The 57671-nt window shown below is 36.5% G+C and carries 63 protein-coding genes (1 of these 63 running past the window's edge); 32 read left to right on the top strand and 31 right to left on the bottom strand.

Going from position 1 to position 57671, the window contains the following annotated elements; all coding sequences use genetic code 11:
• Together DBR39_RS06055 and DBR39_RS06050 are read right to left on the bottom strand one after the other, a co-directional pair.
• Positions 1–141, bottom strand: the 5' end (the start) of a protein-coding gene (locus DBR39_RS06055; protein ID WP_124531386.1) for a GlcG/HbpS family heme-binding protein. 261 nt of this gene lie to the left of the window's left edge; 141 of the gene's 402 nt are visible here — the first part of the coding sequence; the start codon lies at positions 139–141; its stop codon lies off the left edge, out of view.
• Between the two features lie 5 nt (positions 142–146).
• Positions 147–935 (bottom strand): SDR family oxidoreductase, encoded by a 789-nt coding sequence (locus DBR39_RS06050; protein WP_124531384.1) that lies wholly within the window; start codon positions 933–935, stop codon positions 147–149.
• A gap of 200 nt (positions 936–1135) precedes the next feature.
• On the opposite strand from DBR39_RS06050, the gene DBR39_RS06045 reads away from it, so the two are divergent.
• The 6 genes from DBR39_RS06045 (at position 1136) to pdeM (ending at position 9313) form a co-directional block, all read left to right on the top strand.
• Positions 1136–2584: a S41 family peptidase gene (locus DBR39_RS06045; RefSeq protein WP_124531382.1), complete on the top strand. Its 1449-nt coding sequence runs from the start codon at positions 1136–1138 to the stop codon at positions 2582–2584.
• A gap of 230 nt (positions 2585–2814) precedes the next feature.
• Positions 2815–3837 (top strand): ligase-associated DNA damage response exonuclease, encoded by a 1023-nt coding sequence (locus DBR39_RS06040; protein ID WP_124531380.1) that lies wholly within the window; start codon positions 2815–2817, stop codon positions 3835–3837.
• Positions 3834–5414 carry an ATP-dependent DNA ligase gene (locus DBR39_RS06035; protein ID WP_124531378.1) on the top strand — a complete coding sequence of 527 codons (1581 nt, stop codon included), beginning with the start codon at positions 3834–3836 and terminating at the stop codon, positions 5412–5414. The genes DBR39_RS06040 and DBR39_RS06035 overlap by 4 nt, the downstream gene beginning before the upstream one ends.
• Positions 5415–5416: 2 nt before the next feature.
• On the top strand, positions 5417–7867 hold the full coding sequence (locus tag DBR39_RS06030; protein ID WP_124531376.1) for a ligase-associated DNA damage response DEXH box helicase: 2451 nt from the start codon (positions 5417–5419) through the stop codon (positions 7865–7867).
• A 149-nt stretch (positions 7868–8016) separates the two neighbouring features.
• Positions 8017–8619 (top strand): 2,3-bisphosphoglycerate-dependent phosphoglycerate mutase, encoded by a 603-nt coding sequence (locus DBR39_RS06025; protein ID WP_202980630.1) that lies wholly within the window; start codon positions 8017–8019, stop codon positions 8617–8619.
• Positions 8620–8668: 49 nt separating this feature from the next.
• Positions 8669–9313, top strand: a complete 645-nt coding sequence (gene pdeM / locus DBR39_RS06020; RefSeq protein WP_124531372.1) for a ligase-associated DNA damage response endonuclease PdeM — start codon at positions 8669–8671, stop codon at positions 9311–9313.
• Between the two features lie 4 nt (positions 9314–9317).
• Here pdeM and DBR39_RS06015 read toward each other — a convergent pair whose 3' ends face one another.
• Together DBR39_RS06015 and DBR39_RS06010 are read right to left on the bottom strand one after the other, a co-directional pair.
• A complete protein-coding gene (locus DBR39_RS06015; protein WP_124531370.1) occupies positions 9318–10166 on the bottom strand; it encodes a GLPGLI family protein in 849 nt (282 codons plus the stop codon).
• Positions 10167–10633: 467 nt separating this feature from the next.
• The gene (locus DBR39_RS06010) at positions 10634–11851 is read right to left on the bottom strand and encodes an MFS transporter (RefSeq protein WP_124531368.1); all 1218 of its coding nucleotides are present in this window, start codon (positions 11849–11851) and stop codon (positions 10634–10636) included.
• Between the two features lie 149 nt (positions 11852–12000).
• On the opposite strand from DBR39_RS06010, the gene DBR39_RS06005 reads away from it, so the two are divergent.
• The 4 genes from DBR39_RS06005 to DBR39_RS05990 all read left to right on the top strand — a co-directional run bounded on the left by DBR39_RS06005 (position 12001) and on the right by DBR39_RS05990 (position 13778).
• Entirely contained in the window at positions 12001–12591 is a 591-nt protein-coding gene (locus tag DBR39_RS06005) for a TetR/AcrR family transcriptional regulator (protein WP_124531366.1), read from the top strand.
• Between the two features lie 70 nt (positions 12592–12661).
• Complete coding sequence (locus DBR39_RS06000; RefSeq protein ID WP_124531364.1) at positions 12662–13120, top strand: hypothetical protein; 459 nt, start codon at positions 12662–12664, stop codon at positions 13118–13120.
• A gap of 2 nt (positions 13121–13122) precedes the next feature.
• A complete protein-coding gene (locus DBR39_RS05995; protein WP_124531362.1) occupies positions 13123–13425 on the top strand; it encodes a DUF3817 domain-containing protein in 303 nt (100 codons plus the stop codon).
• Positions 13422–13778: a rhodanese-like domain-containing protein gene (locus tag DBR39_RS05990; RefSeq protein WP_124531360.1), complete on the top strand. Its 357-nt coding sequence runs from the start codon at positions 13422–13424 to the stop codon at positions 13776–13778. Before DBR39_RS05995 ends, DBR39_RS05990 begins: the two co-directional genes overlap by 4 nt.
• Before the next feature lie 42 nt (positions 13779–13820).
• On the opposite strand, the gene DBR39_RS05985 is transcribed toward DBR39_RS05990, so the two are convergent.
• Positions 13821–14774, bottom strand: a complete 954-nt coding sequence (locus tag DBR39_RS05985; protein WP_124531358.1) for a nitrilase family protein — start codon at positions 14772–14774, stop codon at positions 13821–13823.
• Between the two features lie 66 nt (positions 14775–14840).
• Entirely contained in the window at positions 14841–15638 is a 798-nt protein-coding gene (locus DBR39_RS05980) for a helix-turn-helix domain-containing protein (protein WP_124531356.1), read from the bottom strand.
• A 347-nt stretch (positions 15639–15985) separates the two neighbouring features.
• On the opposite strand from DBR39_RS05980, the gene DBR39_RS05975 reads away from it, so the two are divergent.
• A complete protein-coding gene (locus tag DBR39_RS05975; RefSeq protein ID WP_124531354.1) occupies positions 15986–16492 on the top strand; it encodes a pyridoxamine 5'-phosphate oxidase family protein in 507 nt (168 codons plus the stop codon).
• Between the two features lie 237 nt (positions 16493–16729).
• Here DBR39_RS05975 and DBR39_RS05970 read toward each other — a convergent pair whose 3' ends face one another.
• The 3 genes from DBR39_RS05970 to DBR39_RS05960 all read right to left on the bottom strand — a co-directional run bounded on the left by DBR39_RS05970 (position 16730) and on the right by DBR39_RS05960 (position 18480).
• Positions 16730–16963, bottom strand: a complete 234-nt coding sequence (locus DBR39_RS05970) for a thioredoxin family protein (protein ID WP_124531352.1) — start codon at positions 16961–16963, stop codon at positions 16730–16732.
• Between the two features lie 9 nt (positions 16964–16972).
• Positions 16973–17857, bottom strand: a complete 885-nt coding sequence (locus DBR39_RS05965) for a dihydrodipicolinate synthase family protein (protein ID WP_124531350.1) — start codon at positions 17855–17857, stop codon at positions 16973–16975.
• Positions 17858–18024: 167 nt separating this feature from the next.
• Positions 18025–18480, bottom strand: a complete 456-nt coding sequence (locus DBR39_RS05960) for a cupin domain-containing protein (RefSeq protein ID WP_124531348.1) — start codon at positions 18478–18480, stop codon at positions 18025–18027.
• 101 nt (positions 18481–18581) lie between these two features.
• Here DBR39_RS05960 and DBR39_RS05955 point away from each other — a divergent pair, with 101 nt between their 5' ends.
• Positions 18582–20012, top strand: coding sequence for a PLP-dependent aminotransferase family protein (locus tag DBR39_RS05955; RefSeq protein WP_124531345.1), 1431 nt, complete (start codon positions 18582–18584; stop codon positions 20010–20012).
• Positions 20013–20143: 131 nt separating this feature from the next.
• On the opposite strand, the gene DBR39_RS05950 is transcribed toward DBR39_RS05955, so the two are convergent.
• The gene (locus tag DBR39_RS05950) at positions 20144–21280 is read right to left on the bottom strand and encodes an Atu1372/SO_1960 family protein (RefSeq protein WP_124531343.1); all 1137 of its coding nucleotides are present in this window, start codon (positions 21278–21280) and stop codon (positions 20144–20146) included.
• 104 nt (positions 21281–21384) lie between these two features.
• Between DBR39_RS05950 and DBR39_RS05945 the strand changes: the two genes are divergently transcribed.
• On the top strand, positions 21385–22173 hold the full coding sequence (locus tag DBR39_RS05945) for an AraC family transcriptional regulator (RefSeq protein WP_228447775.1): 789 nt from the start codon (positions 21385–21387) through the stop codon (positions 22171–22173).
• Between the two features lie 38 nt (positions 22174–22211).
• Here the strand turns inward: DBR39_RS05945 and DBR39_RS05940 are convergent, their stop codons facing one another.
• From DBR39_RS05940 to DBR39_RS05910, 7 genes are all read right to left on the bottom strand, one after another.
• Entirely contained in the window at positions 22212–22712 is a 501-nt protein-coding gene (locus DBR39_RS05940; protein WP_124531339.1) for a CinA family protein, read from the bottom strand.
• A 165-nt stretch (positions 22713–22877) separates the two neighbouring features.
• A complete protein-coding gene (locus tag DBR39_RS05935) occupies positions 22878–23258 on the bottom strand; it encodes a hypothetical protein (RefSeq protein ID WP_124531338.1) in 381 nt (126 codons plus the stop codon).
• 15 nt (positions 23259–23273) lie between these two features.
• The gene (locus DBR39_RS05930) at positions 23274–23576 is read right to left on the bottom strand and encodes a hypothetical protein (protein WP_124531336.1); all 303 of its coding nucleotides are present in this window, start codon (positions 23574–23576) and stop codon (positions 23274–23276) included.
• A 63-nt stretch (positions 23577–23639) separates the two neighbouring features.
• Complete coding sequence (locus DBR39_RS05925) at positions 23640–23858, bottom strand: hypothetical protein (protein ID WP_124531334.1); 219 nt, start codon at positions 23856–23858, stop codon at positions 23640–23642.
• A gap of 189 nt (positions 23859–24047) precedes the next feature.
• The gene (locus DBR39_RS05920; protein WP_228447774.1) at positions 24048–24662 is read right to left on the bottom strand and encodes a Crp/Fnr family transcriptional regulator; all 615 of its coding nucleotides are present in this window, start codon (positions 24660–24662) and stop codon (positions 24048–24050) included.
• Positions 24663–24703: 41 nt separating this feature from the next.
• Positions 24704–25300, bottom strand: coding sequence for a Crp/Fnr family transcriptional regulator (locus tag DBR39_RS05915; protein WP_124531332.1), 597 nt, complete (start codon positions 25298–25300; stop codon positions 24704–24706).
• A gap of 420 nt (positions 25301–25720) precedes the next feature.
• Positions 25721–26605: a DMT family transporter gene (locus DBR39_RS05910; RefSeq protein WP_124531330.1), complete on the bottom strand. Its 885-nt coding sequence runs from the start codon at positions 26603–26605 to the stop codon at positions 25721–25723.
• A gap of 96 nt (positions 26606–26701) precedes the next feature.
• Here DBR39_RS05910 and DBR39_RS05905 point away from each other — a divergent pair, with 96 nt between their 5' ends.
• Positions 26702–28123: a PLP-dependent aminotransferase family protein gene (locus DBR39_RS05905; protein WP_124531328.1), complete on the top strand. Its 1422-nt coding sequence runs from the start codon at positions 26702–26704 to the stop codon at positions 28121–28123.
• Between the two features lie 136 nt (positions 28124–28259).
• Here the strand turns inward: DBR39_RS05905 and DBR39_RS05900 are convergent, their stop codons facing one another.
• The 5 genes from DBR39_RS05900 to DBR39_RS05880 form a co-directional block, all read right to left on the bottom strand.
• Positions 28260–28856 carry a Crp/Fnr family transcriptional regulator gene (locus tag DBR39_RS05900; RefSeq protein WP_089691886.1) on the bottom strand — a complete coding sequence of 199 codons (597 nt, stop codon included), beginning with the start codon at positions 28854–28856 and terminating at the stop codon, positions 28260–28262.
• Positions 28853–29233 carry a bacillithiol system redox-active protein YtxJ gene (ytxJ, locus tag DBR39_RS05895; protein WP_124531326.1) on the bottom strand — a complete coding sequence of 127 codons (381 nt, stop codon included), beginning with the start codon at positions 29231–29233 and terminating at the stop codon, positions 28853–28855. The genes DBR39_RS05900 and ytxJ overlap by 4 nt, the downstream gene beginning before the upstream one ends.
• Entirely contained in the window at positions 29230–29691 is a 462-nt protein-coding gene (locus tag DBR39_RS05890) for a DUF1569 domain-containing protein (protein WP_228447773.1), read from the bottom strand. Before DBR39_RS05890 ends, ytxJ begins: the two co-directional genes overlap by 4 nt.
• A complete protein-coding gene (locus DBR39_RS05885; RefSeq protein ID WP_124531324.1) occupies positions 29685–30221 on the bottom strand; it encodes a YfiT family bacillithiol transferase in 537 nt (178 codons plus the stop codon). The genes DBR39_RS05890 and DBR39_RS05885 overlap by 7 nt, the downstream gene beginning before the upstream one ends.
• A 209-nt stretch (positions 30222–30430) precedes the next feature.
• A complete protein-coding gene (locus tag DBR39_RS05880; RefSeq protein ID WP_124531322.1) occupies positions 30431–31573 on the bottom strand; it encodes a DEAD/DEAH box helicase in 1143 nt (380 codons plus the stop codon).
• A gap of 213 nt (positions 31574–31786) precedes the next feature.
• Here DBR39_RS05880 and pncA point away from each other — a divergent pair, with 213 nt between their 5' ends.
• On the top strand, positions 31787–32392 hold the full coding sequence (pncA, locus tag DBR39_RS05875) for a bifunctional nicotinamidase/pyrazinamidase (protein ID WP_124531320.1): 606 nt from the start codon (positions 31787–31789) through the stop codon (positions 32390–32392).
• Positions 32393–32630: 238 nt separating this feature from the next.
• Here pncA and DBR39_RS05870 read toward each other — a convergent pair whose 3' ends face one another.
• On the bottom strand, positions 32631–33812 hold the full coding sequence (locus DBR39_RS05870) for a pseudouridine synthase (RefSeq protein WP_124531318.1): 1182 nt from the start codon (positions 33810–33812) through the stop codon (positions 32631–32633).
• A gap of 101 nt (positions 33813–33913) precedes the next feature.
• Here DBR39_RS05870 and aroB point away from each other — a divergent pair, with 101 nt between their 5' ends.
• The 6 genes from aroB (at position 33914) to DBR39_RS05840 (ending at position 39756) form a co-directional block, all read left to right on the top strand.
• Complete coding sequence (gene aroB / locus DBR39_RS05865; protein WP_124531316.1) at positions 33914–34960, top strand: 3-dehydroquinate synthase; 1047 nt, start codon at positions 33914–33916, stop codon at positions 34958–34960.
• 278 nt (positions 34961–35238) lie between these two features.
• Positions 35239–35877: a porin family protein gene (locus DBR39_RS05860; RefSeq protein ID WP_124531314.1), complete on the top strand. Its 639-nt coding sequence runs from the start codon at positions 35239–35241 to the stop codon at positions 35875–35877.
• A 232-nt stretch (positions 35878–36109) separates the two neighbouring features.
• Complete coding sequence (locus DBR39_RS05855; protein ID WP_124531312.1) at positions 36110–36739, top strand: porin family protein; 630 nt, start codon at positions 36110–36112, stop codon at positions 36737–36739.
• 207 nt (positions 36740–36946) lie between these two features.
• Positions 36947–37531 carry a porin family protein gene (locus DBR39_RS05850; RefSeq protein WP_124531310.1) on the top strand — a complete coding sequence of 195 codons (585 nt, stop codon included), beginning with the start codon at positions 36947–36949 and terminating at the stop codon, positions 37529–37531.
• A 448-nt stretch (positions 37532–37979) separates the two neighbouring features.
• Positions 37980–38684 carry a porin family protein gene (locus tag DBR39_RS05845; RefSeq protein ID WP_103233781.1) on the top strand — a complete coding sequence of 235 codons (705 nt, stop codon included), beginning with the start codon at positions 37980–37982 and terminating at the stop codon, positions 38682–38684.
• Between the two features lie 364 nt (positions 38685–39048).
• Positions 39049–39756: a porin family protein gene (locus tag DBR39_RS05840; protein WP_124531308.1), complete on the top strand. Its 708-nt coding sequence runs from the start codon at positions 39049–39051 to the stop codon at positions 39754–39756.
• A gap of 105 nt (positions 39757–39861) precedes the next feature.
• On the opposite strand, the gene DBR39_RS05835 is transcribed toward DBR39_RS05840, so the two are convergent.
• The 7 genes from DBR39_RS05835 to DBR39_RS05805 form a co-directional block, all read right to left on the bottom strand.
• A complete protein-coding gene (locus DBR39_RS05835) occupies positions 39862–40809 on the bottom strand; it encodes a glycerophosphodiester phosphodiesterase family protein (protein ID WP_124531306.1) in 948 nt (315 codons plus the stop codon).
• A gap of 141 nt (positions 40810–40950) precedes the next feature.
• Positions 40951–42450, bottom strand: coding sequence for an amidophosphoribosyltransferase (gene purF, locus DBR39_RS05830; RefSeq protein WP_103233784.1), 1500 nt, complete (start codon positions 42448–42450; stop codon positions 40951–40953).
• Between the two features lie 66 nt (positions 42451–42516).
• On the bottom strand, positions 42517–42876 hold the full coding sequence (locus DBR39_RS05825) for a four helix bundle protein (RefSeq protein WP_109738946.1): 360 nt from the start codon (positions 42874–42876) through the stop codon (positions 42517–42519).
• A gap of 35 nt (positions 42877–42911) precedes the next feature.
• Positions 42912–43634, bottom strand: coding sequence for a phosphoribosylaminoimidazolesuccinocarboxamide synthase (gene purC, locus DBR39_RS05820; RefSeq protein WP_065397805.1), 723 nt, complete (start codon positions 43632–43634; stop codon positions 42912–42914).
• A 36-nt stretch (positions 43635–43670) separates the two neighbouring features.
• Positions 43671–44366, bottom strand: coding sequence for a DUF3307 domain-containing protein (locus tag DBR39_RS05815; protein ID WP_124531304.1), 696 nt, complete (start codon positions 44364–44366; stop codon positions 43671–43673).
• 2 nt (positions 44367–44368) lie between these two features.
• Positions 44369–44974: a SatD family protein gene (locus tag DBR39_RS05810; RefSeq protein WP_124531302.1), complete on the bottom strand. Its 606-nt coding sequence runs from the start codon at positions 44972–44974 to the stop codon at positions 44369–44371.
• A gap of 455 nt (positions 44975–45429) precedes the next feature.
• On the bottom strand, positions 45430–47349 hold the full coding sequence (locus DBR39_RS05805; protein ID WP_124531300.1) for an endonuclease: 1920 nt from the start codon (positions 47347–47349) through the stop codon (positions 45430–45432).
• 194 nt (positions 47350–47543) lie between these two features.
• Here DBR39_RS05805 and DBR39_RS05800 point away from each other — a divergent pair, with 194 nt between their 5' ends.
• The 11 genes from DBR39_RS05800 to DBR39_RS05755 all read left to right on the top strand — a co-directional run bounded on the left by DBR39_RS05800 (position 47544) and on the right by DBR39_RS05755 (position 57062).
• On the top strand, positions 47544–48683 hold the full coding sequence (locus tag DBR39_RS05800) for an acyl-CoA dehydrogenase family protein (protein ID WP_124532050.1): 1140 nt from the start codon (positions 47544–47546) through the stop codon (positions 48681–48683).
• 24 nt (positions 48684–48707) lie between these two features.
• Complete coding sequence (locus DBR39_RS05795; protein WP_124531298.1) at positions 48708–49205, top strand: DinB family protein; 498 nt, start codon at positions 48708–48710, stop codon at positions 49203–49205.
• A 204-nt stretch (positions 49206–49409) separates the two neighbouring features.
• Complete coding sequence (locus DBR39_RS05790) at positions 49410–52340, top strand: reprolysin-like metallopeptidase (protein ID WP_124531296.1); 2931 nt, start codon at positions 49410–49412, stop codon at positions 52338–52340.
• Between the two features lie 476 nt (positions 52341–52816).
• Entirely contained in the window at positions 52817–53530 is a 714-nt protein-coding gene (locus DBR39_RS05785; protein WP_124531294.1) for a glycohydrolase toxin TNT-related protein, read from the top strand.
• 9 nt (positions 53531–53539) lie between these two features.
• Positions 53540–53950: a hypothetical protein gene (locus DBR39_RS05780; RefSeq protein WP_124531292.1), complete on the top strand. Its 411-nt coding sequence runs from the start codon at positions 53540–53542 to the stop codon at positions 53948–53950.
• A gap of 124 nt (positions 53951–54074) precedes the next feature.
• A complete protein-coding gene (locus DBR39_RS05775; RefSeq protein ID WP_124531290.1) occupies positions 54075–54812 on the top strand; it encodes a hypothetical protein in 738 nt (245 codons plus the stop codon).
• An 84-nt stretch (positions 54813–54896) separates the two neighbouring features.
• On the top strand, positions 54897–55364 hold the full coding sequence (locus DBR39_RS05770; RefSeq protein WP_124531288.1) for a nucleoside triphosphate pyrophosphohydrolase family protein: 468 nt from the start codon (positions 54897–54899) through the stop codon (positions 55362–55364).
• 2 nt (positions 55365–55366) lie between these two features.
• Entirely contained in the window at positions 55367–55930 is a 564-nt protein-coding gene (locus DBR39_RS05765) for a TlpA family protein disulfide reductase (protein WP_124531286.1), read from the top strand.
• Positions 55931–55933: 3 nt separating this feature from the next.
• A complete protein-coding gene (locus DBR39_RS05760; protein ID WP_124531284.1) occupies positions 55934–56539 on the top strand; it encodes a DUF4230 domain-containing protein in 606 nt (201 codons plus the stop codon).
• A gap of 17 nt (positions 56540–56556) precedes the next feature.
• Complete coding sequence (locus DBR39_RS24185; protein ID WP_185147139.1) at positions 56557–56697, top strand: hypothetical protein; 141 nt, start codon at positions 56557–56559, stop codon at positions 56695–56697.
• Positions 56698–56876: 179 nt separating this feature from the next.
• Positions 56877–57062, top strand: coding sequence for a hypothetical protein (locus tag DBR39_RS05755; protein WP_103234663.1), 186 nt, complete (start codon positions 56877–56879; stop codon positions 57060–57062).
• Between the two features lie 98 nt (positions 57063–57160).
• Here the strand turns inward: DBR39_RS05755 and DBR39_RS24460 are convergent.
• Positions 57161–57671 (bottom strand): isocitrate/isopropylmalate family dehydrogenase (locus DBR39_RS24460; protein WP_262697055.1); only part of this gene is annotated, 511 nt, incomplete at its 5' end.

Below are 57671 nucleotides of genomic sequence, written 5' to 3'. Positions count from 1 at the left end.
GTAGACACTGTCCAGTCTTGCCAATGCAACCAGATGCCCTCCAGCATCTACCACGGCAATACTCACAGGAATATTCATAGACAATGCCTTTTCTTTAGCTGCATGTAAGGCTTTTTCGGCAATATTATAATTCAACTCCATGATATTTAGCTTTTTGAGGTCCATGCATCTGCCTGAAGCTGTTTTACGAAATCTTCAGTTTCTTTTGGATGTACATTTCTGAAATGACTGTCATCATCTAAAGCTACATTTACAATCACGTCTGCCATAGACTGTGGATCAAGCTGGTGTGCTAAAGATTCTGCCGCTCCGTCAAAAGCGGATTCCGGAGTGAAGTTAATTTTCGGATCATACCAATGGAAAATAGAATCTACTCCCCTGTCATTAAATCCTGTTCCAAATACACCCGGGTTGCAGGTTGCAATTTTGATATTAAACGGAGCAAGTTCTGTTCTCAATCCTTCAGCGATAGATTCCAATGCATGTTTTGAAGCGCAATAAGCAGCCACATACGGAACCGTCCATAAACCTCCCATTGAAGAAGTGAAAACAATTTTACCCTTCTTTTTTTCAACAAACTTTTTGATAAAACCCTGGGCAAGGTTCAATGCACCAAACACATTCACATCAAACATAGAACGGATAATATCGACAGGCTGCTCAGCAATCGGACCGCCCTCCATGATTCCGGCATTGCTGATTAAAATATCTATTTCATACTTTTTTAAGATATAATCAATATCTCTTTGGCTGGTTACATCCAGTTTATCCACCGTAAGGTCAATATTCTGTTCTTTAGCTTCACGGATTAAATCACTCATCTGAGGATAAACCTGTGCAGTAGCAATTACTGTATGTCCTTTTCTAGCAAGATCAAAAGCAGCAATCTTTCCGAATCCACTTGCTGCACCTGTAATTAAAATTGTTTTACTCATTGTATTCTTTTTTAATGATGGTACAAATTTCAAAGATTTTAAGAAGGTCAATATTGGCTGAACGTTCATTTTTATATTGCTGAAAAGTTCAGATAATCGATTAACAAGAGTTTTATTTTAATTAAATATCCTTTTCAATCATAAAAAAATAGAATTATCGTTAAATTTGTACCCCTTATAATAAAACTAAAAACCAACGTATGCTTAAAATTAAAGCACTTCTTTTCATTTTAATATCCTCTTCTTCTTTTAGCTTTGCTCAAAACTGTAATTGTGAAAGCAATTATCAATGGGTAAAAAAAACATTCGAGGAAAATGATGCCGGATTTCAATATGTGATCGATAAAAAAGGACTCCCAGCTTATCAGGCCCATAACAATGACTTTCTGAATAAAATAAAAAATGTAAAATCGGACACTGAATGTACTCAGACTATTTATGAATGGCTTAAGTTTTTCCGCTCCGGCCATCTCTCCATTTCAAAAATTGAAAAGAATAATCAGCAAGCTCAGCCCGCAGCTGATGAGAATCTGAAAACAGAAATGGTAAAAGTAGATCTTGAAAAGTTTAAAAAAGAAGCGGCATCCAAGAAAGACTCTGATATTGAAGGGATTTGGGAAACCGAACCTTATACAATAGGAATTAAAAAATTTGGAGATATCTATAAAGGCTTCATTATCAAATCGGGAGCTGAAAACTGGAAACCCTATGAATTAAAACTGACTCTTAATGCTGATAAAACAAAAGGAACATATTATGTAAGAAACAAATCCGGTCAGGAAATAACCAGCATCAGATTTATTGGAAAAAACCATCTTGAAATCAATGATTTTACCTTAAAAAGAATCTCTCCAACATTTGAAAGAGAAGAAGGGATTGAGACTCACTATGAAACGATCCTTGCAGAAAAACCTTTTTTGAAGGAACTCAATAAAACGACACTGCTCTTAAGAATTCCATCATTTAATGGTGCTTTGAAAAAAGATATAGACAGTGTCATTACAGCCAACAAATCTAAAATTGAAAGTACAGAAAATCTTATTATTGATATCAGATATAATGGCGGTGGCAGTGATAACAGTTTTGCTAAAATTATTCCATACCTCTATACCAATCCTATCAGAAGTGTCAGAACACAGCTCTATTCTACAAAACTGAATAACCAGAGAATGCTAGACTTCTATGACAATTACCAGAAATATGGGATACCGGTAGAAGAAAAAGAATATCTCAAGAAAGCTTATGATAAACTCAGCAAGAACTTAGGTAAGTTTATAAGCCTGCAGGATGATGGAAGTATTGTGGGAATCACCAAAATGGATAAAATTTCATCCTATCCAAAAAATGTAGGAATTATCATCAATAACGGAAATGGCAGTACTGCAGAAGAATTTTTATTAGCTGCCAAACAGAGTAAAAAAGTGAAACTTTTTGGAACAACTACAGCGGGAGTTTTAGATATCTCCAATATGTATTTTGTAAATTCCCCTTGCAACGAATTTAAACTGGGCTATGCACTCTCCAAAAGCTTCCGTATTCCGGACATGGCTATTGATGAAAAGGGCATTCAACCAGATTATTTTATCGACAAAACAATTCCTGATTATCAATGGATTGATTTTGTAAATGGTGTACTGAATGAAAAATAATATAGAGAAGCTGTTTCGAATAGAAGCAGCTTTTTTTATGCTTTAAAATCATCTTGTAATACTTCCTTTCATTATTTAAATGCTACAGAATATCAATAAAAATGGGCTTTAGCCCATTTAATCTTTAAAATATTCCATCGGCTTTAGCCAAAACCTAAGATAAAAAAATAAACAGTTTGTTGTAAATTGGTTAAGTTTTTGAAGCTTATTCTACAAAACCTGTCACACCATTGAAATTAATCACATTTACAGAAAAAGGAATTTACTGTCCGCAGGGGAAATTTTATATAGATCCCTGGAGGCCTGTAGATCTGGCGGTTATTACCCATGGCCACGCTGATCATGCCCGTTGGGGAATGAAAAAATACCTTTGCCACCATTTCACGAAACCTATTCTCCATCAAAGAATAAGCATGGATATCGAATGCCAAAGTCTGGAATATGGAGAAATTGTGACCATCAATGGAGTGAAACTTTCGCTTCATCCTGCCGGACATATTATTGGTTCCGCACAGATCAGGCTTGAATATAAAGGATATGTGACCGTCATTTCAGGGGATTATAAAGTTCAGGATGACGGCCTGAGTACTCCTTTCGAGCTGGTAAAATGTAATGAATTTGTTACGGAAAGTACTTTTGGACTGCCTATTTACAACTGGCTTGAAGTTCCGGATTTAAACAAAAAGCTTCAGAATTGGGTACTGAAGAATAAGGAAAACAATAAAACATCTGTATTCATCGGGTATTCTTTAGGAAAAGCCCAGCGTATTATGAAGGCGGTAGAAGGCTTGGGGAAAATATATGTACACTATTCCATCGGAAAGCTGAATGAAGCCTTTGAAACAGTAGGAATCAACCTTCCGGAATATACCATTGCAGATTTCAGGGAACGTCCAAAAGAGATGGAGCACGAAATTGTCATTGTTCCTCCGGCTTTACTCGACAGTAATATCATCAAAAAAATTCCTGATCCGGCTACCGCAATATGTTCCGGCTGGATGCAGGTTCGCGGTGCCAGAAGATGGCGCAGTGCAGATGCAGGCTTTGCAATGAGTGACCATGCAGATTGGAAAGGATTATTGCAGACTGTAAAAGCCACAGAAGCAGAACTCGTACATGTAACGCACGGACAGACGGAAGTCTTTTCAAAATACCTGAATGAAATAGGAATCAGGGCAGATGTTGTGGAAACCTTATTTGGTGAAGATGAAGAAGAGTCTGAAAAAGAAACCATTGAAAATCCGGAATCATGAGACATTTTGCAGACCTTATCAACGCGTTGGAAACCACCAATAAAACCAATGCTAAAATTGATGCCATCATTGATTATCTGGAACGTGCTCCGGATGAAGATAAAGTATGGTTTATTGCACTGTTTACCGGGAAAAGACCCAAAAGAAACGTCAATACCAATTATATGAAAGAATGGGCTCTGGAAATTACCGGGCTCCCCTTCTGGCTGTTTCAGGAGTCTTATTCTTCTGTAGGAGATCTTGGAGAAACACTATCATTGATTCTTCCTCCTCCACAGGAAAAAATAGAACGCACCTTATCAGAATGGATGAATGATATTGTTGGTTTGAAAGGCAAAACAGATTCTGAAAAGAAAGAATTTGTTTTAAACTCATGGAACGGTTTAGATTATACTGAACGTTTGATCTTCAATAAATTAATTGGCGGAAGTTTCCGTATCGGGGTCTCAGATAAAACATTAATCAATGCGCTGACCAAATTTTCCGGTCAGGAATCGAGTGCGCTGATGCATAGTTTAATGGGAAAGTGGCTGCCTGATGAGGTCTCATTCAAAGAACTTATAGATGCTGAAAATGTGAATCCTGACAATTCAAAACCTTATCCCTTCTGTCTTGCCTATCCTTTGGAAAAAATACCTGCAGAACTGGGAAATCCTGATGAATGGCTGGTAGAATACAAATGGGACGGAATACGGGGGCAGATCATCCGGAGAAACGACGAAGTTTTCATCTGGTCAAGAGGTGAAGAACTCGTCACAGAACAATTTCCAGAAATCACAGAAGTCGTAAAAGCGATGAAAGGCAACTTTGTCATAGATGGAGAAATACTTGCGGTAAAAGACAGTAAGGTTTTAAATTTTAATGAATTACAAAAAAGATTAAACAGGAAAACTTTAACTAAAAAAATGTTGTCGGAAATTCCGATTGAAGTCTTTGCCTATGACTTGCTGGAACTTGAAGATCATGATCTGAGAGAAAAACCCATCTCTGCAAGAAGGGCTTTGCTTGAAGAATTATTATTAAATGAAAATCCCCCAAATATAAGCCTTTCCAACAGTCTGGATTTTGAAAAATGGGAAGAACTGGATTCGCTTCGTGAAAATTCAAGAGCCGTAAACAGTGAAGGCTTGATGCTCAAACAAAAAAACTCTCCCTATCATTCCGGCCGGAAAAAAGGCGACTGGTGGAAGTGGAAAATCAATCCGTTTACCATTGATGCAGTCCTTATTTATGCCCAGAAAGGAAGCGGCAGACGAAGTGCTTATTATACCGATTATACTTTTGCCGTGAAAAACGGAGATGCTTTGGTAACCATAGCCAAAGCCTATTCCGGATTGACGGATAAAGAAATCATGGAAGTAAGCAGGTTTGTTACCAAAAATGCCATTGAGAAATTTGGACCTGTGAGAACGGTAAAAGCAGAACTCGTCTTTGAAATTGCTTTTGAAGGGATTGGCTTCAGCAACCGTCATAAAAGTGGTGTTGCGCTTCGTTTTCCAAGAATTGTAAGATGGCGGAAAGATAAAACGGTAGATGAAATTGACAACCTTGAAGAAATCAAAAAATTAATACAATAAAATTGGCAGCTTTTGAACATACCGACGGATTGAAGATCATTCAGCAATGGATGACCGATAAAGGTATTGCCCCTTTTAAATTTCAGCTGGAAACGTGGAAGAAATTTGGAAATGGTTACAGCGGAATGGTAGTGGCTCCTACCGGTTTCGGAAAAACATTCTCTGTATTTTTAGCATTGGTTTCAGACTTCCTGAATCACCCTGAACAATACAAAAAAGGGTTGAAAATGATCTGGATTACCCCATTGCGGTCTTTATCCAAAGATATTGCGAAAGCCATGCAGGAAGCGATTGATGAAATTGGACTTGATTGGGCTGTAGGCGTAAGAAACGGAGATACCGATCCAAAAGTACGACAGCAGCAGGTAAAAAAAATGCCTGAAATTCTTGTTGTCACTCCCGAAAGTCTTCATCTGCTTCTGGCTCAGAAAAATAATGAAACCTTTTTCAGGAATATGAAATGTGTTGCTGTGGACGAATGGCATGAATTATTAGGTTCAAAGCGAGGTGTTATGGTAGAACTGGGGATTTCCCAGCTTAAAAAATATGTTCCCAAGATAAAAATATGGGGCATTACCGCAACCATTGGAAATCTTGATGAAGCCATGGATGTTCTTATTCCTTATGATATAAAAAAGACAAAAATTACAGCCAAAGAACACAAAAAGATAGATATTATTCCTGTTTTTCCGAACGAGATTGAAATATTACCTTGGGCAGGACATCTTGGAAACAAGCTTGCTGATAAAGTAGTCCCAATTATTCTGGAGTCAAAATCTACGATTGTTTTTACCAATACCAGGAGCCAGAGTGAAATGTGGTATCAGCTTCTGTTGGATGCTTATCCTGATTTTGCAGGTCAGATCGCTATCCATCACAGTTCCATTGATGCCCATTTGAGAATCTGGATTGAAGAAAATTTAAGTTCCGGCAAATTAAAAGCTGTGGTTTCTACCTCATCTCTTGATCTAGGAATTGATTTTAAACCTGTTGATACCGTTATTCAGATAGGGTCTGCAAAAGGAGTCGCACGATTTCTGCAAAGAGCCGGACGTAGCGGGCACTCCCCTTTTGAAACTTCCAGAATTTATTGTGTTCCAACCCATTCTCTGGAGCTGATTGAAGTTTCAGCTTTAAAAGAAGCCGTAAAACAGAAAGTTGTTGAGCCCAGAGAACCACAGGTATTATGTTTCGATGTGCTGGTTCAGTTTCTGATGACATTGGCTGTGGGTGACGGTTTTTATCCTGATGAACTGTACGAAAGAATCAAAAAAGTATATGCCTTTCAGGAAATTCTGGATGAAGAATGGAAAGGTATCCTGGAATTTCTTACCATTGGCGGAAGTGTTCTTAAAAGCTATGAAGAATTCCATAAGATCGTCATTATGGAAGACGGACTTTATAAAGTGACTTCAAGAAAAATTGCCATGCTTCACCGGATGAATATGGGTGTGATTGTAAGTGATGCCATGCTGAAAGTGAAATTTATTTCCGGAGGATATATCGGAATGATTGAAGAATATTTTATTTCAAAACTGAAAAAAGAGGAAAAATTCATTCTGGCGGGCCGTACCCTGGAAGTCGCCATGATCAAAGATATGACGGTTTATGTAAGAGCAGCAAAAGGAAAAGCCTTGGTACCGAGTTATCTTGGTGGAAGACTGCCTTTAAGTTCCAATCTGGGACATTTTTTAAGAGAAAAACTTGCACATGCTTTAAATCCTAAAGCTTCGGAAAAAGAACTTAAATTTCTGCATCCTCTGCTCGCCAATCAGGAAGAAAATTCTCATATCCCAAAAGAAAATGAATTTCTGGTGGAAATGATCAAAAATCGTGAAGGATATCATGTCTTTATGTATCCTTTTGAAGGCCGTCTGGTACATGAAGTGATGGCAGCTCTGATTGCCTATCGTATTTCCAAACTGGCGCCTATTTCCTTTTCAATGGCGATGAATGATTATGGATTTGAGCTGTTCAGTGATAAGGAAATTCCTTTGAATGAAGATAATCTGCAGCAGATTTTAAGCCGAGAGAATCTTATGAATGATGTGATTGCCAGTATCAATTCTGCTGAAATGGCGAGAAGAAAATTCAGGGATATTGCCGTTATTTCAGGAATGGTTATTCAAAACTATGCAGGACAGCAGCGCTCCAACAAATCTTTACAAAGTTCTGCGGGACTTATTTTTAAAGTTCTGGAAGACCACGACTCCAATCATTTTTTAGTAAAACAAGCCTATACGGAAGTCTTTAATATGCAGCTTCAGGAACAGCGGCTTGTAGAAGCTTTTAAAAGGATTGAAAAGTCTGAAATTATTTTAAAACATTCCCGTTCTTTTACTCCACTCAGCTTCCCGATCAAAGTAGACAGTCTGAGGCAGACCCTATCGAGTGAAGGGCTGGATGCAAGAATTAAAAGAATGCTGAAATTATCCAATATAAGCGATATCTGATGAACTCATCAACGCTTTTTTCAATGAATTTACCTGTCATTTTAATCTTATTCTTAGCCTAATATTCTAAGTTAATTTTCTTGATAAATTTAAATAATCATCGTACCTTAGAGTATACCTTCTTAGAAGTATAAAATAAAATTTAAATAATGGAAAAGTTGTTCTTAGTCCGTCACGGACAGTCACTCTGGAATCTGGAAAACAGATTTACAGGCTGGAAGGATATCGATATAACAGAAGCTGGTATTGAAGAAGCAAAAAAAGCAGGCCTTTCTTTACAAGGAGAAAAAATAGATATAGCTTTCACTTCTGCACTCATCAGAGCACAGCATACCCTCTCTATCATTCTGAATGAAATAGGAAATCCCAATATTCCGGTCGTTATGGATAAGGCATTAAACGAACGTTCATACGGAAATCTTGAAGGATTAAACAAAGCAGAAACCGCATTGAAATACGGTGACGAGCAGGTTCATACCTGGCGCAGATCCTATGATGTGGTTCCTCCCGGAGGAGAAAGCCTTAAAGATACCTATAACCGGGTAATTCCTTATTTTGAAAGCCAGATAAGACCGCTATTAAAGCAAGGAGAAAATGTATTGATCGTTGCTCATGGAAACAGCCTGCGTGCTTTGATTATGTATCTGGAACATCTGTCTCCTGAGGAAATTTTAGAAAGAGAAATTGCGACCGGCATTCCTCTGACTTATGTTTTTGATGAAAAGTTTCATGTAAGCCGGAAGGTTAGCTGATGCAATTAATATAGTTCAATAAGTCTATTCAAATTTTCAATTATAAAGCGTGTTTATAGCAACCAAAAGCATTTCCATCCAAAACGAAACTTTCATTCTGACCAATCAGCGTGCGGCATTCTGGGAAAGAGAAAAAGCATTGATTCTTTCTGATCTTCACATCGGGAAAACGGCTCATTTCCGTAAAAATGGTATCGCATTAGCGAATCATATTATGAAAAGCGACCTGGAAAGATTATCAGCACTGATTGAATATTTTCAGCCTGAAAAATTCATTGTGGTTGGAGATCTGCTGCATGCGGGAGACAATTCTGATGTGGACGAATTCTGTACATGGAAAAGCCAATATCCCCATATACAGTTTTATCTTATTGAAGGAAATCATGACCGGATTTCAAAAGCTCTGGAGAAAAAACTATGTTTTAATCACAAAACTGAGTGTCTTGAAATAGAAGGCATTACCTTTATTCACGATTTTGATTCCGAAAGATCCGGATTCCAGATTACCGGGCATATTCATCCGGGAATTGTCCTGAACTCTGCTGTTAAAAACATAAGACTTCCCTGTTTTGCTCTCAGCGATAATCAGTTATTGCTCCCAGCCTTCAGTGAATTCACAGGATTGGATACTAAAAACCTGCCTAAGAAAAGTACGTTTTTTGTCTTTACCGATGCGGATATTTATGAAATCTAATAGCCTAAGGTATTAATTCGAGTGGATTTTGATATTTGCTGTTTTCCTCCCTTGCTTTTTCTCTCTTTTTTAGCATTTCCTGTCCTTTTACGATAGTGGTTCCATAGCTTGCAAGTACGGCAGCTGTATTAGCTTCATTATTTCTTTGTGCTTGTTTCAATTTAGACTGTGTTGTTTCCACAGCCCCAGTATATCTGCTTTTCTTAATATTGATTAATCTTCCTTTTAATTGAGAATCAGATACAGATTTTACCAGCTCAAAATCATAATCTCCTTTGTCATCCGTTATTTTTACGATCAAACCGGGTAATCCACTGAATTTCATTGGACCATACGGAAACGGAATTTCAGGAGCATACCATGCTATCCAGTTTCTTCCTTTAAAGGTAACTTCTGCTTTTTTGCAATTAATAGTACTGATTACTTTAGTTTCATTGACAAGCTTCCAGTTCTTTATGACCGGCTCTTTATAGGTGAGTAATGCCATGAAAACTGAATCAAAATATTGTATATTTTCATTGGATTGTACAATGGTAAAGTTAAAATCTGTTTTTGGAATTACTACTCCTTCCTTGTAGCTAAGAGTTATGCTTCCGTTTGGATTATTTGTCGTTATTCTTGAATTCTCCATTACCGAATCTCCTTTCAGGGATATGCTACTTGTAAAAAATGCACGATTATCCCCTATTTGTAATGAAAATAGCTCTTCATGTCTATTATCAATTCGTGTGTCGAATTTAGCTTTTAGCTGATACGTAAACTCACCACGCAAAGTATCTTGTTTGGATTGAGCATAAGATAAAACACTATATAATAAAATGAATAATTGAAGTAGTTTTCGGGAGTAATGCATAAAGGATATTTTTATTATAAAATTGTTTCTACTTATCTGTTTCAGTTCTGGATCAATATTTAAATTTTCTATCATTGTATAATTTTGATCACCAGGAGATAAATATATACAATTAACTCAGACGTAAAGAGCATTTTTTATTATGTTAAACACTTTTAAATCAAACAAAATAAGCTATACCTGTTTAAATAATGAAAAGAATTCTTAAAGAATAACCATATGATTTTTATATATGCAGATCACCTGTCATAAGCAGAAAAACTTTAATTGCGAACTTTTCACAAAAAAATAAAGGCAGATCAAAACCTGCCTTTATAAAACCATATACTTCATCATCACCGTATTGGTTCCTCTTCATTTATATACCTCTAACATTCTGGTTTTTTCTTTAACTATGAAACACATCCATGTCAAGGTTTTAAACCTTGACATGGATTGATAAGTCAGGTAAAACTATTAATGAAATCTTATTTTTTGTTTCCTAAACGGATACTATACATGGTAATCAATACTGTAACCACCAGGAATAAAGCTCCAATCCATGGTGTACTCACCAGTCCCAAAGAGGAAGTTACAATCATTCCTCCGGCATAAGATCCTATCGCAATACCAATATTGAATGCTGCAATATTGATCCCTGAAGCAACATCCTCAGTACCGGGAAGTTCTTTTTCTGCAATCTGTACCACCAATAGCTGAAGTCCCGGAACCGAAGCAAATGATAAGGCTCCTAAAAAGAAAAGGGTAACGATACTTAAAACCGGACTGCTTACCGTAAAATAAAATGCTAATAAAACCAATCCCTGTGCTGCAAACATCCATAGAAGAGCTTTCAAAGGATTTTTATTGGCCACCTTTCCACCAATCAGGTTTCCCAGTGCAATGGCAATTCCATAGATCAACAGGATAAACGTAACAGTAGATTCCTGAAATCCCGTGATTTTCTGTAAGATAGGTGACAGATAAGTAAAAACTACAAATGTTCCTCCGTATCCCGTTGCAGTCATCAAAAAGGCAAAAATAAGACGTTTATTTCCCAGAACTTTAAACTGGCTTTTTAAAGAAGCGGACTTCCCGTTTTTCAGGTTATTGGAAACCAGTAATAAGCTGGCTGCCAATCCGATGATCCCAAGAATTGAAACGCCTATGAAGGTTGCTCTCCATCCGAAATGCTGCCCGATAAAAGTCCCCAGCGGAACTCCTGTTACAATGGCCAGCGTAAGTCCTGCAAACATAATAGAAATAGCGGTTGCCCTTTTTTCTTCAGGAACCAGTGATGCTGCAATGGTAGAACCAATGGAAAAATAGACCCCATGAGCAAAGCCTGTTAATATTCTTGCTAAAACAAGTGTTATAAAGCCCGGAGCAATAGATGCCAATCCATTCCCGATAACAAACAGCAGCATAATGGAAACCAAAAGCATTTTACGCGGAATCTTCCCTGTTAAAGCCGTTAAAATCGGAGCTCCGATAGCCACTCCTATGGCATAAAGACTCACCAGCAATCCTGCTGAAGGAATCGTGATTCCAAGATCAGAAGCTACCGTTGGAAGTAGCCCTACAATCACAAATTCTGTAGTTCCTATCGCGAAGGCACTTATTGTGAGTGCCCATAAAGCTGCAGGAAGACTCTTTTTTACAGTCTGTGATGCAGTATTGGTCTGTATTTCTTTTTGAAAATTCATTGTCTTGTATTTTGTTGATATTGACAAGGCAAATTTCCGACGAATTATTGTATTATAAAAATTATTTAAATTGTACTAATGTATCAGAATAATGATAGTTTTATTTTTTATTTAAATTTTGTTCCTTTGTATTATAAACAGCAGTTTTTATGAAGAAATCCGAAGCAACCCGTCTTACTATTCTCCAGAAAGCCTTTGAATTAATCTATGAGAAAGGCTTTCAGACAACGAGTATTGACGAGATTATTGCAAAAACTCAGGTAACAAAGGGTGCTTTTTATTATCATTTCAAAACTAAGGATGAAATGGGTCTTGCCATTATCACAGAACTTTTGAAATCTACCTTCAGAAAAACTTTTATTGATACTTTGCAAAACGGTCCAAATCCTCTGGAAAATATCTATCAGGTCTTCTATAATCTTCTCATGGAAAATGATTTTCTAAAGGTTGAATATGGCTGCCCTACTTCTAATTTTGTACAACAGATGGCTCCATGGCATACTGCTTTTACAGAAGCTCTGCACAAACTTTCAAAAGAATGGGAAAATGCTTTCACAGAGTGTATTGAAAAAGGGAAAGAAGCCGGATTGATCAAAAAAGAAGTAAGCGCAAGAGAAGTGAGCGTTTTTGTAATTTCAGGATATTGGGGCGTAAGAAATATGGGTAAGCTTGAAAATTCAAAAGAAGTTTATCTTGTTTATTTAAAAGGACTTAAGTCTTATTTCAATACTCTTCAATAATTTTTTTGATTAAAAACATACTAATTAGTATGTTTTTGTTATACCTTTGCTTCATTCGAAAAAACAACCGATGTATCAGACTCTTACTTTTTTGCACTCCCTGACCCGCTGGCTGGTTTTATTAAGCTTACTCTATGCAATTTTCCGTTCTTTTAAAGGATATTTTTCAGGCAGAAAATTTACCAAAACGGATGATTCAGTACGGCATTGGACCGCTACTATAGCGCATATTCAATTGATCATAGGAATGATATTTTATTTTAAAAGTCCGGTTATCCAATACTTCTGGAAGAATCTGAACGAAGCCAAAGAATCTTTTGAACATCTGTTTTTCGGATTAATCCATATTTCACTGATGATAACGGCTATCATCATCATCACGATCGGCTCTGCTTTAGCCAAACGAAAAGATTCAGATAAAGAAAAATTTAAAACGATGGGAATCTGGTTCTCCATTGCACTGATCATTATTTTCATTGCGATTCCGTGGCCTTTTTCTCCTTTTGCAAACAGACCTTATTTCAGATAATTATGATGGATTTATTCAAAACAAAGATCGGCCGGCTGAGGATTCTGGCTATTTTAGAAGGCATTTCACTGTTAAGCCTAATATGCATTGCTGTTCCTATGAAGTATGGGATGGGAAACCCTCTATTTGTAAGAGTATTGGGTCCCGTTCATGGAACATTATTTCTTCTTTTCCTGTTCAATACGCTGAGTGTGGGTGTAGAGCAAAACTGGAAGTTCAAAGAAGTGACATGGAAAGTGATCTTAGCCTGTTTTATTCCGTTCGGAACATTTTATATTGATAAAAAAATACTAAGCAAACTATGAAGAGTTTTCTCATATTCTGCGGTATAGCGCTTATCTTGTATGTGACCTATAAAGTTTACCGTTTCCAAACCCTAGATAACGGATTACCAGAACTGATGAAAAAAGGAGCCGTTATTCTTGATGTAAGAACCGAAAAAGAATATGAAACGGGGCATATAGAAGGTTCCGTCAATATTTCATTGGGAACCATCAGAGAGCGATACAGCGAACTTGATCCTGGAAAAACATACATCACCGTATGTTCTCACGGGTTAAGAAGTGTAAAAGCTGAAAATATTTTAAAAGAAAGGGGCTTCAAGCACATCTACAATGGCGGTGCCTGGAGCGATCTGCAGAAAACCATTAATCAGTAAATGAATCTCTCCTATAGATTATACTACAGGAGAGATTGTATTTTAAACTGTTTTATCGTCAAGCCAGACCACTTTCTGCTCAGACGAATGTTCCTGCCCTATTATATCTCCATACAATTCCGGCCTGCGGGCTTTAATATACCTATACCCTCCTGCCTGGGTAAGCTTTTCAGGAGTAATCACGGCAGATTCGAAACTGTCGTCGAAGGAACGGCATTCTGCAATGACATCACCGAAAGGATCAATAATCATGGAACATCCGTTTTTCAATTGGTCATCATCCATACCAATCGGGTTTGAGAAAACAATATAAGCTCCGTTATCATAAGCTCTTGATGGCAGCCACTTCATCAGCCAGTCTCTTCCCTTCATCCCGTTAAATTCCAACCGTAAAGAGGTAGGATCTGCTTCTCTGTTTTCCCAAAGCTGAGGATCTACAAAACCGGCACCCGGCCTTGTGGAAGGCGTACACATGGTAACATGAGGCATGAAAATAATTTCAGCTCCAAGAAGCCTGGTAGCCCTCACATTTTCAATAATGTTGTTATCATAGCAGATGAGAATACCACATTTCCAGCCCAAAATATCAAACACGCAATACTCATTACCGGGGGTAAGATGGGGATTGATAAAAGGATGCAGTTTTCTATATTTTGCCTTCAACCCTGTTTTATCAACGCATACGTAGGCTTTGAAGAGGTTATTATGTTCATCTTTTTCAAACAGCCCGGCCAATATGACGATATCATAGCGAGCAGCAATCTCCTGTAGCTTTTGAATGCTTTCTCCTTCCGGAATACGCTCTGCAACATCAAGCAGCTGTTCTTTAGAAAGTTTTCGGGCAAAAGTATAGCCTGTAACAGAACATTCGTGGAAAACAATTACATCAGACCCTTCAGAAGCAGCTTTACCTGCCAGTTTTTCTATAACAGAGAGGTTATAAGCTTTGTCTCCACTTTTATTTTCAAATTGTGCGGTTGAAATTTTAATATTCATTGATTTTTTTTGACAAAACTAGATCAGATCGTCATCAAAAAATTGTATAAAACCGACATGAATAGTTTATAGCTCGATGAAATTAACAGCCATTTTATTTTCTGTCTTCAGGTATTGTTTGGGGGTAAGTCCGATATTATTTTTAAATTCCCTGATAAGGTGCGACTGGTCAGAATAGCCCGCTTCATAAGAAAACATCGCCATATTTTTATGATCAAAACCTTTATTAATAAGACTTAAAAAGTAATGAAGGCGTATAATATTTCCATATTTTTTAGGGGTTACTCCCATATGATATTCAAACTTTCTTTCCAGGTGGCGTTCTGAGTATCCTGTAAATTTTTCCAAGTCCTTGGATGATACGACACCTTTATGCTGAAGAATATATTTTTGAGTAGCCATAATAACCTGATGATCAATACTTATTCTTTCTGATAAAAATTCGGTAAAAAAAATATTCAGATGATTAATAATACCTGAAGGATCAGCTTTATTAAAAAGGTTTTCCTGAAAGACTTCCAATCTGTTTTTTAATACATCTTCCACAGAAACAATCTGATTTTGGATCTCTTTTGCAGATATTTTTAAAAGGATATTCAGAAAATAGGGTTGAAATACAACAGCAATCAAGGAAAATCTGCCTTTTGAAGAAAAATCTTTATATCCGTTTAATGCTCCGTAAAAAAAAGAAAGCGGCATACGTTCTTCCGAAATCCCGGAATACAGATTCATATTTCCGGATAGAATAAGTCCGGAACTTCCATCAGTAAAGAGTCTTAAACTCCTCATATTCTCTCCGGAATTTTCCAAAAAGATATAATGCCTTATAAAAGGAGCCAGATGTTTAGGAGGTGAAATCTGCATTCATCAAATTTACGTAAAACTTATTTCTAGAAAAGAACAATATCTAAATTTAAGACATGCAAAAACATATATTTAAATTCTCTCGCAGATTTTGCAAATTAAACAGATCTATACACAATTATCTGCGCAATCTGTGTGATCTGCAAGAGATAAAATTCTTGCATTTTATATAACATAGAAAACATCCTACATCTTTGCGATTTCCAAAAAACTAAAAAAAATCCATTTCAGGTACCACACTTTATTCCCTTTTGGTCGGGTATTTGAATGTTTTAATGAATAATATTCATCAAATTCTGTTGAATAAATTCATTTAAGCATCAACCAATCACTTAAAATAGTATATTATGTCAACACAAAATCTTACCCATCTCGAAGCGATCAAAAAGATCAAGGAATTGTCAGAAAAAGCCCGAATATGTATGTTCTGTACAGAATTGGAAACTGTTCCTGTGAATTCAAGGCCCATGACACTGCAGGAAACGGATGACAGCGGAAATCTTTGGTTTATCAGCAGTGGAAACAGCAACAAGAATTTTGAAATAAAAGAAGACCGACAAGTACAGTTGTTTTTCATGAATAACAGCGATTCCCAGTATCTTTCAGTGTACGGAAAAGCTTCTGTTTATAAAGACAAAGCTACCATAGAAGAAAAATGGTCTCCTCTTGCCAAGGCCTGGTTTGACGGAAAAGATGATCCTAATGTTACCATTATTCGTGTAGAGCCCAAGGAAACTTATTATTGGGACACTAAAGCAGGAAAACTGGTGAGCCTGTTTAGTTTTGTTGCATCAGCAATAACCGGACATAAAACCAATAACTCTGACGGCATAGAAGGAAATGCTATAATTTAGAAGGCTCAAAATAAACAATAAATTCTCTCGCAGATTTTGCAAATTAAGCAGATCTATACACAATTATCAGCGTTATCTGTATAATCTGCGAGAGATAAAAATAGTCAGCATTTAATTTTATCAAAGATAAAATCCTTGCGCCTTACAACACAAAGTAGATATTATATTTGCGTCTTAGCGCTTTCCAACAATAAAAAACGGCTCAAGAAATTGAGCCGTTTTTACAAGATTAAAATACTATTTTTTCACATCTTCCATAGATGCTCCAAAATTAATATGAAGAACATTTCCGGTAGGAGTTACTAAAGCTGGCACAGATTGTACACCCGCTTTCTCAGCGTCTTCAATTTTATTCCTATCGTTTCCCAAATGGATGATTTCAACATTTTCAGGACCTACAAGATTGATAATATCGTGTTCTGCACTGATGCACACAGGACATCCGGCATGATAAAAAATGGATTTTTTCATAAGACTGTATTAATTAACAAGGGTTTTAATAATATTTTTTAACTCTTCAGTTTCTTTTTCATGAAGAGGTTTTAAGGGACTTCTCAGATTTCCGCCATCTTCACCCAGAATAGTAAGACCTGCCTTTACAGCTCTCGGCAATCCTTTATTGACAATGAATTTTAAGAGGTCAAACTGCTGGTAGAAAATAGCTTTTGCTTTTTCAAGGTTTCCTTCCTCCACTGCATTATAGAGGTTGATATTGAGTTCAGGAATAAGATTCGGGGCTGCTGTACACCACCCTCTCGCTCCGGCAGAAAACGCCGCCAACGCCAGAGGATTTGAACCGTTATAAAATGCTACTTCTTCTCCCAATTCTCTTCTCAGAGAATGCATTCTCTGTATATCTCCGGTACTTTCCTTGATCATGGTTACATTAGGAATCTCAAGAAGCCTTTTCAACAGAGCGGGCGACATATCTACTCCACTTGTGGCAGGATTGTTATATGCCATAATCGGAATGGAAATTTTACGGGCTACCGCATCATAATGCGTTACAATCTCATCATCAGTAAGCTTCCAGTAGCTCATCGGAATAATCATAACCGCATCTGCGCCTGCTTTCTCTGCAAACTGAGCATGATGGATTGTTTTCTCCGTTGTAAGATTGGAAACCCCTACAAGAGTCGGAATCCTTCCTTTTACCTGCTGTAAAGTAGCTTCTGTCACTTCTTCTTTTTCTTCATCAGATAAGTAAGGCATTACTCCTGTACTTCCCAATGGAGCAATCCCATGACTTCCGGAAGTGATCAGCCTTTCTACAAGATGTTTGAAAAGGGTAATATTTACTTTTTCATTTTCATCAAAAGGTGTTATGGGATAGGCAATAATCCCTTTGAATGGCACATTTTTCATGTTTTGTGAGTTTAAAAATTTTAAATAATTTTCAGCAAAAGATTTAAACCATTAAGAGAGATTAAATTGTTAAGACTGTTAAGTAATGGTTTCACATTGAAAAAAAATCATATCCATTATCAATAAAAATCAGTAAAACGATCCCTTAATGGTTTACATCTCAAATATTAAAGGTCTCTGCCTTCCTCTTCTCTCAAAGCAACCCCTAAATTCTGCAGTTGAGGAGCATTTTCGCAGGCAATATATTTGGCAGATTCCGTATCACTTAGGTTCTGGTGCTTATGCCATGCCCATGAAGGAATATATACGGCATCTCCGGCTTCCCAATGTACCTTTTCACCTTCTACTTCTGTCCATCCTTTTCCTTCAATGACAAACAATACGGTTTCATAAGTATGACGGTGCTTATTGGTCTGCTGCCCAGGAAGTAGTCCACCGATTGTCATGCTGACATTTTTACTCGGAAGATCTACAAAGAAAACCGGGTGCTTCCTTTCCGTTGAAAACTGATTGTGCTCTCCTGTATTCTCTACATTTTTATGAATTAAATGGCTTGGCTTTACATACTTTGGTCTTGCAAAAGTTTCGTGGAAATCTTTAGAACTGAATTCTTTCTTGTCCATGATTTTAAAATTATTATGGTTTTGTGCTTTATTGCATGACAAAATTATCCTATATTTGGACTATTGAAATGATTCAGTTTTTATATAAATAGATAGTCCAGATGTTACGACCTTGGAAATTAGAATTAGAAATTGATAAAAAGCTTGATAAAGCAGTTTATCTACAGATTGCAGATACTATTATCAGCGACATCCGTTCAGGCAGGTTAAAAGCCGGGGATGCCCTTCCCGGAAGCAGGAATCTTGCGCAGACGTTAAAAATCAACAGGAATACGGTTGTGGAAGCCTATCAGGTGCTTATCAATGAAGAATGGGTAATTTCTAAAGAAAGAAAAGGTATTTTCGTGTCAGAAAAGCTGCCTGTTTTACATGAGAGAAATGCTGATCATATCAATAATGCCGGACAGCAGCAGGTCTTATCTACTGGGTTTTTAATCAATTTTGACGATGGTCATCCAGACAGTAAAATTGCACCCGTAACGGAGCTGGCAAGAGCTTACAGACAGATTTTCAGCATCAAAGCAAAGTGGCAGATGATGGGCTATGGAGATGAACATGGTGATATTGAATTTCGAAAAATGATCTCTCAGATGCTCAACCACCAGCGTGGAATGCACATTCATGAAAATGAAATTTCAATTACGCGCGGCAGCCAGATGGGAATGTTTCTGACCGCTCAAAGTCTTTTAAGTTCAGGAGACCAAATTATTGTGGAAGATCCCGGATATCAGCCTGCATGGCGTGCCTTTGAATATGCTGGTGCAACTCTCTTACCCGTTCCTGTAGATCAGGAAGGAATCAGTATTGAAGCCATTGAAAAACTGGTGAAACAGCATCAGAATATAAAAGCGATCTACATTACTCCTCACAGGCAATACCCTACTACGGTTACCCTGAGCCTCTCAAGAAGATTAAGACTGATCGAATTATCAAATCAATACAATATCACGATCATTGAAGATGATTATGATAACGAGTTTCATTTTGGATATCGTCCTATCCTGCCGATTTCAAGCTTTCCTGAACTTCACAATTATGTGTATATCGGGACACTGAGTAAGGTGGTAGCTCCTGCTTTGAGGATCGGCTATCTGGCGACTAAAAATCAGGAATTACTGAGAAAAATAGGGGATCTGAGAAAAATTATTGATGTACACGGAGACGTTATTATGGAACAGGCTGTACTTCAGTTAATCAGAGAAGGTGCTGTGAAAAAGCATATCAAAAAAGCAACGGTACATTATAAAAGCAAGCGAGACTTTGTTTTTGAATTGTTGAAAAAACAGATGAGAGACATTGCAGATTTTACACTGCCTGAAGGAGGTCTCGCCTTTTGGATTGTTCCCAGAGCACAATTGGATTGGGATATTGTAACAGATTTACTGCTGGAAAAAAATATTAAGATCATTCATCCGAAACAATACAGTCAAAATCAGGTCAATGGTTTCAGACTGAGCTATGGAGCACTTTCTGAGGAGCAGCTGGAGCAAAGCATTCCTATTATTTCAGAGGTTTTTTCTAAATTTTCTTAATTATTTTTGAACCACAGATGTACACAGATTTTTATGCTTTCATCAGCATTTCATTGTATCCTTTATACACTTATAATCTCTATACATCTGTGGTTAATATTTGAAATTCTACTGCAGATTTTAATTGAAGTCTACTCTACTTCAAAAATCGCCTGAATCTCCACTGAAGAGCCTACAGGAATGGAGGAAGCTCCCAAAGTGGCTCTGGCATGCTTTCCTTTCTCTCCGAAGACTTCAACGGCCAGATCAGAAGCAACGTTCATCAGGTCTGCATGTTTGGTATAATCATCTTTGGTATTGAAAATCCCGGTAAGCTGAACACATTGTTTTACTCTGCTTAAATCTCCGCCTACAGCTTCATTCAATACAGAAATAACATTCAGCATAGTCACTTTTGTAGCATCTTTTACTTGTTGTTCATTAACTTCCACTCCTAATTTACCTGGATTGAAAATCTTTCCGTCTTTCAAAGCAACCTGATTAATAAATACCAGATTTCCGGAACGGACAAACGGCTGATAATTTCCTGCCGGTTTAGGAACCTGTGGAAGGATAATATTTTTCTGTTTCAATATTTCACTGAAATTCTGATGCTTTTCCACCATAGCTGTCGTTTTTTTAGGTCGTGTGTCTTTTAATGCCAACGTTACTTTTGCAAAGTTTTTTCCTTGCAGCTCTGCTATATTTCGTTCCCCTTTGGTAGGTCGGTCAACATCTTTTAAAGAAGCCATACTCGTCACTCCTAAAACAGTATTTCCCTGCGGAATTGCTTTATTCAGCTCTTCAGTTCCTCGAATTCCGTTAGAAACCAATACCATTCCGTGCACCGCAAGACTGTTCCAGAATGCCTGAAGTGCCAGCTCTTTTCCTGCTCCGCTTCCTGCCGACATGAATACTGTTGCCGGAACGCCTTCTAATCCATGATTGGTCCAAATTTGAACCGTTTTGGATAAAAATTCACTCATTCCTGTGCTGATGTTTCCGAAATAAACAGGTGAGCCAAAAGCAATTCCATCATAATTTGTCAATTCATCTACCGTGGCCACAGGCAGATTTTTCAGATTGGGATTTTGTGATGCTTTGACCAGTTTGATATAGGGAACTGCATTGTTTTCGCTTTCAATTCCCTTGGCAATTTCCTTGGCCAGTTCGTAAGTTCCGCCATTATCTGAATGGATAAGAACCAATATTTTAGCTTTATTTTGTGCCATGATGTTGGTGATATTAGATAATAAAATTAAAATAAAAAAAAGACATAGTTTTTTCATTCTGAATAAGATATAGGTTTTATTTGTATTGATATAATTGATAGTACAAAAATACTACTGGCGTTTTTATTAAATTTGCCAAAATATACATACAAAACGACAACATGAAATGTGGACTGATTGAAAAAACGGAAAGCCAATTTGTAGATTCCATCGAAAAAGAAGCTTACGTGTGGTGTGAAAAAGATTGGAAACATGATGATTATGAGCATAAACACAACCGTGCCCAGCTAACTTTTGTGGAAGAAGGATACCAGTATTTTCATATCGACAGGAAAATCTATCTTGTCCCACAGCATCATGTCATCTGGATTCCTTCAGAAAAAGCCCACAAAATCACTTCTGAAGCCCAGACGGTGAATTTGATGGTATTCCTTTTCAAATCTGTCTTTGAAGATGAATTTTATAAGAATGTTCAGGTATTTGCCGTTCCGCCGGTTTTAAAGGAAATGCTGTTGTATGCTTCAAAATGGAACCAATCATTGGATGAAAATGAAGAACAGGATATCTTTTTTAAAGCTATTTTAAAAAGTCTTCCCAATTTCTGCAGAGAAAGCAGCGGACTGGAAATTCCTGTTCCTACGGATGTAAGACTGATTCCTGTGTGTAATGATATCAATTCCAATTTCAGATACAATCTGGATATTGATTCCTTAGCTGAAAAAGCACAAATGTCTGTAAGAAGTCTCCAAAGAATTTTTAAAAATGAAACGGGAATTACTTTACAAAAATACCTGCAGCTGACAAGAATTTTAAAAAGCATTGAACTGATTGACACGAAGCAATATACTTTGAGTGAAGTTGCTTATAAAGTAGGATATCAAAGTCTCTCTGCATTTACGTCATCTTACTTCGCGATCATGCAGACCAAGCCAAAACTCAACAAAAATTAAATCTTAAATACAGTCAGCATACAACTGAAAGTGTGTATTTATTTTAAAATTAAAAGCCCGTTAAGCTCACTCTTAAAGCATCCCAGAATAAATTCCGTGTAATACAGCTGAGCGTTTAAGGCCTGGGTTTTGGGGTGCAGTTCCAGTTTTTTATTCAGAATAATCTCCCCTTTATAAGAGAAGGAGAAATAAGCAAAAATTTTATGTCCTGAATCCCGGATCGGTGTACAATATCCGGTTGTCGCAATAGACCAGTCAGATTCAAAAAGCTTTGCAACGTTTAATGCCATTGTTTGGGCAATATTTTCTGATACACAATCACATTCTTCGGCTTCCGGTCTGCTGACCTTTAATAATTTTACTTTTTCCTCTAAAGAATAGGTTGTTATTCCTCCTTTGTAAAATAAAGAGGCATTAGGCATCTGTGAAAAAGCCAACTGCAAGCACCCTGAAGTAACACTTTCAGCGATAGAAATAGTTTCATCAGTAGTTAACAGAGACTGGCTTATATAATCAAGAAGGTTTTTTTGAAATTCCATAATAAAATATTTTGAATGATGGGATAAAACATTAAATAAGAGGATCAAAAAGCCACTGAATGGTTAAAAACAGCAGCTTTTATGATTAAAATATTTAAATGATGTGAAGGTGTTCGTATTGTTATTAAATCTTTGTCAAAGGCAATTAAATAAAAAGTCCGAGGACTAGTTGGTTTTATTATTCTCCAGAATGTCAAGAAATCTGCTGATATATTCTTCTTCTTTTAAAACCTTATAGTAAGCTGTTTTGGCGTACAAAGTAAAAGATGGAGATTCAAATCTTATTTCAGCATCCAAATCATGGGTTTCTATTGTATTCTTGGTGTGAAATTCACGGATATGAAGGATATATTCTTCCATATAAGTGTCTATTACTCCTTTCAGAATCTCACATTTTGCATTATTTTTAATCTTTTCCAAAGACTTGATCAGAAAAGCAGTCACTCCGTAAGAATTGATGATAGGCGGAAATAAAGATTCATTCTCTATCTCATTATTTTTATCATTCAGCCCGGAATGTTGTAAAGTGTCGTTCTCAAATATCATATTCAAAAAATGGTATTAGTTATTAGAAGCTTCTAAATACTGCTCAAAATAATGGAGATCACTTTTATCTTTAATAGACAGATGAAACATGATCTGTTCCGGTTCTTTTAATCCAATACTGTTGAAGCAGTCAAAATGAGCAATCAATGCCTGTATATTTTCAATATCAATATCTTTCAGGATAATGAATAGAAGAAAAATATTTTCGCTGATCTCTTTAGCATAGACTGCTGCTCCATCTTCAAAGCAATTTCCTTTATGAACTACTTTTATGAATTCTTTGTGCCTTAAGGTATTTATTATTTTATGAGAGTCCATATATTTTGATTTCAGGGGTTAAAGCAAGACCTATAAAATAATTATAAAGCTTACTGTATTCATTTAATCTTCCTTATCCTCATCAAAATTGATGGATGCTTCAGTCGTCTCCCCAGGTTGCCAATTCGGACTCTCAGCCTTATGAATATCTTTAAGAGCACTTATAAAAAATGGGTAAAGCAAAGCGTTTTTCATCTCATCCTCCTTTACAGCAGCATGATCTCGTTCCGTTTTTACAGCTGTGGAGGCAGTGGTATTGGATTCTGTGGTTTTATCAGCCATAATATGAATTTATATTATTGATTATTACAGCCCATACATGGCATTTGACAGCAATTTTAAAAATGGACAAAGGGTGAACAACTTTATATTTCTCTTATTTAAGATCTTAAAAATTGTGTTGAAAATTATTATTTCAAATGTAGGTTATAATAATTCACTTTTTTATGATTTGAGTCATGAAAACCGATATTAATATAAAATCTTTCGGTCTTTTAAAGTGATATTACCCTCTTTTTCCATCTTCTTTAAAGTTCTGATGACCGTTTCTACCCGGAGACCTACAAGATTTGCAATCTGCTGTCTGGTAAATGCAATATGAAAACACTGATGGCAGTCTTCATCATGATAGCTCTTAAGATAATCTAATAAGGCTCTCAATCTTTGCACTGGATTTTGAGATGCCATACTCTGCATCATTTTTAGTTTATAAAAAACTTCCTGAGAAAGACAGGCATTCATTTCCAGAGAAAGATCGTGATTCTGGCTGAGCATTTCAAAGAAATTATTTTTGGGGAGTCTTATAATTCTGGCTCCCTCAAGACATACCGCATTGATCGGATAGTCCTGATTGAGGAAAAGCATCGCTTCTCCAAAACTCTGTTTTTTACCTAGAATATTATGAATAAACTCTTTCCCATCCTCATTATAATTATTAAGCTTTACTTTCCCCTCACCGATCTGAAAATAATAAAGTGCGTGATCTCCTTCTTTAAAAACCATATCCCGTTTTTTCAAATCCCTATCTTCTGCACCAAAGGAATACAGCAGATTTTCATCAATGTTCATGCAGCTTATTGTTTTCATAGTTTTATAAAGATTTAAATAAAATAATATCTTAAATAGGGTTAATATAAAATTTTGCGGTTTTCAATTCTCAAGATTTTATCTCTTTCCATATGTTTGATCGTTCTTATGGCAGTTTCTACGCAAAGCCCTGTAAGACTTGCCATCTGCTGTCGTGTCAGGGGAACCAAAAAAGAGTAAGGAGATACATCCTTTTGAAAACTTTTAAGATAGTCCATCAATCCTTTCAGTCTTATAGATGGATTTTGTGAGGAAAGGTTCTGCATCATGATAAACTTATAATACAGACGTTCTGAAAGGTAACTGCTCACTTCCATGCATAATTCCGGAGATTCACTCAGTAAATTAAAAAAAACAGACTTATGGAGCCTTAAAACCCTGCATTCCGTAATGGCTTCAGCATTCATAGGATAAGGCTTTTTTATAAAAAGAATAGATTCTCCACAGCTTTCCCCATCGGATAAAATGTTTTGAATAAATTCTCTTCCTTCCTCATTGTAATTGTTCAGTTTCACTTCTCCTTTACTAATCTGGTAATAATAATTGGGAATATCTCCTTCACAGAAAATCATTTCTGAAGGGGTATAATGTCTCGTTTCTGCTCCCGCTGAAATCAAAATATTTTCGTCGATAACCATAATAATTGTTTTTTGGCGTTGTTTTCTTCTTATCCTCTTCTTAGTCTTAGTAAAAATATCATTGGGAACTGATTCTGGTATACATGCAAAAACCACACCTTAATCATTATCTATAAAGTTAAAAAAAGTTAAAATCATTGATATATTTGATTAATTTTTGACTTATTGACTATTTATTTACATTAAAACTTAAATTAATTTACATTTCTGATACCACATTTTCAGAGGTAACAGTTTTAATTATTTGTAATAAAATAAGACAATAAACCCCGTTTTCACTCAGTGAAACGGGGTTTTAAAAGGAATAACAGAAAAAATTGTTATTTTTTTTGTATTTTATGTAGAGGTCCGGATGACATCAATACTTTTTTGAAAGTCCCAAATCCTTATGCCTAGGGATAAATTGGGTATTGCATCTAATTATTTCGCAAATTTTTTGGTTCCGGCAACACACAAGATCACTCCTACTGTAACTCCCAGCATTCCCATACTTACAGGCTCATGTAAAAAATAAGCTGCTAAAGCAAGACCAAAGAATGGCTGAAGCAGCTGCAGCTGTCCCACTGAAGTAATCCCTCCCTGCGCCAGGCCTTTATACCAGAATATAAAACCAATAAACATGCTGAATAATGAGATATATCCCAATCCGAACCAGCCTTTAAAGCTTACTGCTTCCAGGTTTGTAGGAAAATAAATAAAAAATAACGGCAGCATGATAGGTAAAGATAAAACCAGAGCCCATGAAATGACCTGCCATCCGCCTAAAGTCTTTGACAGCTTCGCTCCTTCAGCGTAGCCAAGACCACATAAAATAACAGCCAGCAGCATCAGAATATCGCCGATCGGAGAAGCCGAAATTCCCTGAGAAAAAGCATAACCAATCACCAAAACGCTACCAATTATGGAAAAGAGCCAAAATATAGGATGCGGTCTTTCTCCTCCACGGAACACGCCAAAAATAGCGGTCGCTAAAGGCAGCATTCCCAAAAATACAATAGAATGAGCAGAAGTCAGATATTGTAATGCCAAAGAAGAAAGTAACGGAAACCCTATCACACAGCCAATCGCTACAAGGACTAAGGAAAAGATCTGATTCTTTGCAGGACGCTTCTCTTTATAAATCAGTAAAACAGAAAGAGCCAGTATTCCTGCAATCACTGCCCGTGCAATGGTCACAAATATAGGATCCATCTCCATGACAGCTAATTTTGTAGCAGGCATGGAACCGCTAAAAAGCAATACCCCTATGAAACCATTTATCCAGCCGCTTACTGCCTGGTCTTTTGAAATTGTATTTGTCATCATTTTAAGAAAGGTTTTAATTGATGGTTCAAAATTAGAAAGGATAATTTGATAAACACAGTCTCAGTTTTGTATATTTGCATGAACACAGTTGAACGTATGAGTAAAGAATTTTTATATACAGAAATTGCAGACGGAATTGCAGGACAGATCAGAAATGGCATTTTAAAAGCAGGAGATAAGCTTCCTTCGGTAAGAATGCTATGCCAGGAACATCAGGTAAGTATGAATACAGCCAAGCGTGTTTTTCTGGAGCTGGAATCTCAGTCTTTGGTAGAATCAAAACCACAGTCTGGTTATTTTGTAAGCCAGTTGCTCTCTGCAAAACTTCCTTTACCGGAAGTGAGCCGTCCGTCATTGATAGCCAATAATGATGAACCGGATGAGCTGATCAGTAAAGTATATGAAAATATGGGTAAAAAAGACCTTACTTTTTTCTCAATTGGTATTCCGTCGGGAGATCTGCTGCCTCAGGCAAAGCTGAAAAAAGAAATTGTAAATGCCATCCGGGAATTAAAAGAAGGAGGCACCGAATACGAAGAACTTCAGGGAAATCTAAAGCTCAGGAGAATGATCGCCATACGTTCTTTACAATGGGGCGGAAATTTGAGTGAAAATGATCTGATCACAACCAATGGCGGGATGAATGCTTTATCTTTCTGCTTAATGGCGCTGGGAAAGCCTGGTGATACGATTGCAATTGAAAGTCCTTGTTATCCCGGAATTCTACAGCTGGCCAACGGATTGGGCTTAAAAGTCCTGGAACTTCCTACTCATCCCACTACCGGAATAGAAATTGAGGCTTTGAAGAAGGTAATTCCCAAAATAAATATGTGTCTGCTTATTCCCAATTTCAACTCTCCTTTGGGAAGCTGTATGCCGGATGAAAACAAAAAGGAAATTGTAAGAATACTTTCTGAAAACAACATTCCATTGATTGAAGATGATGTCTATGGAGATCTTTATTTCGGATCTACACGTCCAAAATGCTGTAAATCTTTCGATAAAGACGGAAGTGTACTGTATTGCAGTTCTATTTCAAAAACACTGGCACCGGGATATCGTGTGGGATGGATTGCTCCGGGAAGATATAAAGATAAAATCATGAAACTTAAACTCCTGCACTCCACTTCATCTATTTCAATTGTGAATGAAGCAGTGGCCAACTTTCTGAAATCCGGAAAATATGAAAAACACCTCCAGCAGCTTCGCAGAACATTACAGTTCAATTACCAGAACTATGTTCAGACCATTGCAGAATCGTTCCCGGAAGGTACCAAAACCAGCCGTCCGCAGGGAGGATTATCATTATGGGTAGAGTTTGACAAGAAGATACGCACAACGGAGTTATACGATCTGGCCATCAAACAAAATATAAGTATAGCTCCCGGAAGAATGTTTACCTTTCAGGAGCAGTTTGAAAACTGTATGAGGCTTTGTATAGGGCTTCCCTGGACGGAAAATACACAGACAAAACTCAGACAGGTCGGAAATCTTGCAAAAAAAATTTATTTGAAATAAGGAAGATAGAGGCTGGAAGACGGAAGTTATTGTGTCTTAAATTATATCAATTCTTATTGATAATGTCTTAATAGCTCCCTAAGTTCTTTTGTGTTCACTAGAACTTCAAGCACCCTCTTCCCTCTTCCGGCCTTTTCTATTTGTTATCCGGAACGAAATTTTTTCTCGCCAGTTCTTTTCTTACACGGCTCAGACTTTCAGGAGTAATCCCAAGGTAAGAAGCGATCATCCATTGCGGAACTCTCAAGAGCAAATCCGGATACATTTTGATGAACTTCATATACCTTTCTTCCGCAGTCTCTCCCAGTAATGAATTGATTCTGTTCTGAAGGCTTCTGATATGCTTCTGAAGGAGAAAATCACTTCTTTCAATACTGTTGGGGAACTGCTCTACCAATTTGTTGAAGAAATCAGGATGCAGAAACAGCACTTCCGAATCTTCCACCGCTTCTATATAATAAATGGATTTTTCATTGAAATAAAGACTGCTTCGGTCAGAAATCAGCCAGCTTTCCGGAGCAAACTGTATAATATGTTCCTTTCCGTTTTTATCAATGGAATACATCTTTATCAGTCCTTTTTCTACAAAGAATATATGACGGCATATCTCACCGTACTGAAGAAGAAACTGATTTTTAGGGATCTTCTTTACTTCATAATGCAGACTACAGGTATTAACGTTCTGAAGAGGAACATTTAAAACCTTGGCTAGATAATTATTTATATTCTTCATGATACAATCTGGCTTAAAGAAATATCCTGATGTGATGCATTATTGATAGGCTTCCCATTCTCTATAACGATCAGCTGCGGACTTTCATGCCGTACCCCAAGCTCTACCGCTATTTTACTTGAAATAGCCCTGTTGGCCAGCAAATCCAAATAATATAAACTAACCGGCTTATCTGAATGTTCAACTTCTCTTTCAAAGTTTTTCAGTACAGTCTTGCTGATGAAACAGCTTGTCGAATGTTTAAATATTGCTATTTTATTCTGAAAAGAATCTTCTATAGCTTTTTTCAGATCTTCTTCAGATTCTATCTTTTTCCAGAACGATTTCTGATCAGGGGTTTCGCTCTTTCCACCGAATATTTTATCAAAAAAACTCATACACTAAATTGTTTTAAATGATGATCAAGATGTTTGTATTCTAAAAATTCCCAGTCTTTTTCAGTCATATTTCCGAATAATCTGTGACGGTTGGGCAGGTTGCTTTTTGCACAAGCCTCCCGAAACTCCTCCAGCGTTTTCAGTAGATTGGTTTTTGATTCATCAAAATCACACTCAAAATTAACGATTAGTTTTTGAAAAGTAGGCATGTTTCTTGGAATTCCATTATTGAAAACATACATTTCTACTTTTGTAAAGACTCCTATTGTCTCAAACAGGACATTGATCCGGGGAAGGTCTACTTTTTTCAAAGCTACCTGAAGAACTAGGTCACAATGCTTTAGCATTTGGGACGCGTCCATTTTACCCCATTTTCCTTGGGATTTTTCAGATAACTTGGAAATTCTGTTTACAATCTCCTTATAACATATTGGATTATTAAGTTGCTTTCTTACCAACCTTTTTCGTTCTTCAGATTTTCAATATGAGCAAAATGGTGATTACAGTGCCAGACATATAAAGCAAGACTCTCTCTTAAATTATAATTTTTGTTGTGCTCAGGGTGATGAAATGTTCTTTCAAATTGTTTATTTGTAAGACTTTTAAGGAGTACAACCCATCTTTGATGAGTTCCTTTCAGCATTCTCATGGCCGGTTTTACAGGCATATGATAGCTGTCCTGAAGCTCTGCCCATTTAGCCTCATCATAAGGTTTTATGGTAGGATTATCTTCCGTAAGAGCCAGTTTAAAACGGATAAAACTGTTCATGTGACTGTCTGAAAGATGGTTCACAAGCTGCCTAACAGTCCATCCTCCTTCCCTGTAAGGAGTGTCCAGCTGATCGTCTGTAAAATGCTCAATGAGGTTTTTTAGTCTGCCGGGAAAATCTTTGATCACTTTGATGTAAGTATCCAACGTGGTGTCACAGATGTTCTCGGGAGCTTCAAACGGTCCTATCGGAAACTTTTTTTTCTCTAAATCACTCATTGCTCAAGGTTTTATTTTTTTTAATACTGCCGATTCGTCCGATTATAACTTTTTGGACGATTTGTAAATATCAGCGTGTGTAAATTTATCAAAAATTCAAGAATCTAAGGTGAAGAAAGTATTAATTGTACCTATAACAATTTACAGGGCAGAAAATAATAAAGGCTTCAATCTTTACAACTGAAGCCTTCTATATTTTAAATCAGATATTAATACCCGTGTAAATCAATACCTTCTGTTCTTTGCAGAGTAACTTTTTTACCCATTTTCTTTTGAATGACTCTGAAATGCTGCAGTTCATCATCAGTCAGAATGCTAATAGCCGTTCCTTTTTCATTGGCACGCCCTGTTCTACCAATACGGTGAATATAATCTAAAGGCGAACGCGGCAATTCGTAATTGATGACACATGGTAATGATTCGATGTGAATTCCACGCCCTATTAAGTCTGTAGCAACCAAAATCTGAGCTCCGTTTACTTTGAATTCTTCAAGGTTATTTCTACGGGCACCCTGAGATTTCTGACTGTGGATGGCTACGGCTTTAATTTTATTCTTTTTAAGCTTTTCTACCAAGTTATCTGCAGATCTTGTAGACGAAACAAAAATCAATGCTTTTTCAACTTTCTTTTCTTTAATCAGATAGCGTAAAAAAGGACCTTTATTTTCAGGAGAAACATGATAAGCCAGCTGCTCTATATTATCAATTTCAACTTCTTCTTTCTTAATTTCAATAATGACAGGATTAATGGACAAACGTTCTTTCATCTCAGCAACCTTATCATTTAAAGTTGCCGAAAACAAAGTGGTTTGTTTCACGACAGGCATCATTGCAAAAAGCTTATTCATTTCTTCGCCAAAACCTAGCTGAAACATTTTGTCTGCTTCATCAATTACCAGGTGCTGAATTCCTGAAATACTCAATGCATTATGATCAATGAGGTCCAATAAACGCCCGGGAGTTGCGATCAAAACCTCTACTCCGAACATTCCTTTCATCTGTGGATTAATAGAAACCCCTCCATAAACTGCCATCGTACGAATCTCCCTTTTAAGATTTTCTGTAAAGGCTCTGAAAACCTCATCAATCTGAATTGCCAATTCACGGGTAGGCACCAATATTAAGACCTGAACATTACGGTCTTTCTTAACTTCCGAATTCTGTAATTTTTCTAAAATCGGCATCACAAAACAAGCCGTTTTTCCGGAACCTGTCTGTGCAATACCCATCAGATCTTTCCCCTGCAAAATAACAGGCACCGCCTGCTCCTGTATTGGAAATGGCTTCAAATACCCCAATTTGTTGACAGAACGAATAATATTGTGTGATAATCCTAAAGACTCAAATGACATAAAATACTTATTTATGGCAAAGATAAGCTATTGATATTTGGTTTATGCTTTGAAAGCTGCTCCTCTATCAATAAAGTTCAATTATTTTAATTTCTAGTTCTCTTATCCTGTCTTTACTGAAAATTTATTTTGCCGATTTGTCCGATAATTCAGTTTTGGACAAATTTTTGAAGATTAGTTTTGTAAATTTATCAAAAATTCGAGAATCAAAATATGAAAAAAGCGTTAATAATAGTCGATGTACAGAATGATTTTTGTGAAGGCGGAGCACTTGCAGTCCCTGGATCCAACGAAATTATTCCATATATCAATCTTCTGATGGAGGAAAATGCATATGATCAGGTGGTTTTAACGCAGGACTGGCATCCTGTAGGTCACAAAAGCTTTGCAAGCAGTAATGGAAGAAAGGTAGGAGAAAGTATTATTTTAAATGGTGTTCCTCAGTTTATGTGGCCTGATCACTGTATTCAGGGAACTTTTGGAGCAGAATTCCACAAAGATCTGAACAGAGATAAGGTAACACATATTATACAGAAAGGTAAAAATATTGAAATTGACAGCTATAGCGGTTTCCAGGACAATAATCACTTTATGAAAACCGGTTTGGATGATTTCTTAAAATATCACGACATCCAATTGGTGGAAATTGTAGGATTGGCATTAGATTATTGCGTTAAATTCACCTCTTTAGATGCCGTAGCCAACGGATATGTTACCTGCCTTCATTTCAACGGGACACGTGCTGTAAACGTAAAACCAGATAATGCAAGAGATGCAATCTATGAAATGATCGAAAAAGGTGTGACAGTACTAGGATAATTATCAATGATGAAATTTTACAATATTGAGATTTCATCATTCATAGACATATAAAACAAAAGCGTAGATTTTTCTGCGCTTTTCTTGTTAAGGAACCTATAGATCCGAGCTAAAAAACAAAAGACGCTGAAATTAATCAACGTCTTATTATTTTTCAATTTAAAATTATTGTTTGAAAATAAAGAAATAAATCAGAATCCTGAATCTAAAATTCACAACTCATCATTTATCATTTTCATTACAACATTTTAAGGTTGTTTACTTCCAGCTCTGTAAGGATTCTCCAGTGTCCTCTCTTGATATTCTTCTTCGTTAATCCGGAAAACATTACTCTGTCTAAAGATTCTACTTCATATCCTAATCTTTGGAATATTCTTCTGACAACACGGTTCCATCCGATATGGATCTCAATTCCGATCTCATTTTTAGGTTTCCCTTCAATGTATGAAATCTGATCAACAACAGCAACTCCTTCATCAAGACGGATCCCTTCAGCAATAAGACGTAGATCTTCAGCCGTAAGCTTTTTATCCAGCGTTACATGATAAATCTTTTTAGCATCAAAAGATGGATGCGTAAGTTTTTTAGTCATGTGTCCGTCATTCGTTAACAAAATAACTCCTGTTGTAGAACGGTCCAGTCTTCCAACCGGGAAAAGTCTGTAAGGAGAAGCATTGGCTACAAGATCCATTACAGTTTTTCTTGCTTTATCGTCTTTCGTAGTAGAAATATAGCCTTTCGGCTTATTTAAAAGTACATATACAGGCTTTTCAGGAGTAATATTCTGTCCGTCGAAAACTACTCTGTCAGTTTTCTGTACCTGGTACCCCATTTCATTGACAACTTTTCCGTTTACTTCCACCAATCCCTGAGTAATCAGTTCATCAGCTTCTCTTCTGCTGCAGATCCCGGAATTAGCGATATACTTGTTAAGACGGATAGTGTCTTTATGAACGTCTTTTTCGATTTTATTCAATCTCCTTTTCTGTACAAAAGATCTTGTTTTGTCTTCATTTCTTTCATCTCCGCTAGAGGGTCTTCTTCCGTATTTCAGGCTGCCTCTTTCATACTTATCTCTGGTATCGAATTCTCTTCCGCCTCTTTTAGGTTTTCCAAAAGATTTTTTCTCATAGCCCTCACTTTTGTTCGTGATATAAGGTTTTCTTTCAGATTTTGAACCAGAATCGTCATTCGAGTTTTCTGCACTATCGGTATTTCTTTTGAAAGGTTTCTTTTCAAATCTTGAGTTGGATCCTTGATGTTCTGGGCCTTTTCTTCCTCCTTCTTTAGCAAAAGGTTTCTTGAAAGACTTTGATCCTGAAGAATTTCCAGATCTGGAAGCACGAGAATCATCAGAACTTTTCTTGGTTGAAATTCTTGGTCTCTTTGGTCTGTCTGAATTATTATTATCTCTGCTCATTCTAAAAATTTCTGCAAAGATAGTAATTTAGTTACGAGTTAAAAATTAAGAATCATAACTTTGCAATATAGTTTACATTTTAACTTTACATAAAATCGAAGATGATAACAATATTAAACGATAATTTTTCTCAGCTCAATACGTTTCTTCACGAAAAAACTTTCAGTAAAATTTTCATCCTGGTAGATGAAAATACACATGAATACTGCCTTCCTATTCTTTTAGGAAATATGGAAACAGATCTTGGCTTTGAGATTTTAGAGATTGAAGCGGGTGAGGAAATGAAAAATATCCAGACTGCCAATCAGCTTTGGGAAATTTTGACAGAGATGCAGGCAGACAGAAAGGCATTGGTTATCAACCTTGGAGGTGGTGTGATCACTGATATGGGAGGATTTGTTGCATCTACCTATAAAAGAGGAATACAGTTTATCAATATCCCTACTACCCTTTTATCCATGTGTGATGCTTCTATAGGAGGAAAAACAGGAATTGATCTGATGCACTATAAAAATATGGTGGGAACTTTCGCTTTCCCGGAACAGATCTTTATTTTCCCAAAATTTCTGGAAACATTGCCTTTTAAAGAATTAAGAAGTGGATTCGCTGAAATGCTGAAACACGGATTAATTGCTGATAAAAATCATTGGGATCAGCTGATTCAGATCCGTAAACTGGAAGTTGAAACGGTAGTTCCCCATATTCAAGCTTCTATGAATATTAAACAAACTGTGGTAGATCAGGATTTCCATGAACAAAACATTAGAAAAACCCTGAACTTTGGCCATACAATAGGTCATGCAGTAGAAAGTTTGTGCTTACAGCAGGGAAATCCCATCCTGCATGGAGAAGCAGTTGCCATGGGAATGATTGCCGAAGCTCACCTTGCTTATCTTGAGAACCTTATTTCTGAAGAAGATGCAAAAGCAATCATTGAAAATATCCAGAGATACTATCCATATCTTGACATCAGTGATTTTAAAGATGAAGACATCACCGCATTATTATTGAATGATAAAAAGAATACAGACCGAAAAATCAACTTTTCCCTGCTTTCAGGAATCGGTTCTTGTAACTATGACCATCAGTGCAGCCAGGAAAACATCCTTGAGTCGTTATCTTTTTACCGAAAATTGAATAATGCTTAATTATTTTCTGGAAATCAAACCTACTTTAAAAGGTATTGTTTAACAAAATTGTCAATTTAAACGCCTTCTAAACAAATGTTTATTTAAACAAATAAAACACTGTTAATCAATAATATATTAAAAAAATCACTTAAACACTAAGTGATTTTTTTATTGATTTTACTCATAAAAAAGATTTTTGGCAAGCAATTTGAAAGATACTCTGCGTTCAACTGAAAAGCTGAACAAGTAGTAAAATTTAAAATTAAGAAAGAGTAAAATTTAAAAAAATTAAAGTTATGAAAAAGTTAATTTTAGGATTAGCGTTAACTGCAGGAACATTCGCATTCGCTCAACAGACAACAAACACATCTTCTTCTAACCCAGTAACATTCGGGGTAAAAGGTGGGATGAACGTATCTTCACTTTCAAAAGATAGTGGTCTAGACGATCAGAAATCTAAAATAGGATTCAACGCAGGTGTATTTGCAAACATTCCATTAGCAAGTTCATTCAGTGTTCAACCGGAGGTGCAATACTCACAATACGGTAATAAATCTGATTATACTTTAGCAGGAACAAAATATTCAGCTTCTACTAAACTAGATTATATTACTGTTCCGGTAATGTTCCAGTATAACTTGATCCCTGATCTTTATGTAGAAGCAGGACCAGAATTCGGTTTCATGGTAAGTGCTAAGAACAAGTTCAAAAATGAATCTAATGGACAGTCATCTACTACAGATAACTACAAAGACAATCTAAGCACATTCAACTTTGGTATCGGTCTTGGTGCTGGATATTACTTCACACCGAACTTAGGACTTACTGCAAGATATGTGGCAGGTTTAACAGATGTAGCGAAAAACAGACCTAGCGGATCTGATGCTACAAGAAACAACCTATTCCAGGTAGGTTTAGCTTATAAATTTAAATAAGCTTATACATTCACTAACAAATTTTATATTCAATAGAAAAGATCAGATTAATTTTTTAATCTGGTCTTTTTTTATGTTAAATTTTTATTGAGTTCACAAAAGACTAAACATACCTCCCAAAATGTTGATTTTTGCATCTGTTAAAGAAACGATAAATTCTTTATCCATGGGATTCACGGCATATTGTTTGTTGATTGTCGGATGTTAAACAACATAAAAATAAAACTAATCTATGAAAAAGATTTTTCTAGGCCTGGCTCTTATTGCAGGTACTTTTACTTTTGCTCAAAGCACATCCACTTCAACTGAAACAACTGCTTCATCAGCACCATCTTCATCTAAAATCAAATTCGGTTTAAAGGCAGGACTTAATGTATCCAACCTATCTAATATGGATATGAATTCAAAAGCGGGATTTTATGGTGGTGTTTTTGTGAACATTCCTGTATCAAAGGATTTTTCTATTCAACCGGAAGTATTGTATAGTACTGTGGGAGCAAAAGAAAAGGGAGGCAGTAATGCAAAACTTAATTTAGAATATGTTTCGATTCCTGTAATGTTTCAATACAAACCGCTTTCTAACTTTTATGTAGAAGCAGGTCCTCAATTTAGTTTCTTAACGGATGCCAGGTTGAAAAACGATGTATCAAGTTTACAGCTTAAAGATGCAACCAGAGGTTTTGATTTTGGAATCGGATTGGGTGCAGGTTATAATTTCACCAAAAACATCGGTGTGAATGTGAGATATACTGCAGGATTATCTGATATTGTAAATAAAGGTCAAAGATATCACTATGGATATGACAGATCAGGTTCTGTAAAAAACAATGTATTCCAGGTAGGAGTAAATTACAAATTCTAAAGCATTATCAGCTTTTTACGACAAGTTTTTATAATTAAAGTAGATCCGGGCTCAAAATGAGCCCGGATTTTTTATACAAAAGCAAGACGTTCACTTAAATAAATACCTTTAAAACAACAAGTTAAAAACATTCATCAACTTTGGCACACAGTTTGTTTCTTAATGAAACGTTAAATAAAACTTAAAAACTATTAAAATATAAAACTTATGAAAAAGTTAATTTTAGGCCTTGCCTTAGTAGCAGGTACTTTCACTTTCGCTCAGAAGACTTCTACTTCTACTGCTTCATCTTCTCCAGTTAGATTTGGAGTAAAAGCAGGTCTTAACGTTTCTAGCATTTCTAACAGTGATTTAAATTCAAAAGCGGGATTTTATGGAGGTGTTTTTGCAAACATTCCAGTAGCACAGGACTTCTCTGTACAACCGGAAGTATTATACAGTGGTATGGGTGCTAAAGCTAAGTCTAACAGTGATGTGAAATTGAACATGGACTATATTGCAGTACCGGTAATGTTACAGTACAACCTGATTCCTAACTTATATGTAGAAGCAGGTCCTCAATTCGGTTTCCTTATCAGTGCTAAAGGAAAAGCTAACGGTACATCTATAGATGTTAAAGATAGTTTCAAAACTTTTGATTTCGGAATTGGTCTTGGAGCTGGATATTACTTCACACAAAATATCGGAGTGAATGTAAGATATACCGCTGGATTATCTGATGTTCCTAAAAACAATACTGGTGATGCTTCAAGAAACGGAGTATTCCAGGTAGGTTTAGCTTATAAATTCTAAAAGCTGAATTCAGTTTTCAGACAGCAAAACATTATATTCAATACAAAGCCGGATTAATTTTATCCGGCTTTTTTATTTGACATCTATTTTGGCAAGAAATTTGCGTACAGAGTAGTGATTGTACTCTATTTCGGAAATCCTCAACTTACGGTTTCTGTTTTTACAATGAAATAAGTGTTGATTCTTTTGAACAATCAATTGAATTTCAAAACTGAAATCTAACTATTACCATTATAAACTTTTTACCGAAAACTACATTAGAGTGCACAGCAGAATACTGAAACGTATTTTGTTTATATAATTAAGATACATTTTGATTTCAATAGAAAAAGTCAGGTTTATTTGTTTAAGCCTGACTTTTTCGCTTACTGCATGATTTTTATCACATTCCCTGTTTGTGGCAGGTGTTTTGTCGCAATGAAGAAAAATTAAATTAAAACTTTAAATCATGAAGAAATTCTTTGCAGCGCTTGCATTCACAAGTGTTCTTTTTGCAAACGCACAAGAAAAAACTCAGACAGCTTCTCCTTCATCTCCTGTTACATTTGGAGTTAAGGCAGGATTAAATGGTTCAACATTGACCAGAGGAGACGGCTATGAATATGATAACAATGAAAAAATGAAAGTTGGTTTTCATGCAGGAGTATTCGCAAATATTCCGGTTTCAGCGAAATTTAGCATTCAGCCGGAACTTCTTTTCAGCCAGCTGGGATCAAAATCAGATTACAACTACAGAACAAGTTCTGGTAATTATAGAAAAACACAGCACTATGATTACAGTACAACACTCAATTATCTTAGTCTTCCTGTAATGGTTCAGTATAATATTCTTCCTCAGCTTTATGTGGAAGCAGGTCCTGAATTTGGTTACTTATTAGGAGGAAAAACAAAAGGAGACTTAACCACTATCGAGACTACCGGAAATTCAGTAACCATTGACCATACTGAACATGTTTCAAAAAACATTTCAAAAAGTCTCTTTAACCGCTTCAACCTGGGAATAGGCATCGGTGCCGGGTATTACTTTACTCAAAACTTTGCTGTTACAGCAAGATTTACGGCTGGTATTACTGAAGTTTACAAATACAACCAAGAAGAAGATAAGGTAAGAAATAATGCGCTTCAGATTGGAGTAGCTTATAAGTTTAAATAGAGATATTTATTATTTTCAAAATTGATACCGGACTTTTAAGTTCGGTATTTTTTATTTCTAGTGTTAAAAACCATCCGGATAATTCATTATTTTTCTAAAAACAGTTTTGGGTTTTTAAATTTTCACTATTTCTATTATCAACAATCAAGTTTTTTTACTATTGAATTTTTTTCATAAAATATTAAGTTTGGCAAGCCATTTATTCATCAAAAAGTGACAAATGATTGAAAAAAACACTTTCTGAAAACCACCTGGAAAGCCCTATAAATAAGCATTTTTCAACTTTGGCAAGCAATTTGCAAAATAATACGAGTCTGATGATAAATCATACGACACACAAATAGTAAAATTAAAAAATAAAATTATGAAGAAGTTATTTTTAGGATTAGCATTAACTGCTGGTACGTTGGCTTTTGCTCAGGAAACAGAAACAAAAACAGTAAATGCATCACCGCTAAAAAAAGATGTTCAACCTATTAGATTCGGGATTAAAGCAGGGGGAAACTCGGCATACTTCAGTCAACAGAAATTCGGAATCAACACTCAACAACTAGGTTTCCACGCGGGTGTATTCGTTAATATTCCAATCTCAAAACAATTCAGCTTCCAACCAGAGGTATTATACAACCAAATGGGGGCAAAAGATGTACTTTATTCTACAGAAACTGACAATGGAGTAACGAATGTAAAAACTAAAGCACAAAGTAGAGTAAACATGAACTATATCTCAGTTCCATTAATGGTTCAAATGAGACCTACTGATAAGTTTTATATTGAAGCAGGACCTGAATTCAGTTATTTCATTAATGGAAAAAACAAAGGAGAAACTACAGTAGCAAGTACTACTGGTGGTGTTACTACAACCACTTCAAGTTCTCACTCTTCAGATATCGACAAAGACATGATCAACCAGTTCAATTTTGGTTTAGGTCTTGGTCTAGGGTATGATATCACTTCTAATATCGGGATCAGTGCAAGATATGTAAACAGCTTGACAAAAATCGATAAGAGCAGACCTGCTGCTGAAAATAACAACAGAGTATTTCAGTTAGGTTTGAACTATAAATTTTAATTATAGAACCAATTTTTAACCCCAAGTGCAGCCATCTGCACGCATAAAATAGCTGGAAGAATTTCTTCCGGCTATTTATTATTGTAAGTACAGCTATGTAAATGTTTACTCAAATATTCTTGGATCATCACTGATTACACCGTCAATTCCCATCTCTTTTAATTCCTGTAATCTCTCTTTTGAGTTTACAGTCCAGGGAATCACTTTCATCCCTAATGCATGACATTCCTTTATTAACTGGGGAGTAACAAGAGTATGATCAGGACTGTAAATAGTCGGGGTAAAACTCAGGAATTTCATATCTCCTGATACTCCATTCAGATGGTCAGGATACATCTTAAATTTTTCTGCAGGAATATTTTTAAAATAAGCCTGCTGCTGCGTCAGCTTTTTATCATCCACTTTTTCTACCAGCAAAGCGGTCATGATTTTAGGATATTGCTTATGAAGGATCTCCAGTGTTCTTGGATCAAAAGACTGAATAATGACCCTATCCTGGATTTTTTTCTCTATGATAATCTTCATCATCAGATCAACAAATTCTTTCGGTTCGGGATGAAATATATGATCTGAGAACGGGCGGGTCTTAGTTTCTATATTATAAAAAGGCAGTGGTCTTTTCAATTCACGGGCATACGACTCGCATGCATCTATGACGTCTGAAAAGAGAGGTTTTTGAGCCTTCATTTTCTTTTGATCAGGATAATTATTCAATTTCTTTAACCCTACATCAAAAGTTTTAATCTTTGCATAAGGCATCTCGTAGATTTTATAATAAAAACCTGAGTCTTTTGGAATATAGGTTCCATCCGGCTTTGTGACCAATTCAGGAGAAAGGAAGGAATCATGAGAAAGAATTACCTTTTTGTCTTTGGTGATAGCCAGATCCATTTCCAGTGTTGTGATATTCATTTTCAGAGCATTCTTCATGGCCGGGATCGTATTTTCGGGGTAAAGAGATTTTCCACCGCGGTGTGCCTGTTTGTCGAAAGACTGTGAAGAATAAAGTTGGGCACATACCAGAAAAATACCCGTCAAAAATGCGTTTTTCATATCCTGAAGTTTTAATCTGACAAAATTAAAACTTCGCTGTGTACTGTATAATACAGGAATATTAAGCTTTTGCTACATTTATAAAACAAAAGAGCCAGGGACAGCCCTGACTCTTTTTGTTTTTATATTTCAATAAAAATATTAGTTGAATAATTCTACCTCCTCTCCTTTTTCTACCGGATATTCTTCAGTAAAGCATCCGAAGCAGTGATTAGCAGATCCTAAAATAGTTTTCAGGTTATCAATACTTAAAAACTCTAAAGAATCTACTCCCAGATAGTTTTTAAGTTCCTCTGTAGTCATATTCGCAGAGATCAAATCATCTTTAGACGGAGTATCAATTCCCAGATAACATGGAGCAATAATAGGTGGAGAAACACTTCTGAAGTGGATCTCTTTTACGCCTGCATCTTTTAAAATTTTAACCAGTCTTTTTGATGTTGTCCCACGAACAATAGAGTCATCAATGATAACTACTCTCTTATCCTTCATTTCAGAGATGATCGGGTTCAGCTTAAGGTTTACTACCCTTTCTCTCATTTCCTGCGTAGGAACGATGAAACTTCTTCCGATATATCTGTTTTTGATCAAAACAGGACGGAAAGGTATTCCTGAAGCCTTAGAGAAACCAATTGCAGCCGGAACTCCGGAATCCGGAACCCCAATAACCAAATCGGCATCTACAGGAGCCTGCTCCCAGATCTTCTCCCCTGATTTTTCTCTGATCTCATATACATTGATGTTTTCTAAGGTAGAGTCAGGTCTTGCAAAATAAATGTATTCAAAAGAACAGATTCTCTGCTTTCCTTTCGCCTCATCCATCATGTAAGAGTGAAGTTTTCCAGGTTCGTTTTCATTGGTATAAATGATCTCTCCCGGAAGGATATCACGTACATACTGAGCTCCTACTGCATCCAGTGCAACAGACTCTGAAGCAACTACGTAAGATCTTTCGTCGATAGCTCCTAACACCAATGGACGAATTCCGTTGAAGTCTCTGAATGCAAAGAATTTGTTTCTTGTCATCCCAACAACAGAATAAGCTCCTTCGATCTTTTCCATCGTTGCTTTAATCGCTCCACGGAGACCTAAATCAAGGTTTTTCTGGATCAGTCTCAGGATCACCTCAGAATCGGATGTAGCTCTGAAAACCACGCCTTCAGCTTCTAATTCTGTTTTTAGTTCTCTCGCATTGGTAAGGTTACCATTGTGTGCTATAGAAAGTATAATCTGGTCATATTCGTTTTTCGCGAAAAATGGCTGGAAGTTATATTTCTTTTTATCTCCTGCAGTGGTATAACGGGTATGCCCAATTGCAGAATTTCCCATAAAAGTTTCAGGTTCCTGAATGTCTTTATAAACATCTAAAACCAGTCCTTCGTCTTTCATGTTGGTAATTCTTCCATCTTTTAAAACGGAAATACCACAAGCCTCCTGACCTCTGTGCTGTAATGCAAAAAGCCCGAACTGTGAAAGAGAGAAAGTATCCAGATCATTATCCGAATACAATCCGAAGATCCCACATTCTTCATTAGGAGCATCCAATCTTTCCTCTTCCTGAGTTCTGAAAAGATTTCTCCCGTAAGTCTGGGTTTCAAACTGTTTTAAATATTCACTTTTATGAATGTCTAAACTTTTCATTTCTATTTTTTCTAATGATTAGAAGTTAGATATTAGATGTTAGAAATTAGTCTAAGTTAACTTCAATTATAATTTTAAACTTGCTTTTAATGAATAGATCATTTTCTGAATTTCAGCTAAAAGTTCTTTTAAGGGAGCTATTTTTGTTTCAGAAATAAAATTCAAATCAATCAATAACTGAAGCTGTGTTTGTAGTTCATAGGTAGAACCAAACGCAATTCCGAGAAACTGGTAAAATTCATTTTTATTATTTCTTCCGGCTCCTTCTGCAATATTAGACGGTATTGAAACAGCACATCTTCTGATTTGAGATTGTAGTCCGAATTTTTCTTCCACTGGCAATTCAGCTGAGATCACATAAACCTCTTTAACTAAAGCCATTGATTTGTTCCAGACTTTCAAATCTTCTATCCGGTGCGATTTCATACTAATTTCTAATATCTAACTTCTAATTTCTAAAATTATTTTGCAAGTAAGTTCTTCAATCGGTTATAGATCTCAACATAAGCTTCAGTAACTTCTCCTAAGTCTCTTCTGAATCTGTCTTTATCTAATTTTTTCATGGTATCTTTATCCCATAGTCTGCAAGTATCAGGAGAAATTTCGTCAGCTAAGATGATTTCTCCGTCTGAAGTTTTACCCAGTTCGATTTTGAAATCTACCAGGATGATATTGATTTTGTCAAACAGGTCGATAAGGATCTCGTTGATGTCTGAAGTTAGCTCATACATTTCGTCAAGCTCTTCATACGTAGCAGCACCTAAGAAAACAGCGTGGTGATCGTTGATAAGCGGATCTCCCAATTCGTCTTTTTTGTAGCAGATATCGAAGATCGTTACCGGAGATTTTATTCCTTCTTCCACTCCTAATCTTTGTGCCATACTTCCTGCAGAGTAGTTTCTCACTACCATTTCCAAAGGAATGATAGATACTTTTCTTACCAACTGCTCTCTTTCGTCCAATTGTTTGATGAAATGAGTTTTGATCCCTTTTTCATTTAAATATTCAAAAATAAGGGTTGTAATAGCATTGTTCATTTCCCCTTTCAGATCAACCTGACCTTTCTTTTGAGCATTAAATGCTGTAGCATCGTCTTTGAAACGCACTACTACTTCATCAGGATTATCGGTAGCAAATACCTGTTTTGCTTTCCCCTCGTACAACATTTCTTTCTTTTGACTCATAATTTTACTTTCTAAATTGTAGTTAGATTTATTGATTTATTTTATTATTATTCCTGTTAAGACAGCCAGCCCAAAACTCAGCAGTGTACCAATTAATACATATTCCGTAAGTTTTCTCTGTTTTGCCTGTGCAAGGTCGCTGAACCTGAAAACAGATTTGGCAGCTACCATGAACCCTACGCCCTCCCAGTGATTCACCATGATAAAGGTGAAAACCAGCAGACGTTCTAAAATTCCGATATATTTTCCGGCACTTGATAAAGATTCGGTTTGAATAGTGTTGGGGCCATCCGGAGCAGGAGTCCAGGATGACAATAATATTTTGATAAAAATAGAAGCAGGTGTTGTCAGAAACAATGCAGCCATGATGAGCTTTAAAAATTCCTGATTTTGTAAAAAGCTGAAGCTGAATTCCTGAAAATAAAAAGAAACTCCCGCAATAACCAGAACATGCAGCAACTGATCAATGAAAAACCATGTTTTTTTAGTTTTTACATTCTGAAAGCTAAGCTTTGCGGCATCTATCATAAAATGAGTAATCCCCACCAAAACAGCCACCCACCAAAGCTGCAGATCCCAAAGAAAAATAAGGCTTAAAGCGATGTGAATCAGAATATGAAAGTATAAAAACTTACTTTTTAGTTTATAATTTTCCTTATCTGCAACCCATGAATTTGGCTGAAGTATAAAATCTCCGAGTAGATGTGCCAATATGAGTTTGATAAAGATCATGCCTATAGTTCTGAGATTTTCTTTCTGAAATACTGGTTGGTTTCCACGATGAGCTCATAGTTGGCTCGCTTCAGTCTCTGGCTTACAGAAGACTGTGAAATAGCAAATCTCTTGGCAAGATCTTCCTGCGTAATATCCTGGTTCATGATCATTTCATGAATAATCTCTGACGTAGCCATGGTCCAGTTATCAAAATCTTTAGACGACCATTTCAACAGAATATTAAGATCTCTGTCAACCGGGTCACTGGATGTTTTGATAGCCACGGTGTGGCCGTCATTTTTAAGGTCATTCAAAAGTCTGCCGGAATTGACATACGCGGTACCATTGGATTCAGTGATCTTCTCAGAAGAAAAACTTTCCTCACCAATACCTATGGCCATTCTTACATCTAAATTTTCCTGACTTTTAATAAGAGATTTTATGGCTAGAAAACGCCAGAAAACGTCATCAATATTGCATTTGAACTGAAACTCATCTCCCCTGTAGATTTCCCATGTGAGAGGAGCGCTCCCCCATTTTTCGAGAAGATGTTTTAGTCTGGTAATCCAAACTTCAGTATCCGCATGCTGTGAATTTATAATATCACCGGTAATGACCGCTATCATACTGCAAATATAAGCATAATTACTTATATATAAAAAATATAAGCAGAAACACTTATAGATATTGATTATTAGTGAATCTACTTATATCGATTATGCAGTAAACATAAGGTTTTTAAGACTTTATATAAAATTGCAAAATTATATAAAAACAAAAAACGGAGAAAATTTTTAAAATTACATTTCCTTTAACTCTACTTTTTTTCATTTTTTTAGTGAGAAGCTATTCCTGCTATCCGCTCATACTCCTCGCTCCTTGCTATCCCAACCCCTTAATCCTCCAACCCTACCGCCATGCTCCGGGGTAACCGCTTCTATCAGGGCTAAAACCGTCATCGAGGGCAAGGTGAAGCCATTTCTTCCTTTACCTATTATAAAAAATAAACCTCACAGGTTTTAAAAACCTGTGAGGTTTGGCTTGTCACAAAAATGATTATTATTTAAATACTGAGAAGCTTTTATTTTTTGATAAACTGATGGGCATTCTCATCAAGTTTTAAGAAATACATTCCTGTCGGAATTCCTTGTACAGAAATGTTTTTCTTATTTCTGAACGGATCTTTTTCTATATAAATCACTTTTCCGGAAAGATCTATAATTTGGGCTGTTTTTATTTTTTCCGTTTCTCCTTTTACATAAAGGTTATCATAAACCGGGTTTGGATAGATTGTAAATTCATTATGAGAAGCAATCAATTCCGAAGCAGACAGGGTACCACCCAGATTTTGACAATAATTAGAAGGATAAGAATCCCACTCACTGATATTAAAGGTATCTGCAGGCTTATTGATTGTACTTTTTCTATACAAAGATACATTGCCGTTATTGTTCGTTGTATATTTTACCCCAATAGCATCTATTGTAACCGTCTTATTATAAGCAAGCTCTACGTAGTTGCCTCCGGTAAACGTCAAAGGATCAGAAGCTGTTACAAATCTTGCCTGATCATTGGTATAACACGATAAAGTAGCTTTTGGATTCAAAATAACAAAAGTTTCATTATTCCCTACCTTACCTTCCAGTTCATAGGTATCTCCACTATAGATGGCTCCTGAGCTGTTATTTTTAAACTGAATATTAATCCTGTAATTATTCAGATTAACTTCATGCCCTGTCTTATTAACGATTTCCAGCGCGTTATTCTTAATGGTATTGTTGCTGTTATTGGTTCCTGATATATACTTTGTAATCATAAGATCCGGAGCATAAGAATCCGAAGCAATTGTTGAAGCTGTAACCGTATTACTGACCGGAGATTCTAAATATCCTTTATCAAAAGCTTTTACGGTAAAAGTATAAGTGGTTGACGGACTCAGGTGATCGATACTTACAGAAGTTCCTTTTGTAACTGCAACAGGCGTTGCGGAACCATTCATATACACTCTGTATCCCAGCACATCGGTATCAGGAGAAGCAGTCCAGTTCAAATTCACAAAATAAGCATTCTGCTGGGTTGAAACCAGTGATCCTGGAGCTGCCGGAGCAACACTGTCCGGCGTTTCAGACCAAATTATATTAATCCATTCAGGATGATCAATAAATGGGTTTCTGTTTTTCTGTATGGTATAGATGCTGTTATTTCTATCAATTTCCCTTTGAGAAACAGGATCCGCTGTACTCCATTGTTTCAGCATGGCAACATAAGCAAGATCAACGGCTCTTTCTTCTGTTCCGTCAAGCGGACATTGGTCTGTAGCAGGTGTTATGTTTGCAGATGTGCTATAAGCCGTATTAAACGAACCCAATTTCCCTTCATATCTCACTGCAAAGTATAATAAAGTCCTTGCAATATCACCTTTAAACTCATTAATAGGTTCATAAACTCTTCCGGTATAAGGATAATTGGGAATGGCCGCATTAGACATCCTCGAAGTATTGCTGAAAATATAATGATTCGTACTGTTTCCTATTCCATAAGGATAGTTATTCCTTAACTGATTAATCCTTGCATCAGCCGGGATAATAAAATTCAGATCAGAATACATTGGATAATCGCTGATTGATGAACTTGTACTGAACGTACTTTGCGGCATCATATGCTCTCTGTTATACCCTAGTCCTTCTGCTCCTGCAGTACTTATTAACTGATCTAATGTATACTCATAAGCATCCGGCCCAGAAGGGATTTCAGAATAGATATCCAGCAGATACTGAGTATTGGAAGCATCATGATCATAATATTTGTCAAGATCAGTCTGGCCATATAACGATTTAAGATCATCATAATGCCAATTGACCATTTTTTCCGAGATAATATCGTGAAGTTTCGATTTCAGGGCATACCCCGTCAATCCGGCTGTTCCGTTATAATATCCGGCAGGAGCCTGCGCAGAAAAATAAGAGGAAATTAAAATGATAGGAAGTAGAATTTTTTTCATGCCTTAAAAATTGGGGGACTAAAATAGTGAAATAAAAAACGCAAAAGGCAGAATATTTTATTACGAAAGTATTAATTTTTAAAATATAAAAAATTGAAAATTAATAGAATTGCCCTCTAAATATTATGAATGAAATAATTTTTTTTAGCATTCCGCCAATTTGGTTATCTTTGGGAACTAACTATTATTATCATATGAATACAGAGACTATTGACAACATCAAAATGATAGCGGAGACGGCTAGAGAATTTGCGGAAAAGAATATCAGACCGAACATTATGGAATGGGATGAAAGCCAAACATTTCCTAAAGATCTGTTCCACCAATTAGGTGAAATGGGTTTCATGGGGATCGTAGTTCCTGAACAATATGGAGGTTCCGGCTTAGGATATCATGAATATGTTACTATTCTGGACGAAATTTCTCAGGTTGACCCATCTATTGGTCTTTCTGTAGCAGCACACAACTCACTTTGCACCAACCACATCTATGAATTTGGAAATGAAGAGCAGAGACACAAATGGCTTCCTCAGCTAGCTTCCGGAAAAGTAATCGGAGCTTGGGGACTTACAGAGCACAACACAGGTTCAGACTCAGGAGGAATGTCTACTACAGCTGTAAAGGATGGTGATGAGTGGATCATCAGTGGAGCTAAAAACTTTATTACTCACGCTATTTCAGGAGATATTGCCGTAGTAATGACAAGAACAGGAGAAATAGGGGCTAAGAATAACTCTACCGCTTTTGTTTTAGAAAAAGGAATGCCTGGTTTTACTTCCGGGAAAAAAGAAAATAAATTAGGAATGCGTGCTTCTGAAACCGCAGAACTGATTTTTGATAATGTACGTGTACCAGATTCTCACCGTTTAGGAGAAGTAGGAGAAGGTTTCAAACAGGCAATGAAAGTGTTGGATGGTGGTAGAATTTCTATCGCTGCCCTAAGTTTAGGTACTGCAAGAGGTGCTTATAAAGCTGCTTTGAAATATGCAAAAGAAAGACATCAGTTTGGAAAGCCAATTTCAGATTTCCAGGCAATCAACTTTATGCTGGCAGATATGGCAACAGAAATTGATGCTGCAGAACTTCTTATCCAAAGAGCTTCTACATTGAAAAACGCTAAACAAAAAATGACAAAAGAAGGAGCTATGGCAAAACTATATGCTTCTGAAGCTTGTGTGAGAATTTCCAACAATGCTGTTCAGATTTTCGGAGGATACGGTTACACAAAAGACTTCCCTGTTGAAAAGTTCTACAGAGATTCTAAACTTTGCACCATCGGTGAAGGTACTTCTGAAATCCAGAGACTGGTAATTGGAAGAGATATCACAAGATAATCTTAACTTTTAAAACAAATACAAATGATTAAACAGGCACTTTTAGGTGAATTTCTGCACGAGGCTGAAAACACCAGAAAAATTTTACAGGCAATCCCTGACAGCGCACTAGACTGGAAACCGTCTGAAAAGAACTGGACAACCGGTCAGCTCGCTTCTCATATTGCTGAAGTATACAATTGGTACGAATCTACTTTCAATCAGGATACTTTTGATATGGGTGCGTATAAGTATGACAAAGGAGATATTTCAAAAGCTGAAAATATCTTAACAAAATTTGAAGAAAATGTTGCCAATGCACAGAAAGTTCTTGAGAACTCTGACGAAAACACTTATTTTAATGAGTGGAAAATGGAAATGAACGGGAATGTACTTTTCCCTCCGTCTCCAAAGATTCAGGTGATAAGAGGCTTTCTTTATAATCATTTGTACCATCACAGAGGAGAGCTGGTTGTTTATTTAAGATCAACCGGAAATAAAGTTCCCGGGCTTTACGGTCCCACTGCTGATGATAAAATGTAATTGAAAATATTATATTGAACAAACTAAGAATGACATATGCTGCGGTATATGTCATTTTTCTTTTAGAGAAAGGCCTTTTCAATTATACTCAATGCACTGCATAATACATTAGATAGAAAGTCTAAAATTTTCTTAAAAAATTTAGTTTTCAATAACATATTTTTTATTAGCTTTGATATTCCACAATCAAATTTAATATTTAATATGAAAAAACAATTAACGCTGATTGGAATGCTCCTTATTTCGGGTATTTCTTTCGCACAGACTGACCGTCTTTGGTCCGAAGGCTCCAGAAAGGCTTCATCAGAGATTTTTGAAAACAAATCCAGCATCAGCAATCCAAAGGTGTACAACCTGAACATCAACGGATTGAAAAATGTTCTGGCAAAGGCTCCCAAAAGACTTACAGCAGGCGAAAAATCAGAACTCATCATCTCTTTTCCCAATTCTGAAGGCAGAATGGAAAATTTTAAAGTGAGGGAGAATTCCAATTTTGCCCCTGAGTTGGCAGCAAAATATCCGGATATCAAATCCTATGTGGGAGAAGGTCTGGATGATCCTAACTCTACAGTCTATTTCAGTGTTTCTCCACTCGGACTGTCATCGATGGAAATTTATGGTGATAAATCTGCAGTATTCATCGAACCTTACACTAAAGATCTTTCCACTTATGTAGTGTACAGAAAATCTGACAAAAAAGATGATCTTAACAAGTTTGAATGTACCGTAGTAGATGCTGCACAGAAAGGGGTTTCCAACTCTGCCCTTGCTGCAAGACCTAATGCTGACGATGCCAAACTGAGAACATTCAGACTGGCTCTATCCTGTACAGGAGAATACACCACTTATTTTGGAGGCACAAAAGCTCAGGCTTTGGCTGCAATGAATACTACAATGACTCGTGTAAACGGTGTTTTTGAAAAAGATTTTGCTGCAAGAATGGTTCTGATCGCCAACAATGACGCTGTAATCTACACCAATGCTTCTACAGACCCGTATTCCGCAGCTTCAGGAATGAGCAGCTGGAATTCTCAATTGCAAAGTACTCTAACTTCTGTAATTGGTGAAGCGAATTACGACATCGGACACTTGTTCGGTGCTTCAGGAGGTGGAGGAAATGCAGGCTGCATCGGCTGTATCTGTACAAACGGATCCAAAGGAAGCGGATACACATCTCCGGCAGATGCTATTCCTTCAGGAGATAATTTTGACATCGACTATGTGGCTCACGAAATGGGACACCAGTTCGGAGGAAACCACACCTTCTCTATGAACAACGAAGGAACAGGTGTCAATATGGAACCGGGATCAGGATCAACAATCATGGGGTATGCAGGAATTACCAGTCAGGATATCCAACCGCATTCTGATGCATTTTTCCATGCGATAAGCATTCAGCAGATCACCAATAACATTAAAGCTAAAACCTGCTCTGTCAATACCAATACAGGAAATTCTATTCCAACAGCTAACGCAGGCTTAGACTATACAATTCCAAAAGGAACTCCATTCGTACTGACAGGTACAGGAACGGATGCTGACGGAGATTCTTTAACCTACATCTGGGAGCAGATAGACAATGCTTCTTCTTCCCAAACAGGAGCAAGTTCTGCAGCCAGCGCAACAAAAGCTTCAGGACCTAACTTCAGATCATGGGTTCCAACAACATCTCCAGCAAGATATTTTCCAAGAATGGCATCTGTATTAACGGGGGCTACAACTACAGCGGGTTCTGAAATCACTGTGGAAGCTCTTTCTTCAGTGGCCAGAGCATTAAACTTCAGATTTACTGTTCGTGACAACAAAGCGGGAGGTTCTGGAAATAATTCTGATGATGCTGTAATCACTGTGAATTCAACGGCAGGACCATTCCTGGTAACTTCACAAAACTCAGCAACCACTTATGCCGGAGGGAGCTCTCAAACAATCACATGGGATGTAGCCGGAACTACAGCCAATAGTGTCAATACAGCCAATGTAGATATTCTTTGGTCAACAGACAGCGGAAATAACTGGACTACTCTATTAGCGGGAACTCCAAATGACGGTTCGCAGGCTGTTACTATTCCAAACTCTACTACAACGACAGGAAGAATCATGGTAAAAGGATCCAATCACATTTTCTTTGATGTAAACAATGCCAACATCTCTGTAAATGCAGGTTCCGGAACACCTGATACCGTTGCTCCTACAGCTCCTACCCTTGCTGCTTCAGGAACAACTGCTACTACTACTAACCTTTCATGGTCAGGGGCTACAGATAATGTAGGAGTTACAGGATATGATATCTATCAGGGTGCTTCATTAATAGGATCTTCAGCTTCTACGACGTATACCGTAACAGGACTTACTCCTGCAACAACGTATTCTTTCTCTGTTAAGGCAAAAGATGCAGCAGGAAATGCTTCCGTTTCCAGCAATACAGTAAGCGTTACCACTCTTTCAGGAGGAACCGTTTCATATTGCTCTTCTTCAGCATCCAATACAGCGGATGAAAGAATCGGAAATGTAACATTCGGATCGATTAATAACACTTCTACAGGAACAGCAGGTTATGAAAACTTCACTTCAGTTTCTACCAATGTGACAAGAGGAAGTGCTTACACTATTTCTATCACTCCGGTTTGGACTTCTACAAAATATAGCGAAGCATATGCTGTTTATATTGATTATAACGGTGACGGCGACTTTACAGACAGCGGAGAATTAGCATGGACAAAAGCAGGTTCTACAACCAGCCCGGTTACAGGATCTATTACAATTCCAGCTACAGCTACTGTGGGATCTACAAGAATGAGAGTGATGATGAAGTACAGCTCAATACCTACTTCATCATGTGAAGCTTTCACTTATGGCCAGGTTGAAGATTATACCCTTAATATCGTTTCTTCAGGAAAAGGAGATCTTCAGAACACAAAAGATCTGATCACAGATATTAAGCTTTATCCAAACCCGGTTAGAGATGTACTTTATATTTCCAATACAACTTCGGAAGACTATAAGATTTTCGATATGGGTGGAAAACTAATTGACTCAGGAAAACTACAGAGAGGCTCAGTAAATGTAAGCAATCTTATCAAAGGTGCTTATATGCTTCAAATTGGAGAATCATCCAAGAGGTTTATTAAAAACTAAGAACCTTAAAATTAAACGATGTGAAAAACTGCCCTTTAGAGGGCAGTTTTATTTTTTTATAGTGTAAAATATCATACATAATACATTTATTATTACAATTAATTTCTTAAAAATATTTTATTTAAAATAAAATTACTAATATTTGAGTTTTTTGATTTAAATTTATTGCATAACAATATTTTGTTGTGCCGTTTACCCAGATTGTATTTAAGGGAGCTCCAGACCCTATTTTGACGTCTGATACAGTTGCTTCTTTTGACCCTATTCTGGCATAAATTGATATTTCAACAATTTACTGTCAGAAAACTGTATTATTCAACCCAATTTCAGTTCTGAAATTTTCTTTTACAGGCTGAAAAATAGCAATACTATTCATACTACTATTTCACTTAAGATTTTTGTAAAGAAAATGATGTTTCAAAAAGGCAGACTCCTTTAATACCTTACTAATTTTTAAATAATTTTAAATTTTATATATGAAACATTTATTTAAGTACATTTTTTTTTTAGCGATTACTTCGCTCTCGGTTGCCTGTAATTCGGACAGGGATGATGAAGTTGAAACGAATTCGGATGTTACCACCGTATTCTACAAAAATGCGGATGAGCTGGCAGTAACCTACGACAGCAATAACACCGTAAGCCAAACCATCAGAAATCAGGCTTACGAGCTTTACAAACAAGGTAAATGGAGCGAACTGGAATCTTTATTTAAAGCCAATAATTTAAATGGCGGATGGCCTCCTGCAAACGGCGGATACAACATTGTTGATGAAGTATCTTTACAGGTTGGACAAAAATTTGACCGTTATAGTGGGGCTGTCGGGAGCTATAATGGAACGGGAGTTCCTACTTTAGGAGGAAGTTTTACAAGTCCTATTATCAACGGATATGTATATACTTTTACCCAGAGGGCTTTAAATCAGGCGGAAGACAAATACGACTTCTATTATGAGATTGATGTATTGAACAACTCCATGCAGTTCAAAACTCAGACAGCAGATATTATTCCTTGGTTTAACCAGGCAGGAAAAGGAAAACAAACGATGTGGAAAATTCCAATTGATATCAATACAGGGTATCAGAAAACATGGAATAAGCTGGCACAGGAAGGATATATAAAAATTACCATTAAGAAAAGTCCTAGCGGAAAATATCCTAACTTAGTCGGCACAGTTATTCAGCCATAAAAAATTCAGATGTATTCAATATCAAAAAAAATAAGCATTATTAAAAAGGCTTCTGTTGCAAAAAGTACTTTCATGAATGATGAAGCCATTCCCTCTGCAATCACCACTTTTACCTGCTGCAGTTGTGGTCATGAAAATACCGTAGAAATAAAACCCTACGAATCAGGATTCGCAATACTTCAACTATATAACGAAGATCAGGTTTTATCCAAAAGTGAATTATTAAAGTACGGAATGGTCAGCGAAACTTCTCAAAGAATGATGTATTTCGGAGAATTGACAGTCAATGATCAGCCAACTTTATATTTTGGCACCGATTGTTCATCCTGTCATTCGCAATACATTGGTGTATTTAGCTATGGGGAAAAACAACCAGGGTTATCGATCCTAAGTATCTCTGGCTTATGGAAGTATGAATAATTGAAATCATTTATACCGAATACAGAAAAGTCCACAACCTGAAAGTTGTGGACTTTTTCTTAATTTAGCAAGCAAACTAATCCTGCTCATTAAAAGGATTCTTAACCGTGGAAACATTTCTAAAATGAAAAAAACAACCTTATTTCTCCTTATTCTACTCTCTGAATCAGCATTTTCACAAAAGACACTCGCAAAATACCCTGATGGCCAGTTTCCTTATAAAGGAGGGCCCACTCAAATGTCTTCAGAAATGCAGGACTATTTTTTGAAAAGCGGCACAAAACCCTGTGATAAAAACGAAATATATTATGTAACCTTGAAAATAGATGAAAATGGTAAACCATCTTTGATAAAGAAAAAAAGTGATGAAAGTGCTATAGAACGAAACAAATGCGCCTTCAATCTTGCTGTCAAATCTCTGGGAAGTTTAAAGAACTGGCAGCCTGCAGAAGAACAGGGAGAAAAAGTTAACGCCTATTTTGATTTTCCTTTTTTACCAGAAGATTTTTTTGAAAATTATAAATCTGACTATGATATTTCAAAAATATATCAGCCTGCTGAACTGCCTGATGGATTGAGAGAACTAAGAAAAGAAATCCACAAAAAACTGGAAGACAATATAGATCCGGAATCTTACAACCCAAAAGGGAAATTTATTATATCCTTCATCATAGATACAGATGGCAATATTTCTAATGTAGATGTTGAACCTAAGATAGAAAATAGTGAAAAGTTTTTTGAGGATATAAAATCTATAATGAAAAGAATCAAAGTAAAATGGAATCCTGGAAAAATTAAAGGAATACCGATACGATCAAAATTCCGAATGCCTTTTAATTTTAAATCGTCAGAAAGAGACTGAGATTCCTGACAGCCTGTTCTTTTTACGCTATACATTTCACATTTTACAAATCCTTTTCTATCTTTGTGGGAAATAAAAAAATTCATGGATAAAATTGATAGTTTGAACCAAGTAGCAGAATTCCATACTACTTTCAAAGCCCCTATTTTAGATACCCCACAAATTCCTTCTCCGGAAAGATGCAATCTGAGAGTAGAACTTTTACAAGAAGAATTAAACGAACTGAAGCAGGCCATTGCAGATAATGATATTGTAGAAATTGCGGATGCATTATGTGATCTTCAATATGTTTTGAGTGGTGCTGTACTGGAATTCGGACTTGGCAACAAATTTGTAGAGCTATTCAACGAAGTTCAGCGTTCCAATATGTCGAAGGCATGTGATAATGAAGAGCAGGCAAAGGAAACTGTTGAATTCTATAAAGAAAAGGAAGTAGAATCTTTTTATGAAAAGTCTGGAGAAAAATTTAACGTTTACAGACAGGCAGATCATAAAGTATTGAAAAACAAATACTACTCTCCTGCTGATTTAAAATCAATTATCGAAAACTAAATATGAAGAAATTTATTACCAATATTGTTGCCTTTTCAAGCTTATTTTTAGCCGCTCAGCAGCTGAGCGCTCAAAAAGTAGTGATGAATCGTGAGGTTGACACCCAGAAAGACGGCAAAATGCTTTTAGGAAATCAATTGAAAGAGCAGTTTTTAAAAGCTCCTTATGCAGATTGGTATGTAAAAGAACATGACGAATATGTTCTTGACCAAAAGGCAGTCAGTGAATTGAAAAAAGAGAAAATTGGCACTTATGACATTATTGTTTTTATGGGAACATGGTGTGAGGACAGCCACAGAGACTTTCCAAGACTGATGAAAATATTGGAAACGGTAAATTATCCGGAAAATAAATTAAGCATTATTGCTGTAAACCGTAAGAAAGAATCTCCTACCGGGGATGAAAGTCTTTATAATCTTCAGAAAGTTCCTACTATTATCCTGAAAAGATATGGAAAAGAAGTGGGGAGAATTATAGAAATGCCTACTACTGGATATATTGAAAGAGATTTAGTTCAGATTCTGAAAAAAAATGATTCATCTGTCATCAAAGAAATTTTTAAATAGATTTTGAGAAATTATAAAACAATTTTGTCTTTTGCAGCCGGCGCCGGCGTTGTGATACTGCTGTTTTTCGGTCTTAAATCCTGCCTAAACCTGGGAAATAAAACGGAGAAATCGGATTATTATATCCTGACCAATCAGATTTCCAAGATGAATAAGATGGTGGTAATCGAACAGAATACCTCCAGTATGCAGAAAACGAAGATGGGATTTGAAGTATTTGGCAAGGAGGTATCAAGCAACAGCATTATTACCTATACAAAGACCAATGCGCAGGTTTCTTATGATCTTAACAAAATGAAGATCGAAGTAGATTCTATCAACAAAAAACTGGTGATTACAGAGCTTCCTGATGCAGATATAAGAATCACGCCAAGCGTTGAAATCCAGTCTTTAGATGATTCTTTCTTTAACCGAATTGAGGAAAAAGACATTAAGAATGTTACTCAAAAAGCTAAAGAAACCGCTGAAAAATCTATTGACCAGAATCAGCTGAGAAGTGAAGGACATAAGCAGCTGATGGAAAATCTTAATAACATTTTCGTTCTGGCAAAAGCTTTGAATTACACTATTGAAGATAAGACAGGAAAAATTGGTATCTTAGGTCTCTAAGACTAAATACTGATATCATGAATTCAACAGAAGACAAAAAAGAAAAAGAAGAGACGTTACAGAATCAAGATTTGGAAAACAACCCATCTCCAAAGAAGACAGAGAAAAAAGATGTTCCAAAATCTTCTACAAACAAATCCGGTAAAACTGGGGGTTAAACAGGATGAGGATCTTAACAGTACCTCTCCACAAAAAAACCTGCTTGTGATAAAGAAGATGTTCCAAAGTTCACCAACCCAGAAATCAGGAACACGCGGAGGGTAACTTATGCTTTTCCATTTTGGCAAGCGCTTTGAATGATAATTTCATATATTTTTGAAATTAAAAATTTAAAGTCATGAATACAAAAGGAAACACCAACAAAAAAGAATCTGCCAATACTGCAGAAACTAAAAAGCAGAATGAGGATTTCCAGGATATTCCTGCTGCCTCGAAAAAGACCAATCCACCTGAAATTGATAAGGAAGACATTCAAAAGGCTTCAAAAAACAAATCAGGAAAAACGGATAATACAAAAAGATAAAAGAGCTGTCAAAGCTTCTTTATAATTAAAAAACGAAAAGTTCCGCCTCATATGAAGCGGAACTTTTCTTTCTAACTATCTAAATGAACTTTTTGTTTCTATACAATAGTTGATTTTCCGATCTTGATATTTTCAAAATTGTAATACGACTTTTCGGAATATCTGATATGGTCGGCAATAAAGCTTCCCACTTCACTTGTTGAGTAATACTGCTTCGTATTCAGGTCTACAGTAACATACTTGTTTTCAATAGCATGCTCCACAGACTGCCTTAGTTTGCTGGCTGCAGCCTGTAAATTAAGATGATCCAGCATCATGGCTACACTTAAAATAGAGGCAACAGGATTTGCAATTCCTTTTCCTTTAGCCTGCGGATAAGACCCATGGATAGGCTCAAATAAAGCATTCTTATCTCCTACCGAAGCAGATGGCAGAAGCCCGATAGAACCTCCAATCACACTCGCTTCATCTGAAATAATATCCCCAAACATATTTTCAGTCAGAATAACATCGAAGTGCTTAGGGTTAAGGATCAGCTGCATCGCGGCATTATCCACAAACATATAATCAAGCTGTACATCAGGATATTCTGAGGCAATTTCCTGACAT

Source organism: Chryseobacterium sp. KBW03, from assembly GCF_003852415.1.
Classification (GTDB): Bacteria; Bacteroidota; Bacteroidia; order Flavobacteriales; family Weeksellaceae; genus Chryseobacterium; species Chryseobacterium viscerum.
Note: the sequence above shows the minus strand (reverse complement) of the source record. Positions and strands in the feature narration are given on the sequence as shown.

Coding starts and splice junctions, on each gene's coding strand:
- DBR39_RS06050 (WP_124531384.1), bottom strand. CDS start 935: ATGAGTAAAACAATTTTAATTACAGGTGCAGCAAGTGGATTCGGAAAG.
- DBR39_RS06045 (WP_124531382.1), top strand. CDS start 1,136: ATGCTTAAAATTAAAGCACTTCTTTTCATTTTAATATCCTCTTCTTCT.
- DBR39_RS06035 (WP_124531378.1), top strand. CDS start 3,834: ATGAGACATTTTGCAGACCTTATCAACGCGTTGGAAACCACCAATAAA.
- DBR39_RS06025 (WP_202980630.1), top strand. CDS start 8,017: ATGGAAAAGTTGTTCTTAGTCCGTCACGGACAGTCACTCTGGAATCTG.
- DBR39_RS06015 (WP_124531370.1), bottom strand. CDS start 10,166: ATGCATTACTCCCGAAAACTACTTCAATTATTCATTTTATTATATAGT.
- DBR39_RS06010 (WP_124531368.1), bottom strand. CDS start 11,851: ATGAATTTTCAAAAAGAAATACAGACCAATACTGCATCACAGACTGTA.
- DBR39_RS06005 (WP_124531366.1), top strand. CDS start 12,001: ATGAAGAAATCCGAAGCAACCCGTCTTACTATTCTCCAGAAAGCCTTT.
- DBR39_RS06000 (WP_124531364.1), top strand. CDS start 12,662: ATGTATCAGACTCTTACTTTTTTGCACTCCCTGACCCGCTGGCTGGTT.
- DBR39_RS05995 (WP_124531362.1), top strand. CDS start 13,123: ATGATGGATTTATTCAAAACAAAGATCGGCCGGCTGAGGATTCTGGCT.
- DBR39_RS05990 (WP_124531360.1), top strand. CDS start 13,422: ATGAAGAGTTTTCTCATATTCTGCGGTATAGCGCTTATCTTGTATGTG.
- DBR39_RS05985 (WP_124531358.1), bottom strand. CDS start 14,774: ATGAATATTAAAATTTCAACCGCACAATTTGAAAATAAAAGTGGAGAC.
- DBR39_RS05980 (WP_124531356.1), bottom strand. CDS start 15,638: ATGCAGATTTCACCTCCTAAACATCTGGCTCCTTTTATAAGGCATTAT.
- DBR39_RS05975 (WP_124531354.1), top strand. CDS start 15,986: ATGTCAACACAAAATCTTACCCATCTCGAAGCGATCAAAAAGATCAAG.
- DBR39_RS05970 (WP_124531352.1), bottom strand. CDS start 16,963: ATGAAAAAATCCATTTTTTATCATGCCGGATGTCCTGTGTGCATCAGT.
- DBR39_RS05965 (WP_124531350.1), bottom strand. CDS start 17,857: ATGAAAAATGTGCCATTCAAAGGGATTATTGCCTATCCCATAACACCT.
- DBR39_RS05960 (WP_124531348.1), bottom strand. CDS start 18,480: ATGGACAAGAAAGAATTCAGTTCTAAAGATTTCCACGAAACTTTTGCA.
- DBR39_RS05955 (WP_124531345.1), top strand. CDS start 18,582: ATGTTACGACCTTGGAAATTAGAATTAGAAATTGATAAAAAGCTTGAT.
- DBR39_RS05950 (WP_124531343.1), bottom strand. CDS start 21,280: ATGAAAAAACTATGTCTTTTTTTTATTTTAATTTTATTATCTAATATC.
- DBR39_RS05945 (WP_228447775.1), top strand. CDS start 21,385: ATGAAATGTGGACTGATTGAAAAAACGGAAAGCCAATTTGTAGATTCC.
- DBR39_RS05940 (WP_124531339.1), bottom strand. CDS start 22,712: ATGGAATTTCAAAAAAACCTTCTTGATTATATAAGCCAGTCTCTGTTA.
- DBR39_RS05935 (WP_124531338.1), bottom strand. CDS start 23,258: ATGATATTTGAGAACGACACTTTACAACATTCCGGGCTGAATGATAAA.
- DBR39_RS05930 (WP_124531336.1), bottom strand. CDS start 23,576: ATGGACTCTCATAAAATAATAAATACCTTAAGGCACAAAGAATTCATA.
- DBR39_RS05925 (WP_124531334.1), bottom strand. CDS start 23,858: ATGGCTGATAAAACCACAGAATCCAATACCACTGCCTCCACAGCTGTA.
- DBR39_RS05920 (WP_228447774.1), bottom strand. CDS start 24,662: ATGAAAACAATAAGCTGCATGAACATTGATGAAAATCTGCTGTATTCC.
- DBR39_RS05915 (WP_124531332.1), bottom strand. CDS start 25,300: ATGGTTATCGACGAAAATATTTTGATTTCAGCGGGAGCAGAAACGAGA.
- DBR39_RS05910 (WP_124531330.1), bottom strand. CDS start 26,605: ATGATGACAAATACAATTTCAAAAGACCAGGCAGTAAGCGGCTGGATA.
- DBR39_RS05905 (WP_124531328.1), top strand. CDS start 26,702: ATGAGTAAAGAATTTTTATATACAGAAATTGCAGACGGAATTGCAGGA.
- DBR39_RS05900 (WP_089691886.1), bottom strand. CDS start 28,856: ATGAAGAATATAAATAATTATCTAGCCAAGGTTTTAAATGTTCCTCTT.
- ytxJ (WP_124531326.1), bottom strand. CDS start 29,233: ATGAGTTTTTTTGATAAAATATTCGGTGGAAAGAGCGAAACCCCTGAT.
- DBR39_RS05885 (WP_124531324.1), bottom strand. CDS start 30,221: ATGAGTGATTTAGAGAAAAAAAAGTTTCCGATAGGACCGTTTGAAGCT.
- DBR39_RS05880 (WP_124531322.1), bottom strand. CDS start 31,573: ATGTCATTTGAGTCTTTAGGATTATCACACAATATTATTCGTTCTGTC.
- pncA (WP_124531320.1), top strand. CDS start 31,787: ATGAAAAAAGCGTTAATAATAGTCGATGTACAGAATGATTTTTGTGAA.
- DBR39_RS05870 (WP_124531318.1), bottom strand. CDS start 33,812: ATGAGCAGAGATAATAATAATTCAGACAGACCAAAGAGACCAAGAATT.
- aroB (WP_124531316.1), top strand. CDS start 33,914: ATGATAACAATATTAAACGATAATTTTTCTCAGCTCAATACGTTTCTT.
- DBR39_RS05860 (WP_124531314.1), top strand. CDS start 35,239: ATGAAAAAGTTAATTTTAGGATTAGCGTTAACTGCAGGAACATTCGCA.
- DBR39_RS05855 (WP_124531312.1), top strand. CDS start 36,110: ATGAAAAAGATTTTTCTAGGCCTGGCTCTTATTGCAGGTACTTTTACT.
- DBR39_RS05850 (WP_124531310.1), top strand. CDS start 36,947: ATGAAAAAGTTAATTTTAGGCCTTGCCTTAGTAGCAGGTACTTTCACT.
- DBR39_RS05845 (WP_103233781.1), top strand. CDS start 37,980: ATGAAGAAATTCTTTGCAGCGCTTGCATTCACAAGTGTTCTTTTTGCA.
- DBR39_RS05840 (WP_124531308.1), top strand. CDS start 39,049: ATGAAGAAGTTATTTTTAGGATTAGCATTAACTGCTGGTACGTTGGCT.
- DBR39_RS05835 (WP_124531306.1), bottom strand. CDS start 40,809: ATGAAAAACGCATTTTTGACGGGTATTTTTCTGGTATGTGCCCAACTT.
- purF (WP_103233784.1), bottom strand. CDS start 42,450: ATGAAAAGTTTAGACATTCATAAAAGTGAATATTTAAAACAGTTTGAA.
- DBR39_RS05825 (WP_109738946.1), bottom strand. CDS start 42,876: ATGAAATCGCACCGGATAGAAGATTTGAAAGTCTGGAACAAATCAATG.
- purC (WP_065397805.1), bottom strand. CDS start 43,634: ATGAGTCAAAAGAAAGAAATGTTGTACGAGGGGAAAGCAAAACAGGTA.
- DBR39_RS05815 (WP_124531304.1), bottom strand. CDS start 44,366: ATGATCTTTATCAAACTCATATTGGCACATCTACTCGGAGATTTTATA.
- DBR39_RS05810 (WP_124531302.1), bottom strand. CDS start 44,974: ATGATAGCGGTCATTACCGGTGATATTATAAATTCACAGCATGCGGAT.
- DBR39_RS05805 (WP_124531300.1), bottom strand. CDS start 47,349: ATGAAAAAAATTCTACTTCCTATCATTTTAATTTCCTCTTATTTTTCT.
- DBR39_RS05800 (WP_124532050.1), top strand. CDS start 47,544: ATGAATACAGAGACTATTGACAACATCAAAATGATAGCGGAGACGGCT.
- DBR39_RS05795 (WP_124531298.1), top strand. CDS start 48,708: ATGATTAAACAGGCACTTTTAGGTGAATTTCTGCACGAGGCTGAAAAC.
- DBR39_RS05790 (WP_124531296.1), top strand. CDS start 49,410: ATGAAAAAACAATTAACGCTGATTGGAATGCTCCTTATTTCGGGTATT.
- DBR39_RS05785 (WP_124531294.1), top strand. CDS start 52,817: ATGAAACATTTATTTAAGTACATTTTTTTTTTAGCGATTACTTCGCTC.
- DBR39_RS05780 (WP_124531292.1), top strand. CDS start 53,540: ATGTATTCAATATCAAAAAAAATAAGCATTATTAAAAAGGCTTCTGTT.
- DBR39_RS05775 (WP_124531290.1), top strand. CDS start 54,075: ATGAAAAAAACAACCTTATTTCTCCTTATTCTACTCTCTGAATCAGCA.
- DBR39_RS05770 (WP_124531288.1), top strand. CDS start 54,897: ATGGATAAAATTGATAGTTTGAACCAAGTAGCAGAATTCCATACTACT.
- DBR39_RS05765 (WP_124531286.1), top strand. CDS start 55,367: ATGAAGAAATTTATTACCAATATTGTTGCCTTTTCAAGCTTATTTTTA.
- DBR39_RS24185 (WP_185147139.1), top strand. CDS start 56,557: ATGAATTCAACAGAAGACAAAAAAGAAAAAGAAGAGACGTTACAGAAT.
- DBR39_RS05755 (WP_103234663.1), top strand. CDS start 56,877: ATGAATACAAAAGGAAACACCAACAAAAAAGAATCTGCCAATACTGCA.